Source organism: Plantibacter sp. CFBP 8775 (assembly GCF_014839505.1).
Classification (GTDB): Bacteria; Actinomycetota; Actinomycetes; order Actinomycetales; family Microbacteriaceae; genus Plantibacter; species Plantibacter auratus.
The window spans coordinates 340,340-398,010 of sequence record NZ_JACYNV010000002.1; the positions used below are offsets into that span (position 1 = coordinate 340,340).

Consider the following 57,671-nt stretch of genomic DNA (forward strand, 5'->3'; position numbering starts at 1 on the left):
GCGCGAGCCGTCGGCCAGATCGGCGAAATGCAACTGGAGTCGGGGCGAACCGTCGTGGGTCGTCTCGGGGTCGTAGATGTGGTCGATCCGGCCGGTGTTGAAGGTGGACGCGCGCCGCACGAAGCCGTGCACCTCGTACCCCTTCGACAACAGGAGTTCTGCGAGGTAGCTGCCGTCCTGGCCGGTGATACCGGTGATGACGGCCTTCTTGACGGGGGCTGGCGTCGTGGGAGCCGGCGTCACAGGGGTTTCAGTCATGGGGTTCCGCTCTGGATCGAATCGTGTGGTCGGGCCGGGCGTTCTTTCGAGGAATGCCGCACTGCCCGAGAAACGTTGCTAGCTTACCCGAGTGACGCTCGACATCATGATGCCCTTCTACGGACGCTTCGACCACTTCAGGGTCGCCGTCGAAAGCGTGCTCGCCCAGACCGATCAGGACTGGAGACTCGTCATCGTCGACGACGTCTACCCGGACCTCGCACCTGGTGAGTGGGCGAGGTCGCTCGGCGATCCGAGGATCGAGGTCTTGCGCAACGCCGAGAACCTGGGGGTCAGCCGCAACTTCGACCGGTGCATCGACCTCGCCACAGCCGATCGTTGTGTGCTCATGGGCTGTGACGACGAACTCCTCCCGGACTTCGTCGCCCGCATGTCCGTCCTTGCCACCGAGTTCCCGGAAGCCGATCTGATCCAGCCGGGCGTCGAGGTGATCGACGAGGACGGACACCTCGTACGGCCGGTGGGTGACCGGGTGAAGGCGCTGCTGCGCCCCCGTGGCCCGAAACCGGAGCTGCTGTCCGGCCAACGTCTGACGACCAGCCTCCTCCGCGGCAACTGGGCGTACTTCCCGTCGGTCAGCTGGAAGGTCGCGACGGTGCGACGCTTCGGATTCCGGCACGACCTCCAAGTCGTTCAAGATCTCGCGCTCATGATGGAGATCTTCCGGAACGGCGGATCACTCGTCGTCGACGACGTTCCCGTCTTCCGGTACCGGCGACACACCGGGAGCGTGTCGTCCTACACGGCGGTCGACGGACGGCGTTTCCAACAGGAGCGTCAGGTCTTCGCCGAAGAGTCGGAGCGGCAGCGCGCACTCGGCTGGACGAAATCGGCCCGGGTCGCGCGAACACACCTCACCTCTCGCCTGAACGCGATCCTCCAGCTCCCGAAGGCACTGTCGGCGAAGGATCGCGCCGGCCTCAAAGTCCTCCGCACCCACATCCTCTCCTGACGTCCGACGCTGGTGGATCGCCACGGCTGAGTAGGATTGGCGGCATGGCCACGCTTCTCAACCGAACCCTCATCGTCATGCCTGCGCTCAACGAGGAGGCCTCGGTCGGAGACGTCGTGCGCGAGGTGCACCGGAAACTGCCCGGTGTCTCAGTGCTCGTGGTGAACGACGGCTCGACGGACGACACCACGCTCGTGGCCTCCGCCGCCGGTGCTGCGGTGATCGAGCTACCGTTCAACCTCGGGGTGGGCGGCGCGATGCGCGCCGGCTTCAAGTACGCCATCGCGAACGGCTACCGCAACGTGGTGCAGGTCGACTCCGACGGCCAGCACGACCCGGAGGGTGTCGTCCGACTCGTGGAGGAGCTCGAGACGGCCGACCTCGTGCTCGGTGCCCGATTCGCCGGCGAGGGCGACTACGAGGTGCGAGGACCGCGTAAGTGGGCGATGGTCGTGCTCTCCGGCGTACTCAGCCGGATCGCCCACACCCGCCTCTCCGACACGACGAGCGGGTTCCGCGCGACGGGACCACGCGCCGTGCGTCTCTTCGCCGAGCACTACCCCGCTGAGTACCTCGGCGACACGATCGAGTCACTCGTGATCGCCGCACGCGCCGGATGTGTCATCAGGCAGGTACCCGTCGCCATGCGTCCGCGCGCCGGTGGCACTCCGTCCCACAACCCGGTCAAGGCGGCGAAATATCTGGCGAGGGCCGGACTCGCGCTCGCCTTCGCCCTGATCCGACCGCCGGTACCGTTGAAGGGCGAAGGAGAGGTGGTGACGGCATGATGCCGCTCGGTACCTACATCCTCGGCATCGTCGGAGCGCTCCTCACCCTCGGGATCGTCATCGAGATGCTCCGCCGCCGCTCCCTGCGCGAGCGGCACGCCGTCTGGTGGCTGATCGCCGGTCTCCTGGCGCTCGTCATCGGCGTCTTCCCGCAAGTCCTCGTCTGGGCGGCTCAGCTCATCGGCGTCGAGATCCCGACCAACCTCGTCTTCTTCGTCAGCATCTTCATCCTGTTCCTCGTCAGTATCCAGCACAGTTCGGAGCTCACCACGCTCGAACAACGTTCCCGCACGCTCGCCGAGGAGAGCGCACTCCAAGACCTGCGGATCAGGGAACTGGAACGGCGACTGGGCGAGCTGCAGCGGGACGACGGGTCCCGCGAAGCCTGAGCCTCGCGATCGGCTGGTCGACGAACCACCACAACCCGTAGCCGAAGGCGACCGAGACCGCGGCGGTGCAGAGGATGCTCGGGATCCAGTCGAGTTCGGGGTTGCCGTGGATGAGCAGCTGCTGGACGGGGAAGCCGATCAGGAAGATCCCGTAGCTCGGGTCGCCGAACCGACCGAGGGAACGCAGCACCGGGATCGGGCGTGATCCGAGGTACACCAGCAGGTAGGGCACCGTCACGTGCGCGACCGGCCAGGTGAGGTCGGGGACGACGACCATCACGATGGCGAGGATCGAACCAGCCGTCAGCGCCGCCGGACCCCGCAGGGGCAGCCGCCACTCACGGATGGCCGCTCCCGCGCTGAAGAACGCCCCGACCCGCAGGATGTCGTGGGTGAAGTTGCCCCAGACGATCCCGTCCGTGTCCACGGCTTCGAGCACCGGCGCGAGCCAGCACACGACGACCATGCCCGACCAGGTCGCGGCTCGCAGGCCCCGCAGCGGAATACTCCCGACGACGGGCACGAGCAGGTACAACACGAACAGAGGGCCGATCGACCAGAGCGCGCCGTTCACGGCGACCGGGTACGGGTTCGACTCGAAGACGCCCGGGAGGACGTAGTTCGGGAGGAGCGTGAGGTTGTCGGCGAGGAACACGAGCGTCTGGGGATGGCCGAGGTATTCCCCGGGCGGCAGGGCGGTCGCCGCCAGACCGATGCCGAGGACTGTGACGAGCAGCGCGACGAACAGACCCGGGAAGACCCGCAGGACCCGGGCGGCGACGTAACGCACCAAACGGGGGCGCCGCTCCCACGCAGCTGGCAGGAGGAACCCCGACACGACGAAGAACACCCACAGACCGAGCGCGGGGAGGTCGTCCATTCCGACCGGGCCGAACGGCGAGATGGCGTCGTCGAGGACGATCAGTGAGTGCCGCACCAGGACCACGAGCGCAGCGATGATCCGCAACCCGGCGAAGCTGTTCCCGGTCACGCACGCTCTCGCGGACGGCGGAGGAGCGCGACGGCGTGGACGACGAGGCCCGTCAGCGGTCCGATGGTGAGCGCGAGCAGCGTCCGCTCATGCAGCCCGAGAGGCAGGGCGAGCGCGGCGACGAGGACGAGCGCGGCAGCGACCCAGCCGGCACTGAACGCCCCGTGCTGGGAGCGGGACAAGGTGGCGGAGCCCGTGACGCAGAGGACGCCGACCAGCCCGGCGGTCGCGATGAGCAACCCGATCGTCCCCCCGGCGAGCACCTCGTCGCGGCCGAAGAGCACGCCGAGCGCCCAGGGCCCGAGCCACCAACCGAGGAGGCCCAACAATCCGGCGGCGGCGAGGACCAGGACACCCAGTTTGACCACCCAGCTGAGGACCGCCTCGGCATGCGACCGGAAGACGATCACCAGGTAGCTCTGCAAGGCGAGGACGACGATGACGATCGGTGCGCGCGTCAAGGTGATGGCGTACGTCAGTGAACCGAACGCGTCGGGCGAGACCGTGTCGCCGGTCGCCTGGATCACGAGCGGCAGACCACTCACCATGATCCCGGTCGCGGTCGACGCCACGACCGTGCGCAAGACGTTCCAAGTGAGCGGTCTCGGGCCGACGTCGATCGTGAAGCGACCGATCACCCCGGATCGGACGAACGGCCAGAGCAGGATCGGAGTCAGGACGAACGGTGCGACGACACCCCAGGCGAGGACATGGACGTCGTCGGTCGAGAGCAACATCACCCCGACGATCGCGAAGCGCAGGACGCCGTCGACGATGGTGAACGCTGCCACGGACGTCCACATGGCCAGTCCATACAAGACGCCGGCGGTGGCTGCCACGATCACGTAGGCCGAGAGGCCGATCACGAGCGGCAGGACGAGCGACCATCCGTCATCCGGGAACACCGTGCCGACCCACAACCAGGCGGACGCAGTGACCACCGCTGCGACGAGCACAGCCGCGACCACGGCGAAGTTGCGCACGACGGGCGCGCGCCTCGGAGCCGTCGCGGCACGGGTATCGACCGGACGCGATGCTCTGGCAACCTCCTGTTGCACACCGGAGAGCGCGCTGACCAACAGGTACAGCGCAGACCAGAACACGGAGAAGGGGGCGTACAGGGCGGTTCCGAGTGCCGCACCGGCGAGGAGCTGGAGGACGTATCCGGCACCGCCACCGATCGCGGTCGCAGCGAGGATGAGGACGGCCCCGTTCGGCCCGCGGCGTGCTGCTGCCGGGGGCGGAACGTCGCTAGCGCCGGAAATCCGAGCCTCCGTACCGCGCGGTCGGATCGAGGGGCGGGACACGCATGAGGTCGTCCCTTCATCTCGGAGCATGGCCCTCCGATCGTACAAGACGGTCGGCGGTTACCAGTCGCCCGAGGGCCGTACGGACCCCGAGACGGCTTCGGGCTCGCCGTGTCCGGGGCGGGCCTCGCGAACCGCCCTCCGGTCACCGGCCGCCCAGGCATGCCGACGGTAGGATGACTGACGGCTGCGATTCCGCGCGCGGACGGCGCCGCCGTTCGCTCGCCACCGATTGGACCGGACCTCCATGGCCTCGCCCCTCACCTCGTCCCCGACCTCGATGGAGACGACGCACCGTTGGGAGCAGCGTCGCTGGCTCACCTTCCTGGTCGCATTCATCGCCGTCCTCGTGCCGAGCATGCTCTGGGCGCTGGCCTCTCCGATCGGCTCGGTCCCGGATGAACCGTCCCACGCGATCAAGGCGGCAGCTGTGGCCCGCGGAGAACTTGTACCCGGCCCCTGGGCCGGAAACCCGACCCTGACGGCCGCGACCGTCCCCGAGAACATCGCGAACGCTCACGACCTCGTCTGTTTCGCATTCAAACCCGAGGTCACCGCCGACTGTCAGCTCCCGGTCCGCAACACCGACCAGACGCTCGTCACGACCGGCACGTCCGCAGGGCTCAACAGTCCCGTCTTCTACGTACTCGTCGGCTGGCCGTCATTGTTCCTCACCGGCGACGCCGCCTTCTTCGGCATGCGGATCGCCGGCGCGGTCCTCTGCGCGATGGCACTGGGGATCATGTTCATGCAGTTGACCCTGCTCCCCCGATTCCGATGGGCGGTCGCGGGAGCAGCAATCGCGGTCACCCCGATGGTCGTCTACCTCGCGGGGTCGATCAACCCCAACGGTCTCGAGGTCGCGGCCGCCGGTGGGCTCTTCGCCACCCTGCTCGCCACGTTCCGAGGGCGGCAGGTCGGCCGCCGCCTCGTCGAGCAAGCCGGCTTCGCGCTGCTCACCGCGTCATTCCTGATCAGCACGAGGAGCATCTCGCTGCTCTGGTTGCTCGTGATCGCCCTCGTCGCCATGCTGCTCGGCGAGCGCGACCGGATCCTGCGTCTGTTCCGCACGCCGATCGCATGGGCGCTCGTCCTCGCGCTCGGGGTCGTCGGGATCGCCTCGGTGCTCTGGTACCTGAACCCGCCGACCCTCGCCGCGCAGACGCCTCCCTCCGCGGTCAGCCCGGTGAGCCTCGCGTTCGTGTTCCTGTTCACCGAGCTCCAGACCGTCGATTTCCTGTTCGGGATGGTCGGCGTGTTCGGCTGGGTCGACACGAGCGCTCCATCGCTGACGATCGCCGCCTGGACGAGCTGTATCACCCTGCTCGTGGCCGTCGCCCTGCTCTGGGGCAAACGGAGCACGAAGTGGGCGATCTGGGTGTTGCTCGCCGTCTGCATCCTGGTCCCCGGCATCACCCAGGTGGCCGTCTATGCGCAGCATGGGTTCATCTGGCAGGGCCGCTACATGCTCGCCATCTTCATCTGCCTCCTCATCGCCGCCGGTGTCGCCCTCGACGACGCCGGTCTCGGTGCAGACGGCCGGGTTCGCCACTTCGTCACCGGCGCCTACGCGTTCCTCTTCCTCGGCCATCTTCTGGCGTTCGTCATGGTCCTGCGCCGGTACATCGTCGGCGCGAACGGCAGCTTGTCGGACATGGTCTTCACTGACGGCTGGGAGCCGCCGTTCGGCTGGAAGACGCTGGCCATCATCTTCCTGGTCGATTCGGTCCTCACGGTGGTGTTGCTCAGACGCGTCTTCGTCCGCTCAGCAGGCGCGGAGATCACCCGTGACGACCAGCTGGTGACTCCCGCCGAGCGCCTTGAGACCGCGGAGATCGAGCGCTTGGAGCCCTCCCCTGTCGTGCGCACGGACACGTCCGGTTGACGAGCCCGGCCGACGCGGTCGCTCCGGATCCTGACGAACCGGCTCTGTCCCGTGGGATCGCGTTGACGTGTCGTCCTCGCCGGTGTCAGCTCGCTGGCACGACCGAGTAGATGAAGAAGGTCGACGGTCCCTGTCGAACGGTCTTCAATCGCTCGACGCATGGCTGCTGGATGTCGAACTCCGACAACACGTAGCTCACGTGCTGCTGGGCGAACGAATAGCAGGAGTCGAAGATCATCCGGATCTGGTCCTCGCTGGGATTGAACGGGTCGGGTGGTCCGTCGCCGACACCCCAAGCGATGTTCGCGAGGCGGTTCCAGGCTCGCTCACGCTCCCCGGTCGGGTCGATCTGTTTCCACATCTGCTCAGACGGAGCACCCTGCACGCCGTTGTAGGACGGTAAGCCCGATTGAAGGAGGGTGATCCCGAGGAGCGGCGTGTTTCCTGCACCGACCCAATAGCCGGGTCGCTCCGCGTCGATCTGCTGCATCGTCTTCACGAGCGTCGTCTCGTTCAGGTCGTAGACCCCGGCATAGACGGGGTTCACCCCGCCTCCCACACCGAGCATGACCAGCAGGAGCGCGGCGGACCCGAGAGCCGGCAGACGCACCGCGATCAGGACGACGGCCACGGTCGTGGCGAGCACCGCCGCGATCCAGAACCAACTCGATGTCAGCGGCGTGTGCAGCGGCACGAGGTATGCCGCAACGACACCGGATGCACCGAGGCAGAGCGCACCCGCGATCGCCGCGGTCCAGCGGGGGAATCGCGCATGACCGCTGGAGCGCCGTTCGTCGGCGCGAAGCACCGTCAAACCGATCAGCACGACAGACAGCATGCCGAACGCGAACCGCATGCGCTGCGACGGGACCCGATCGAGCATCAGCAGGTGGGCGATCGCATCCCACCCCGGCACGAACAGGTAGGCCATGAGCAGGGCGGTCAGCGCAAGCAGGAGGAGCGTCATCCAGTCGACGGGGAGACGCCGCCGGTGGCGATCCACCAGGCCCCAGAGCAGCGGAATCGCGAGGAACAGTCCCGCCAGCACGAACGTCGAGGCCTCGGACGCGTTCGCGCCGAGGGGCTGCCCCTCTGCAGGTCCGAGCCCGCGCGAGAACGGCCCGCCGAAGAGAGCCAGGAGACCTTGACCGCCGGCCGCGCCGGTGGGTTCCAGCCGAGCACCCGGGTAGACCGTCGAGGTGAAGCCTCGGATGGTGTCCAGGCGTGTGACAATCCACGCCGCGAGTACGAGGGCCGCGCCGACTCCGCCGATGAAGATCCCTCGCAACGAGGCGAGACGGCGCCACACGCCGATGGTGACGGTCGTGTCTCTGGTGAGCACCGCTCCGACGCAGAACGCCAGCGCAACGAGGGTCACCGGAAGGATGAAGGGAACGTAGACCGTCATGCCGACGGTCACCGCCACGTACCCGACGAGTACCGGCAGGATGACCTTGGGTAGGCGCCGCCGAGTTCGCAGGAGCCAGATCGTGGCCCCCATCAGCAGGAACGCCCAAGCTGCCGGCCAAAAGGTGTTCGGCCCGAACCACCACTGGAAGAACGGCGAGAAGAAGAAGCCGACCGATACCAGCCCGGCCGTGACGGGTCTGCGTGGAAGCAGCGTCACCAGGAAGAAGTAACACCCGGCGACGAGCGCGAGGGCAGGGAGCCACCACTTCACCGCCATGGCGTTGTCGAGGGGCAGGAAGGAGAACCCGAGGAGATGCGGTCGGAACGCGACTGACCAGTCGTGGCTCGGCAGGTCCTGCAGCACCGTGACGTCCGTGCCGCCCGGGAAGTTGTGGTTCTCGGTCGGAAGACCTTGCTCGACCTGCGAGATCACCCACGAGTTGTTGACCCCCCACTCGTCACTGCGAATGGCCTGCGGCGTCCCGGCGAGGAGGTTGGGGTCCGGCTTCGAGTTGTACGAAGCGTTCAGGATGCCGGAGGAGCTCCCGGTGATGCCCCCAGCGACGAGACCGAGGAAGATGACCGCCAGCGCGACGAGCGGGATGACGAGGACGCGGAGGTTGGGCAGGCCGTCGACATCCGGCTCCCATGATCTCCGGATACGCGCTGACATGGAACGAGGTACTGAAGGAGTCATGGCCTGTCCAGCGTACCCGCTGACCACGGCTGGGGCGGGCGACAGGCTCGTCGCCCGCCCCTCACGCGACTGGACCGTCGGCGAACAGCCCGGCGAACGGGTAGTTCACGTCGAGGTAGTTGGACGAGGTCCCGCCCAACTCCGCGAAGCGGGCCATCGAGGAGATCGGTCGCTTCGTCCCGGCATCCAGATAGTAGATCGTGCCGTTCGGCGTCCGCATGAACCTGCCGGCATCGTTCCCGATGGGGCGAGGCTGACAGTTGATCGCGGACAAGGTCACGTAGGTGACTGCCGGGTAGAGCGCCTTGAGTTCGGGCGTCAGCTTGTGCATCTTGCCACCCGCCGAGACGTAGTCCACGCCATTGCACGTCACGCCGTACTGGAGGTTCGGCGAAGTGGCGTAGGCGTCGAGCTGTGCCTGTGGGATGAAGTCGACACCCGAGATACCGATCGCGTTGGTGTACTCGAAGCTGGACACGGGCACCTTGGTCTTCGTGCCGTCGATCAGGAAGACCGCTGCGCTCTCAGGCGAGCGGACGAGGGTTCCCGGCGCCAGCACCGGGTTGCCCTGCGGTACCTGGCCGAGGACGTTCGGCGCGACGCTGATCCACGACGGCGACGTGGTGTTCTGCGTCGAGATCAAGGCCAACCACGACGCGAACGGCCGGAGTATGCCGTCGGCGACCAGGTACACGGCGCCGGTGTTGCCGGTCACGGTGCTGCCCTCTCCGATGGTCCCCAGCGCAGGGTAGCTGTTCACGAAGTCCTGCGAGGCGGGCACGGTCGCGATCGGAGTTCCGACACTCCACGCATAGCGCCCATCCGTGCTCAGCACCTGAGCGGCCCCACCCGGCGCCGCGACGGCACCCGGGAACGTCCCGCCGGTGACGACCCGATCGTAGTTCCGAGGCCAGAGCGCGCTGCCCGACTTCGCGGGGAGTCCGAGCGAAACCGTTGCGTTTCCCTGCACCGGGTACTTCGTGGCGCCCGAGACGAACGAGTACCCACCCGTTCCGCGGCTGCCCAGATAGATCGAGTCGCGCAGGATCGGCGCTCCGTCCGCGAGGTTCGCGACTCCGGCCTCGGTCAGGACGATCAGGTCGGCGGGGATGCCGGCGAGAGCCTGCGCGGTCGCATCGACGATCTCGCGCTTGGTACCACGAGTGACGTAGTACCGGGCGCCTGCCGTGGTGGCGTACACCGGCGTCACCCTGGCCGCCGGTTCCACGAACAGGGCGATCTGTGCATCGGTGAGCTGGGTGTATCCGGCTGTCGTGCAGGACCCGCCGTAATCGAGCACCATCTCACAACTCGTGAAGCCGACCCTGAGTCCGGCGTCGACGAGGTAGATCGCCCCACTCGGTGCTCGGACGATGCGTGTCGCGTTCCCAACCGTCGTGTAGCGGTCGAGGTAGGCCTGCGACACGGTCGCGACGCCGCCGAGGGAGGCGAAGGCGGAGAGCGTCGCCTGGTCGGGAACGTAGTACTTCTGGTCGCCTGCGACCAGGTAGATCGCGGCGGAAGCCGCCGACTTCACGAGGCTGCTACCGCCCGTGGTGGAGCCGAACCAGTCGGTGTAGAGCCGCCAGAAGTTGCGGTTGCCGTAGGCGCCGCAGCCGTCGCCCGAACCGTAGAGGTTGGCGAGAGCCGACGCGTTCGGCTGATACGGCGTGTAGTTGTACAGTCCGGCCGTCGCGTAGTTCTGGATGAACACCGAGCTCGAGCCGCACGCAGCGTTCGGGTTGTATCGAACCGCGTTGATCCGGCCCGGCACGTGATTCCAACGCGTCGGGTTGGCCTGATAGTTCTTGAACTGCAGCGCGGCCGCGTAGACCTGGTTGAAGAACCCGTAGTAGTTGGTATCGCAGTCGGCGGTGTCGGGGCAGCCGTAGCCCATCGCTGAACGGTACTGACGCGCGCTCGGCCAGTCGTCGGTGATGAGACTCTGCTCCTTCTCCAGCATCACGATGAGGACCTTTTGACTGATTCCGCAGGCCGCACCCACCTTCGCGATGATGCTCGCAGCAGACTCGCGCCCGGAACCCGCATACGCCGCGCAGCGACCGGCGACGGCGGCTCGGCTGGCCGTGGCCTCGGCGAAGTCTTTGAGACAGGTGTACCCAGCTCGACATCCGGGCCGCGCTGCGTTGAGGAAGTTCTGCACCTCGCCGGCGTTCATGGTGCCGCCGTCGTAGAACAGCGAGTCGCTGATGATGTTCCCCGCCTGGAAGTCCCGGCCGTCAGCGGCGGAAGCGCTCGGTGCGGCGACGGGGGCGATGGTCAAGACGCCGGCGATCAGGGCGATCGCGGCAAGGATCGCGGGAAAACGCAAGCGCCTCATGGCACCTCCACGGTGAGAGCGGTCGAGACCAGGGTGTCGATCGAATCGGATGAATAACTGAGGACGACCGACCAGGTGCCGGACGGGAGCTGGGCGAGCGGGACCTGGACGGTCCCGCAGGACGTGGTGCTGGAGTCGGCGACACCCTCGCTGGACACCGCGACGGGCGCGGCCGTGCCGGTGAAGGTGAACGTGCACGCGCCACCGTTCTCGAGGACGCCCTGGATGTAACCGCCTGCGGACACGTTGACCCCGTCGACGTCGACGCCGACGTAACTGACGACCGCATCGGCGGTCACGGGGCTGGGCGTCTCGGTCTTCTCCGGCGGCGGGGTGACCCCTGGTGCGATGCTCGTGGCGCTTCCGGATGGCTTCGGGCCCGTTCCCGGGTCGGTGCATCCACTGAGGAGACCGAGCACGGCGGCGACCACGGCCACACGCACTACGACGGTCCTTCGTCCAGCCGCCATCGTCTCCCCGATCATCTCGCAGGGCGGTTACCCCCGTTCAGGGTAGCGGTACCTGTGAGGTCAATGCGACACATGAGGTTATCGGCGTGGCTGAGGGAGAATCCAGCGAACAGGTGCTGGCTTCCTCAGGCGGAACGCTCGAGCTCCTCATAGGTCGCCCTGACGCCGTCGTCGAGCGCGATCGTCGGGGGTTCACCGAACTCGGCCACGTAGCGGGCCACGTCGAGCACCACCCGATCGACGAAGGTCGCCGGCGCAGGCCGATCCTCGATGGCGAAGTCGATTCCGGTGACGCGGCGGAGCGATTCGAAGACCTCGTTCACCGAGTACCCCCGCCCGCTGCCGATGTTGTAGAGGTCGTGTTCGCGATCACGTCCGACCACATTGGTGATCATCCGGACGGCGTCCGTCACGTAGATGTAGTCGCGGACCATCGATCCGTCACCCAACCGCACCGTCGTCTCGCCGTTGACCACCTGGCGGAGCGCGATGGGGATCAGTCCCTGCTTCTTGTGGGGGTGCTGCCGCGTGCCGTACGGGTTGGATATCCGGAAGCTCGTGGAGTCGAGGCCGTGCATGGTGCGGAAGTAGTGCAGGTAGTGCTCGATCGTGAGCTTGCCGATGCCGTACGGCGAGACCGGGAGCGCCCGGTCGTTCTCGGCGTAGCTCGCCTTGCCCTGCGGACCGTAGATCGCCCCGCCGGTCGAGGCGAAGTAGAAGTGTCCGACGCCGGCTGCCGAACTCGACTCGAGCAGCTCGACGGTCTGGGCCACGTTCGTCCGGATGTCGAGCGTGGGATCAGCCTCGGCGGTAGCCGGGTTCGTGGTCGAAAGGAAGTGGAAGACGTGGTCGCGACCTCGTACCGCGCTGTCGAGGTCCGTGCGACTCAGGAACTCACCACGGATGACCTCCACACCCGAACTGCTGAAGCTCGGCTCGCTGCCACCGCTGAAACGGTCGAATGCGGCGACCTCGTGTCCGTCGGCCACCAGGGCGTCCACCAGATGGGATCCGATGAAACCGTTCGCCCCGATGACGAGTGCTCTAGCCACGCATGGCCCGTTCGAACGCCTCGACGAACTGGCGGCCGCTGTCGGCCCAGGTGGTGTGCTCCAACGATTCGGACATCGCGACCGAGCGTTCGGCGGCGTCCGGACGATCGACCACCTCGACGAGACGATCCGCGATCGCGCCGGGCGCCGGGAGCACGTACTCGATGTAGGGGTTGTCGGAGACGAGCCGATTGTTGGGAGCATCGTTCACCACCGGCGCCACACCGGCGGCGATGAGCTCGAGCGGGAGCAACGACATGTTCGAGAGCGACAGCACCAGGCCTGCAGCGCACCGGTTGTAGATCGGGTTGAGTTCGGAGATCTCGAGTCCGGACAGGTTCTCGTACGGGAAAGGGATGTCCCAGTCGGAGACGTCCCATCCGGCCATGTTGATCGTGTACTCGGGACGCTGCTTCGCGAACTCGGCGAGCGCCAGGACACCGAGTTCGAACGCGCGACGCGGAGTGACCGGCCGTGCGTAGAAGAAGATCTCCTTGCGCGGCCCCGTGTTCGTGACGGAATAGTGCTTGCGCTCGACGGAGAAGTCGAAGTGGTCCGTCGGCATGCCGTACTCGTCGTGCAGCTTCTTGGAGAGCCAGCCGCCGGCGGTGATGCCGTGGAACCCGAAGTGGTAGGTGTTCTCGGCGAGGATCGCCTCCGTGCCCGCAGCGTAGAACGCCGGTTCGAAGTCCTGCACGAAGTAGAAGCGACGTGCGTCGCTGGCGTCGGTGAACGCGGGGTACGCGGTCTCCCAACCGGTCGCGAAGAGCGCGTCGATGCCGGGACCGACACCGAGCTCAGGGTCGTAGTTGTGGAAGTCAGCCTTCAGGACCGGGTAGGCCGGCGACTGGTCGAGCATCCGACGCATGTCCTTGAGGTCGACCACCACGCCGATGCTGTTGTAGAAGTGGACGCTGCACGTGTGTCCGGCGCGCTCCGCGAAGTCGATGAAGCGGAAGAGGTTCTGGTGCCCGCCGCTCGTCGCGCTGGGCGGCGACATGATCCATGCGATGTGCGACTTCCGGTCGGTGACGACGACAGGGTTCTGCAGCTGCGGACCCGGCTTCGTCCAGTCGACCGCGATCGCGTCGGACACCTTGACGGGGAGGTAGATCGTCTTTCCGGCGACGCGCGCCCGGAGGTTCATCTGGACCCGTCGCCAGAAGTGGCGCGGTCCGTCGTTCTTGAGGACATCGAGGGCGACGCTGACTTTCCGAAGGAAGGATCTCATAATTCTCTCTCTGTCACCTAGACAGGGTACGGCCAGAACCCGGGCTGGTGCATCTTGTGCTCCCAGCGCCCCCAGGCGGTCTGCACTTCGTAGTGGCGGACCCGCGCGTCGCGGGTCTTCGATTCGTAGTGGTAGAGCTCTGCATGGGGCGTCCACAGGATGTCGTAGCCCTGCTCGAGCACCTTCAGGCACAGGTCGACGTCGTTGAAGGCGCCGGGGAGCAGGGTGGTCATCCCACCGACCTCGAGGTAGACGGAGCGCGGCATCATGGCACAGGCCGCGGTAATGCCGACGACCTCGCGCTCGACCCGGTAGCCGTTCGTGGGGCCCGCGGTGCCGCGGGGCAGCTGCATCCCGACATGGATGGTGTCGCCGCGCCAGTAGTGGTGACCGGCGTGCTGGATGGTGTCGTCCTCGTAATACAGCATGCAGCCGGACATCCCGGCGTTCGGCAGCTGCGCCAGCGCGAGCAGATCCTCGATCCAGTTCGGGGTGATCACCGAGACGTCGTCGTTGAGGATGAGCACGTACTCGCCGATCGACGACAGGACCCCGAGGTTGATCTTCCCCGAGAAGTTGAACGACTCCGTCCACGGGACCAGGTGCAGACGCGACCCCGCGGTCTCGGTGATGCGCTCGACGACGCCCGCGTCCGCGACGTCGTCGATCACGACGACGAACTCGTAGCGCTCGTACGTGCTCCGCTCGACGATGCTCTCGATCGCGTCGACGAGGTAGCTCCGCGTGGAACCGGGAAGGTACTGGCCGCGAGTGGGGATCACGATCGACACGAGCGGTTCGCCCTGGACGGCGCGGACCGTGTGGTGGACGCCGTCGGTGCCGATCTCGAGCACGGAGCCGCCACCAGTGGCGGCCAGGTGCTCTTCGAGCGCGCGCCGGACGCCCTCTGCCGCTTCCACGCCGAAGTCGCCGAGCGCTCCTGCTCCGCTCGGGACGAACGCCGTCGCGGCGAGGTGGCCGATGACCGCGTCGCCTCGGGTGGCACGTAGCGCGAACTCGTATGCGTGGGCACCGGCGTACCCGATGCCGAACCCGCCGAGCCGCTCGAGCGTCTCACGACGCACGAGCACCAGGTCTCCCCAGAAGTACTGGTTGCGCAGGCGTTCTGCGGCCGGCTCAGGCTTGAGGACCGGATCAAGGGATCCGTCCGGCAGGACGACCGCCTCGTCGGTGTAGAGCACCTCGGTGTCGGGATGCTCGTCGATGAACGTCCGGATCGTGTCGAGGGCGCCGTCGACGAGGATCCCGGGACGGGAGAGGACCGACACGTACGGGGTCGGCGCAGCCTGCACGGCAGCGTTCAGGGCGTCGATGTCGCCGTCGACGACCGTCGCTACCTCGGCCCGAGTACCGACCGAGGAGCGGAACGACTCGGCGTCAGCAGCGGTGAGGCCGGACAGGATGAAGGTGAGGCCGAACGGTGCGGCGTCCGTGTGGGTGACCGCCACGGATCAGGCCCGGTTCCGGGAGACGACCCGCAGTGGCGCCAGGACGGCCCTGCCGGCTTTCCAGGTCCGCGTGCCGTGGACGGCTTCCAGCTGCTGCCTGAGGCCTGCGTTCTCACGCTCGAGCGCCTCGAACTGCTCGCGACCGGGGTTGTTGTAGACGGAGACCCTCGCGAGCTCGGCCTCGAGCCCGAGGACGCGGTCGATGAGCTCGAGAACGCGCCGGTCCGCAGCGATCTGTTCAGGAGTCGGACGGTCAGCTGACATGGAAAGGGCCTCGCTCTGCGTCTGCCGGATGAACTGGTCGAGTGTAGCACCGGGCTCCGAGGCCAGCTCGGGGGCGACGTTCAGGAATCCGGCGCACCCCTCAGCGTCGCCGGAGGACGCCGACTGCTTTGCGCAGCGGCGAGGTGAGTCGCCACGAGGTGCTCGTGCGAATGGCGTCGAGCTCGCCGACCGCGACGGCTCGGCTCGCATCGGCGGCCTCGGCCTCCGCGCGGAGCGAGGCACGCTCGACCTCCGCGAGGTGCAACTGGTTCCGGTAGTCGAGATCGCGCTCGTAGTGCGCGGACACCTGCTTGCCGAGCCAGTGGTAGTCGCTCTCGATCTGCGGCCCGTCGGACTGCGCCGCCTGGAAGAACTCCACGACCGGCGCCGGGAGATCGGCACCCACGCCGATGACCCCGAGGCCGTGGCCGTGCTCGAACTGGAAGCTCCGCTCCGGGAACTGCGCAGCGAGCTCCGCCCACAAGCGGTGCACGCCGAAGCCGCGATCGAACTCGAAGGTGTCGTGGAACATGACGACGCCGCGCGCTGAGAGCTTGGGAGCGTACGCCGTCCAATCCTCGAGCGCGTCCTCGTACCCGTGGCGCCCGTCGATGTGGAGGAGGTCGACCGAGCCGTCCGGGATCCGGTCGACGCTGTCGCTGAAGTACCCGCGGAGCAGGGTCGCGATCCGCGGGTACTCCGCGTCACGGATCGCGAGGACCGACTGGTAGACGTCCTCGCCGTAGAAGCCCGCCTGGTCGTCGCCCTCCCAGCTGTCGAGTGCCGAGCACGCGGTGTCGAGACCGAGCCGGGTCACGGCGTCGCAGGCGGTGAAGAAGGAGAAGCCGTTGTGCGTGCCGAGCTCGACGTAGCTGGAGGGCCGGAGCGCGTCGATCATCCAGAAGGCGAACGGCGCGTGCTCGAGCCAGGCCGACTGCACGATGTGTCGAGGCATCCAATAGGAGGCGTGGCTGATCCAGGCGGACCCGACCACCGGGTCTTCTCGGCGTGCAGATGCTCGGTCATCGAGGGTCATGGGGCTCCTTGTACGGATGAGGTCGGAACGTCGGCGTGATCTTCAGGAAAGCTACGGTAGATTGACGTGGTTCACGTCGAAGCACTCCCGAACGCACAATCGAGGCTCAATGCAGTATCTCAGGGAACTGGCATCCGCCAGGGAACTCCTGGCGAATCTCACTCTCCGAGACATCCGCGGTCAGTACAAGCGGACCATCCTCGGACGCCTGTGGTCGCTCGTCAGTCCACTCTCGTCGATGCTGGTCTACTCCTTCGTCTTCTACTTCCTGTTGCGCGCGGAGCCTGCCGCCGGTGACCCGAGCGGACTCCACATCTTCGCCGTCTGGCTGTTGTGCGGGCTGCTCCCCTGGTCCTTCTTCTCCGGGGCGCTGTCCGCGAGCATGAGCTCCATCGTCGGCGGCGCCGGACTGATCACCAAGGTGTACTTCCCTCGCGTCGTGCTCCCGGTCTCAGCGGTCCTGACGACCGGCTACAACTGGTTGTTCGAGATGGCGGTCCTCGTCATCGTCCTCTGCGCCGTCGGTGGCTGGGGCGTCATCGTCTGGCTTCCGCTCGTCGCTGTGTTCATGGTGGTTCTCGCCGCCTTCGCAGTGGGCGTCGGCATGCTGCTGGCCATCGCGAACGTCTACTTCCGCGACACGCAGCACTTGATCTCGATCCTGCTGCAGATCTGGATGTACCTCACCCCGATCATCTACCCTGCGTCGCTCGTGGGCGTGCAGTCGGACAAGGTCGGCGGCCTGCTGGGCACCCCGATCACCGTGATGGACATCTACGAGTCCAACCCGATGTTCCACTTCGTGCAGGTCTTCCGGAACCTCATGTACGACCAACGCTGGCCCGACCCCGCCGATGTCCTGGCGTGCCTCGCCTGGGCGCTCGTCGCCCTGGTCGCCGGCTTCCTCGTATTCACCCGGAAAGAGAAGAGACTGGCGGAGATCCTATGAGTGAGATCGCGGTCCACGTCCAGGACGTGAGCAAGAAGTTCCGCCTCTATCACGAGCGCAATCAGAGCATCAAGTCCGCCATCATGCGACGGAAGGTGTCCGTCCACGAGGACTTCTGGGCGCTTCGCGACATCACGTTCGATGTGCCGACGGGGTCGACCTTCGGGTTGATCGGGAGCAACGGGTCCGGCAAGTCGACCCTGCTGAAGTGCCTCGCGAAGATCCTGTACCCGGAGACGGGCACGATCACCGCGAACGGCAAGGTCGCAGCGCTCCTCGAGGTCGGTTCCGGATTCCATCCCGAGCTCTCGGGTCGCGAGAACGTCTTCCTCAACGGATCGATCCTCGGCATGAGCCGCAAGGAGATCCAGCGCAAGTTCGACGAGATCGTCGACTTCTCCGGCGTCGAGCAGTTCATCGACCAGCCCGTGAAGAACTACTCCTCGGGCATGTACGTGCGGCTCGGGTTCGCCGTCGCCATCAACGTCGACCCCGACATCCTGGTCGTCGACGAGGTGCTCGCCGTCGGTGACGCCGAGTTCCAGCAGAAGTGCTTCCAGAAGTTCGAAGACTTCAAGGCCGCCGGCAAGACCGTGATCCTCGTGTCCCACTCGATGGGCTCCGTGAAGACGATGTGCGACCACGCCGCCTGGATCAACAAGGGTCACCTCGAGCTGGTGGGCGAGATCGATCCGGTCATCGCCGCCTACGAGAGCTCTTACCCGCACCAGCCGTAGTCGGCTCAGGTCTCATCCGCTGAGCGTCGCCCCCTCGGGCGGCGCTCAGCGTCGTCTCTGGCGGCGCCGGGCGATCAGCAGCTCGGCGGCGATGAGCAGCACGGTGACACCGAGCGCCGCGAGCGAGACGAGGGTCCCGGTCTCGAGGCCGGGGACGGTGTATTGCACACGCACGTCGTGGGTGCCTGCGGGGACGCGCACCGCTGCTCCGGCGTGCTCCGCCGGCACGAACGCCGCCGGCTCACCGTCGATCGTGGCCGACCAGCCCGGACGGCGGAGCGAGTCGTCGATGACGAGCCATCCTGCACGATCCGAGGTCGTCCGCGCGGACACCGCCGCAGGATCGTCCTCGGTCGGGGCGAGGTCGACGGTGGCGGAGGACCCCACGTCCTCCTCCGCCGGAACGGCCGTCTCCAGGTCCTCGTCACGTTCCAGCAGGACGGTCGTCGGTGGGATCGCGCCCTCGGCGAGAAGGCTCAGCCTCCGGTCCGCGTCGGTCTCCACGATGGCGCTGTCGGCCCATCGGACTCGTGGGAGCGCATTGGTGCGCTCGATGATCGTCGCCTCCCCGGTCTGCACGATCCGCGCCCCGTCGTCGGCCGGGAGCGTCAGCGCGACGGCCGCTGCCGCGGGATCGTCCACCGCCGCGAAGACCTGTGCCGAGCCGCTCGACAAACGGATCTCGGCGTGCCAGGCGGTGCCGGCCGGGATGGACTCACCGGCAAGGGTGACGTTGCGCTCCCCGGAGAGGGAACGGTACCAGGTCGTCGTCGAGGCGAGGACGTCTCCGGAGACCTCGTCGACGATGTCCGCCGTCAGTTCCGCGCCGTCGCCGATCGACGCGTCGCCGTCGATCGCGAACCCGATCGTCCGGACGGGGCCGGTCCGGACCGTCGAGCGCACGGGCCCGTCGCCGAGCTCGACGGTCTCGCTCGATCGATCGACGCCCTGGAACACCCCCGGCGCCGGCGCGTTGGGATCGAAGAGCATGTAGGACACACCCAGGCGGTCGAGTACCGGCGATGCGATGTTGATCGCGGCGATGCTCGACAGGAACGTCGAATAGGTCGGCGAGATCATCGTATTCGGGTCGACCTCGCGGAGCAGATCCTGCCACTGGGCCGTCTGGTAGGCGTGCCCACCGACGGAGCGCAGCCCGTAGATCGTGTTGGCCCCCGGCAACAGGACCGCGTCGGTGCTGGCGAATCGCTGTTCGCCGAGATGCTGCGCTAGATAGTCCGTCGTCTCCGTCGCGGGATAGAGGGTCGACTCGTCCGACCAGCCCCACCAGTGGTCCACGAGGTCGAGCGCGGGGATGAGGACGAGGAGTGGCAGGAGGCCGACCGCAGCGGCCCTGACGACGGACGGCTTGGCGAACCGCCCCAGCAGGATCAGGGCGAGGCCCGCGGCACCGAAGCCGGCCGTCGTCCAGATCGCCGCGATGATCCCACCCTCGGCCCACGCCGGGACCTCGTCCATCGCGGTCGCGGTGAGCGACGCCATGAGACCGAGGATCGCGAGCGCCGTGAGGATGCGCAGGGTGAGCTGGCGGCCGTCGAGCGCAACGCGTGCGGCCGGGGGCTCGAGCACGTCGCGTGGTGGCCGGGCCTCGGCGATGAGCGCTGCGAATCCTGCCGCGGCGAGCGTCGCCGAGAAGAATCCGACCAGCACGCGGAGGCGCCCGATCGGGTTGTTCGAGAAGACCGGAAGCTCCTGGGCGGCGGCGAGCGCCGGTCCGCCGATGTAGACCAGGACGACGCAGACCGCGAGCGCGATGATCTGGAAGCGGGCGCCTGGCAGGGCCACGGACGATCTTCGGAGCAGGAACCGCGACGCGATCAGCAACATCGCGACGATTCCCACGTAGGACAGGCGCTCGATCGGTGACCCTGAGCCGTAGGCGGTCGGGATGGACACGTCGCCGATGATCTCCGGCACGAACGCCGACACCAGGTCGATGAGCTGCAGGGAGTCGGTGGAGCTCTGGGCTCGGACGGAGAAGTCGAGCACGCTCGTCGCGTTGATGGCGAAGGGGACCATGGTCCAGGCGCAGAGCGCCACGCCGAGGACGACACCGGCGGCGCACACGGCTCCTGCCCCGACCACACGGCCGAACGAGCGTCCGGTCGTGATGGCGCGGAAGACCACCCACACGGCACCGGCGTACAGCGCGTAAGCCGTGACCGCCGGGAAACCACCGAGCAGCATGACGCCCACGACGATCGCCACCGGCACGACGTCGACCAGACGGCGCCGGACGGCCGCTCGATCGAGCGCCCAGAACAGCAGCGGGATGACCGCGGCGACCCTCGTGTGCTGCCAGTTGGTCCAAGACACCATGAAGCCGGAGGAGACGAAGACGAGGCTCGCGAGAGCCCAGGCCGGGTCGGGCAGCCGCAGTCGGCGGAGGAACAGCGACATACCGATCGTCACCGCGACGATCTCCAACAGCTTCGTCACCCCGGGAGCCGCGCTCAACGGCAGCACCCACCACGCCACCGAGAGCGGCGAGTAGAGGCCGGAGTTCGGCAGCCCTCCGAGTTCCGTGCCGCCGCCGACCCACGGGTTCCACGCCGGAGAGGTGCCCGCTCGGAGCATGTCGACGATCGCCCAGGTCTGCGGGACGACGGTGTCGACGGTGTCGCCGACGAGCGCGTTGACGACTGGTCTGGTCGGTCCGAACGCTGACTGCCACGGCGCCGCGTTCTGCAGCAGATCCGTTCCGAGGAAGGTCCCCATACCGAGGAGTGGTGGGCCGACGCTCAACAACGCGAACGTCACCAGAGCCGCCCAGGCGACGATGGATATCCAGATGCCACCCGGCCAGGGCAGGGGGCGCGACGCACGAGGAGTGGTTCGGCGCAGGGCTGTGAACACGCGGATCCTCGCAAATCAGGGGGTGGGCCCGTCCCCGGGTCCTGAACGATTATCCCCGACAACCCCCACGGGACTGAATCGTGCGCGGTACCGGACGGGTGCAGCGGGCCGGACCGGTCGTTCGGATCGGGGATACTGGAACGTCCGCTCCATTGAAAGGCAGCCATGATCGTCTTCGTCCAGATCCCCTGTCTGAACGAGGAGACGACGCTTCCGCTCGTCCTCGCCTCGATTCCGAAGGTCATCGAGGGCGTCGACCGCATCGAGATCCTCGTCATCGACGACGGTTCGACGGACCGCACCGTCGAGGTCGCTCGAGCCCATGGCGTCGAACACATCGTGCGGCACACCCGCAACCGCGGACTCGCGCAGTCGTTCAAGGACGGCGTCGACTACGCGCTGCTCCACGGCGCCGACATCGTCGTCAACACGGACGGCGACAACCAGTATCCGCAGGACCGCATCGGCGACCTCGTCCAGCCGATTCTCCGTGGTGAGGCCGACATCGTCGTCGCAGACCGACAGACGGCCCTGATCGAGCATTTCTCGCCCTTCAAGAAGATCATGCAGCGTCTCGGCAGCCGCGTCGTGAACGTCGCCGCAGGAACCGACCTGCCCGACGCGGCCAGCGGCTTCCGCGCCTACTCGAAGACCTCGCTCATCCGGTTGAACGTCGTGACCCGGTTCAGCTACTGCATGGAGACGATCATCCAGGCAGGCTACAAGCGACTGGCGATCACCAGCATCCCCGTGACGACCAATCCGAAGACCCGGGAGTCACGGCTGTTCCGGAGCATCGGCGAGCACATGTACCAGTCCGGGGTGGCGATCACCCGGGCCTACCTGATGTACCGCCCGTACGTGGTCTTCGCCGGCCTCGGGCTCGTGCTCGCACTCGCCGGCCTGACACCGTTCGTGCGGTACGCCGTGCTCCTGTGGGTGGACGATGGCGGAGACCATCTGCAGTCGCTCCTCGTCGGTGCCACACTGCTCATGGGCTCCCTGCTCTCGTTCGCAATCGGCGTGGTCGCCGACCTCACGCGGATCAACCGGACCTTGAACGAGGAGACGCTCGACTACCTCAAATTGCAGCGCTACGGCGACTGACGACCGGCGGCCTCCCGCGCGGCGAGGATGTCGTGCAGGAGCGCCGAGTACCGTTCCCCCGCCGTCTCGAGTGAATAGTCGTCCGCGCGGGCGAGCGCGCCCGCCTGGAGCCGGGATCGGCGCGGGGGGTCGTCCAGGAGCCGTTCGATCGCCGCAGTGAGCGCCGCAGCGTCGTACGAGGGCACGATCACACCGCTCGAGCCGTCGTCGACCGCCTCGTTCAACCCGGGCAGGTCCGAGACGACGACGCAGGCACCTGCCGCGAACGCGTCGAGGATCGCGACAGGGAGGCCGTCCTGATCGCCCGAGGTGGACAGCACCGATGGGAAGACGACGATGTCGGAGCGACGGAACGCGGCGTCGAGCGCCGGACGATCGAGCTGCCCCAGGAACCCGATGGGGAGGCCCGCCGCCTGTGCCTCCAGCGCTGCGCGGAGCGGACCGTCCCCGCCGATCTCGGCGGTCCAGTCGAGTCGGGACGGGAGGAGCCGCAGGGCCTCGATCAAGACGTGGACACCCTTCTTCTCGACGAGTCGCCCGACGAAGAAGACGCGGGGCGGTCCCGTCCGGTCTCGGACCGCTTCAGCGGTCTCGAGGTCGGTCGTCGTGCCCACCCTCGTACCCATCGGGAGCACCTGCACGTGGTCCGGCGCGACGCCGAGGGTGATCGCCCGCTGCATCATGTCCCGGTTCATGACGGTGACGCGGTCGGCCTCCCCCAGCACCCAGCGCTTGACGCGCCGCATGAGTGGGGAGTCGAGCGCGTAGAGGTCCCCACCCGGCGAGGTGAGCAGCTTCGGCACACCGGGGGCGACGAGCCTCGCGACGATGCCCTGCGGGATGATCCAGTGCACATGGATGACGTCAGGCCGGAAGGAGCGCACCGCACGGGCGGTGGCGATCGTCTGGCCGAGGAGGAAGAACGGCAGTTGCAGCCAGCGGCTCCGACGCCTGCGGAGGTTCTCGAGGATCGCGCCGTCGGCGAGGTCCTCCCATCGTTTCGGGAAGAAGCGGTAGCGCAGGACGCGAAGGGGTCCGTCATGTTCTCGGGCCGCCGAGCCGGGGACGCGCGGGACGAGGGCGAGCACCTCGAAGTCGGACGCCTCCTGCAGCGCGAGGTCGCGCACGAACGACGGCGTACCGTCTTCCGGGACCGCGGGCCAGGTCGAGGCGAGGACGAGCAGTCGCGGTCGCGCCATCCGAAGACTCCGTTCCTACATCGCTCCGGGATAATGGGCACTTCCCATGAAGATCCTCACCAAGTATAGGAAGCCCGTCCAGGTGGGCTTCGCCGTCGTCGTCATCGCGTTCATCGCGTGGACGGTCGTCGCCAACTGGGCCTCGTTCAGCGCGAGCGTGTCGCAGATGGACCCGTTGTGGATCGTCGCATCCGGTGCTGCCGGATTCACCGGGGTAGCACTGTCGATGCTCGCCTGGCGCGCCATCGTCATCGCGTTCGGGCACCGCATCTCCGTCCGCGACGCCGGGTACGTGGTCTTCGTCTCGCAGATCGGTAAGTACATCCCCGGCGGCGTCTGGCCGATCGTCGCGGGCAGTCAGCTCGGACGACGCGCCGGACTCCCGACGGCGACGACCGTCGTCACGCTGACCGCTCAGCTCGGCGTGAGCCTCGTCACCGGCTCGACACTCGCCGTCGGCGCGCTCTTCGGGTTCCCGGCCCTGCGTGAGTACGCGTGGGTGCTCGTCGTGCTCGTGGTGATCGGCGTCGTCGCCCTCCTGCCGCCCGTGATGCGACGCGTGCTCGGCTGGATGTTCACCGTCATGAAGCGACGGGACGAGCTGCCCGAGCTCCGCACCCTGCCGCTGCTGTCCGCCGTCGGCTGGTCGCTGGCGAGCTGGGCCGCCTTCGGTCTGCACCTCTGGTGCATCGTGTCGGCGCTCGGCACCGTGGACGTCGCGGCGATCCTGCCCGCGATCTGCGGGTACGCTCTGGCCTGGGTCGTCGGATTCCTCGCGGTCATCGCCCCGGCCGGCGCCGGCGTCCGGGAGGCGATCCTCGCCCTCGTCCTCGCGAACACCGTGACGGCGTCGTCGATCCTCGGGATCGTCCTCGTGAGCCGTTTCGTGCTCATCGTCGTCGATGTCGCGGTCTGCGCCTATGCGGTCGTACGCGGACACGTGCGCGTCGTCGCCGTCGATCCTCAGCCGCCGGGAAGCCGCTCCGCCCACAGCACGCAAGAGCCCGACCCGCGCTGAGCGCGAGCCGGGCTCGGGAGGTGGCGGGTCAGGCCTGCTGTGCCAGCAGCGTCTGCAGGTACCGCCCGTAGCCGCTCTTCACGAGCGGGGTGGCGAGAGCCGCGAGCTGTTCGTCGTCGATCCAGCCGGCGCGCCAGGCGATCTCCTCGATGCAGCCGACCTTGAAACCCTGGCGGTCTTCGATGACCCGGACGTACTCGGATGCCTGCATCATCGACTCGAAGGTCCCGGTGTCGAGCCACGCAGTGCCGCGGTCGAGGACCTGGACCTGGAGGTCGCCCTGCTCGAGGTAACGCTCGTTGACGGTCGAGATCTCCAGCTCGCCACGGGCCGACGGCTCGATCGTCTTCGCGATCTCCACGATGGAGTTGTCGTAGAAGTAGAGGCCGGGAACGGCGTAGTTGCTCTTCGGCTGCGCGGGCTTCTCCTCGATGGAGAGCGCCTTGAAGTCGTCGTCGAACTCCACCACACCGTATGCCTTGGGGTCGGCGACCTGGTACGCGAAGATGAGCGCGCCGTCGATGCTGTTGTGGTTGCGCAGCGCGGAGCCGAGGCCCGTGCCGTGGAAGATGTTGTCACCGAGGACGAGTGCGACGCTCTCGTCACCGATGAACTCCTCACCGATGATGAACGCCTGCGCCAGACCGTCGGGCGACGGCTGCACGGCGTACTCGAGCCGGATGCCCAGATCGGAGCCGTCGCCGAGCAGCGCGCGGAACTGCTCGTTGTAATCGGGCGTCGTGATGATGAGGATCTCCTTGATGCCCGCCATCATCAGCGTCGACAGGGGGTAGTAGATCATCGGCTTGTCGTAGATCGGCATCAGCTGCTTCGAGATGCCCTTGGTGATCGGCCACAGCCGCGTGCCGGATCCACCGGCGAGAATGATGCCGCGCATAGTTGTCTGTACTTCCTTCGCTCGATGCAGTCGGTCCGTGCGTCGGACGAGCCCTGATCGGTGCCCGCGCGTTCGCTCGACGTGCCATTATCGCAGGAACCGGCTCTCAGGGCCTGTCGGGTAGTCTGGGGCGGCGCCGACCACTGGAGGAGATGCCGACGTGACCGAAGACGCCGCACCACCACCGCACACATCCGAACCCGACGTCCGGCACCGCCTAATCCAGGCGAACGACGCCCTCGTAGGGGCCCGCGCCGAGCGTGCGCGAGCCGAACTGAAGATCGCTGAATTGCAGGACGCGCTCGCGGCTGAGCAGCGCGCCCACGCCGCAGACGTCGAGCGTCTCGTCGCCGAATTCACCGGATCCACGCGCTGGCGAGTCGGGGACGCGCTCCTCAGCCCGATCGACCGTGTTCGGAGGCGACGTCGGTGAGCCCGGCTGACGCTCCGCTCTTCTCGATCGTCACGCCGGTCTTCGACACGGACCCCGCTCAGCTCCGGGAGATGGTGGACTCCGTGCTCGCGCAGCATTCGGGTGATTGGCAACTCCTGCTCGTCGACGACTGCTCGACGTCCGCCGCGACCATCGAGGCGCTCACCGTGATCCAGGACCTCGATCCGCGTATCACCGTCGTCCGCAGGTCGACCAACGGACGCATCTCTGCGGCGACGAACACCGGCCTGGAAGCGGCCGCCGGGACGTTCGTCGTGCTCGTCGACCACGACGACACCCTCTCCCCCGCCGCCCTCGCCGTAGCGGCAGCTGCCATCGCCGCGGACGAGGCGGTCGACTACCTCTATTCAGACGAGGACAAGATCGATGATGAGGGCGGACTCTCCGGGGCCTTCGCCAAGCCCAGGTGGTCGCCGGCTCGACTCCTGTCCCAGATGTACACCTCGCATGTGTCCATCATCCGAACCGCGCTCCTCCGCGAGGTGGGAGGGTTCCGCTCCGACTACGACGGCTCGCAGGACCACGACGCGATCCTGCGCGTCACCGAGCGTGCGCGAAACATCGTGCACCTCGGCGAGGTCCTCTACCACTGGCGAGCGACCGCCGGCTCGACCGCGATCGACGTCCGCGAGAAGGACTACGCCTGGGACGCCGGGCTGCGCGCCGTGTCCGAGGCGGTCGGTCGCCGACGTCTCGCCGGGGTGGCCGAGCCTGGCCGCCTCCCGGGCACCTATCGCATCGCGTGGTCGCTGCCCACCGCGGTCTCCCTGGTGCTGTGCATCGACGACGACACTGAGGTACAGCGAGCAACCGACGCCGTCGTCGCCCTGACCACCGGGGTCGAGACCGATGTCGAACTCGTCGTCGTCCATGCCCCCGCAGTGTCGGAGGCCACGCTCCAGCGCTTCGAGGAGATCCCGACGTCACGTCGGGTGCTCGTGCCCGCGCCGTCCGATTCCTCCTCCGTCGCACGGAACATCGGGTTCTCCCACAGCACTGCAGACGTGGTCGTGTTCGTCGACACTCGGCTCGAATCGGTCGCGGTCGACTCCCTGGCCAACCTCACCGGACCGCTGTCGCAGCCGGACGTCGGCGCGGTGGGTGCTCGCTTGCTGGACACGTCAGGGCACATCCTGCATGCCGGATTCAGATATGCCCGGGGTGACTACCGCCGGCCGTACTCAGGCCGCGCCGCCGATGCCGCCGGAGAGGCCAACGCACTCGTCGTGGATCGTGAGGTGAGCGCCGTCTCCGCGATGCTCGTCGCGGTCGATCGGTTCGGATTCGAATCCGTCGGCGGTTGGAACGAGGGCTTGCGCGGCGAGATCGCGGACCTCGACCTCGGTCGGAAGTTCGCGTGGCTCGGGCGACGTGTGTTGTGGTCGGCGTCAGCGGAAGCCGTCGTCGACCGAAGGCCCGAGGACGCCGACACCGCCGACGAGCACGCCGCAGGACTGTTCGCCCGTTGGGGCGAGCCGACCGACGACCCGTACATCCCGTAGCGACGGGCTGTGCGGGAACGGCCTGCAGCTGTCGCTCTCAGGGACGCAGGGCCGTTCACCTGTGCAGGACGTCAGCCGCGCATGGACTCAGCCGCGCAGTGTCGCGTAGAACGCCCGGGCGTCATCCCAGGTCGGCAGGAGGCCGGCGGCGGCCGCCTCGTCGAGGCCGGGGGCCTCGGTGTCCTTCGGCGAGAGCAGCGGGGTGCCGGCCTCCGGCGGGATGACGAGACCGACCCGCTCGTCGAGCGGGTTGATGCCGTGCTCACGGTCGGGACGGTAGACGTCGGTCACCAGGTAGCTGACCGTGGCGTCGTCGGTGAGCGCCACGAAGCAGTGACCGAGGCCCTCGGAGATGAAGATGGCCTTGCGGTCGGTGTCGTCGAGCAACACCGAGTCCCACTGGCCGAAGGTCGGTGAGCCCACGCGGATGTCGATGACGTAGTCGAGGACGGCACCGCGCGTGGCCGTGACGTACTTCGCCTGCCCGATCGGGATGTCCGCGAAGTGGATGCCCCGGACCGAACCGCGCTTCGACACCGAGGTGTTCGACTGGGCGAGCTTGATGGACCGGCCGGAGGCCTCTTCGAGCTTGTCGAAGCGGTACCACTCGAGGAACACGCCTCGGTCGTCACCGAACTGCTTCGGCGTGATCTCATAGCTGTCGGGGACGTTCAGTTCGCGGATCTGCACCCGGGGAGTCTACCAAGACGGATGCGCCCAGCGGCGGGACGCCGCGGTCCTGTTCCCGGTCGCCTCAGGCATAATCGAGTGTCCACGCACAGAACGGCCCGCCATGATCCCCCTGCTCCGCCGACTCTGGGACGGCGTCGCCGCGTACGCGGTGAAGTTCGGCGTCGTCGGACTCATCGGCTTCGGCCTCGACGTCCTCGTGTTCAACCTGCTGCGGGTCGGCGTCTTCGGGCATGACCACCTCGCGCAGTCCCCCATCGGCGCCAAGGTCATCAGCGTCTCGGTCGCGATCGTCTTCAACTGGATCGGCAACCGGTACTGGACCTTCCGCGAGCACCGTCGGAAGAACTTCGTCCTGGAGCTCGGCGAGTACGTGATCGTCTCCCTGGGCGGCATGGCCATCGCCGTCGGCTGCCTCTACGTCAGCCACTACGTGCTCGGCTTCACCTCGCTGCTCGCCGACAACATCGCGTCGAACGTGATCGGGCTGGGCCTCGGAACCCTGTTCCGCTTCTTCCTCTACCGCTTCTGGGTCTACGGACACCACCGGGCGGACGGCCTGGCCAACCTGGCTCGGGTGGAGGAGGCACAGCGGACCCTGTTCGAGGAGCCACCGACCGACGCCACCCGGTCAGCGACCTCCCCGACCGAGCCGGGTACGATGAACGGGCCACTCCCGAGAGGACCCCTATCTTGACGTACCTGATCACCGGCGCTTCCGGCATGCTCGGCCACGACCTGCAGGAGGCCCTGACGGGTCGTGAGGTCACCGCCCTCGGTCGCGCGGAGCTCGACGTGACCGACCTCGAGGCCGTCCGCGCCGCTGTCGCGGGTCACACCGCCGTCATCAACGCGGCCGCCTACACGAAGGTCGACGACGCCGAATCGCACGAGGCCGACGCAGCCGCCGTGAACGCCATCGGCGCTCGCAACCTCGCGGTCGCCGCCCGGGAGGCCGGTGCGAAGCTCGTCCAGGTGTCCACCGACTACGTGTTCGACGGCTCCGCCACCTCGCCGTACCAGGAAGACCACCCGCTGGCCCCGATCAGCGCGTACGGCCGCACGAAGGCCGACGGGGAGCGCGCCGTCCTCGCCGAGCACCCGAACGGCGGCTACATCGTCCGGACGGCCTGGCTCTACGGCAAGAACGGACCGAACTTCGCCGCCACCATGGCGAAGCTCGCGGCGAACGGCGTCGACCCGGCCGTCGTCACCGACCAGCTCGGCCAGCCCACGTGGACCGCCGATCTCGCCGCACAGATCGTCGCGCTGCTCGACGCCGACGCTCCTGCCGGGGTCTACCACGGCACCAACGCCGGGCAGGCCTCCTGGTACGAGTTCGCCCAGGCGGTCTTCGAGGCGGTCGGCGCCGACCCGGCACGGGTCTCCCCCACCGACAGCTCGGCGTTCGTCCGCCCCGCGCCGCGCCCCGCCTACTCGGTGCTCAGCCACGACGCCTGGAGCACGGCCGGACTCGCACCGATGCGCGACTGGCGGGCGGCCTTCGCGGCAGCGACGCAGCACGGCGTCGTGACGACGCCGTGACGACGCTCCGGGTCGTCGTCGACCAGATCGTCGCTCCCGTGGCCGGCGGGGTCGGCCGCTACTCCGAGGAACTCACCCGTGAGATCATCGCGAGCGCTCCTCCCGGCTGCGACGTCGAGGGCATCGTCTCCGCGGTCTCGAAAGAGAAGATCGACCTGCTCGAGTCGAAGCTGCCGGGCCTCGCCGCCCTGCATCGGACGACGCTGCCTCGTCGGGAGCTCAGCGCTGCCTGGCAGCTCGGCATCGTCACGCCCGGCGCCGGAAACGGCATGGTGCACGCTCCGGGTCTGCTCGCACCCCTCAGCAGGCACGACCGCGTCAATGACGGCAACCAGATCGTCGTCACCATCCACGACACGCTCGCCTGGTCGCACCCGACGTCACTGACGCCCATGTCGGTCGCCTGGCAGAAGGCGATGGTCAAACGGGCGCGCAAGCACGCGGACGCCATCGTGGTCCCGACACACGCGGTCGCCGACGAACTCCGCGAGATCGTCGACCTCGGCGACCGCGTCCGGGTGATCGGCGGTGCCGCAGCGACCACGCTCAGCATCCCGACCGACGCCGACGGCCGTGCACGGACGCTCGACCTCCCCTCGGAATACCTCGTGTCGGTCGGTTCGCTCGACCCCCGACGCGGGATCACGGAACTCATCACCGGCCTCGGCCGCCCAGGTGCCCCAGACCTCCCGCTGCTCATCGTCGGCACCGACACCTGGGGCGACGTCACCCTCGCGCAGGTGGCCGATGAGGCCGGTCTGCCGGAAGGACGGGTACGTGCGCTCGGGTTCCTCGACGACGCCGACCTCGCCGTCGTCCTCGACCGCGCGACCGCCTTCGTCTACCCGAGTCTCGCCGAAGGGTTCGGGCTCCCGCTCGTCGAGGCGTTCCGCTTCGGCACGCCCGTCATCCACTCCGACGTGCCGGCGCTCATCGAGGTCGGCGGCGGAGCCGGCGTCGTGGTCGAGTCCGGAGCCAAGGGGTACGCCGATCGCCTCATCGCCACCATCAACGACGTCATCGGCGACAGCGAGCGCCTCTCCCGCCTGCGCATCCTCGGCATGGACCGCGAGCAGGCCTTCAGCTGGCGAGACTCCGCTGAACGCGTCTGGCAGCTGCACGCGGAGATCTGAGCCGGTCGGGACGATGACGATCAGCGTCGGTTCACGCCGCTGAACCAGCCCGTTCGTAACGTGGACGGACTACCGATCCGACACTCGTAGGGTGGATGGGTGACCTCTTCGACCGCTCGCGAGCGCTACACGCTCGGCCACCACCCCAGTGTCCTGCGCACCCATTCCTGGCGCACCGCCGAGAACTCCGCAGCGCACCTGCTCCCCCATTTGCACGCAGGCCTCCAGGTCCTGGACCTCGGCAGCGGACCAGGCACGATCACGCTCGACCTCGCCCGCCTCGTGGCGCCAGGCACGGTCGTCGGCGTCGACGCCTCGGACGAGGTCACCGCCGACGCCCGAGCCCGCGCGGCCGCCGCCGGCGTCGGGAACGTCAGCTTCACCGTCGGTGACGCCTACGCACTCGACCTCCCCGACGACAGCGTCGACGTCGCACACGTCCACCAGCTCCTCCAGCATGTGGCCGACCCGGTCGCCGTGATCAGCGAACTGCGGCGCGTGGTCCGACCGGGCGGCATCATCGCCCTGCGCGAGATCGTCTACGGCGGGGCGGTCTGGTACCCGCTGTCCCCCGGCCTCAGCCGGTGGATGGAGGTCTACCAGGAGCTCGCCAGGGCGAACGGCGGTGAACCGGATGCCGGGAGCCGGCTGAAGTCGTGGGCGATGGAAGCCGGGCTGACGGACCTGCGCAGCACGGCGAGCGTCTGGTCGTTCGAATCCCCGGTGGACCGCGAGTGGTGGGGCGGCGCGTGGTCGGAGCGGGCGCAGACCTCCAGTTTCGCGACCCAGGCGCTGGAGACCGGGATCGCGGACGACGCCGACCTGGAACGCATCTCGACGGCATGGCGGGACTGGGTCGACGCGGATGACGGATGGTTCGCCGTTCCGCACGGTGAGATCATCGCGACCGTGCGCTGAGCCCTTCGACAGGGTCAGGGACCGGGGCTCAGCCCGCGTCGGGCTCCGGGCGCGGCGACGGCGGGAACAGCTGGTCCTGCACCATCTGGTGGATGAGCGTGTAGTCGGGCTCTTCCGGATCGATCGTCGGCGGGACGAACTGCAGGGAGTTGATCGGCAGCTCGCGCGTCTTGAGCGCGAGGTTCACGAAGTAGCCGAGCATGCCCTGGGGCACATCGGTCTTGACGACATCGCCTCCGGCCGCCGCGACGTCCTGGAATCGGGCGAGGACGTTCGCCGGGTTGAACTGTTTGAGCATCGCCGTCTGCAGGATGTGCTGGCGGGCCATGCGGTCGTAGTCGCTCGTGGAGTGTCGCGACCGGGCGTACATGAGCGCCGTCCAGCCGTCCATGTGCTGCTTGCCGGGCTCGATCCACGCTGTGACGTTCTCGAGGTCGGCGTCGCCGTCCATCGGGAGCCGTTCCTTGACGTCGATGTCGACGCCACCGAGCGTGTCGATCAGCGTGGCGAAGCCGTACATGTCGATGAGGACGTACCACTGGATGTGCAGCCCGGTGATGCCCTCGGCTGCCTGCTTCATCGCCTCGATGCCGGGCTCGCTCGCCTCAGCCGTCGCCTTGGGGAACAGTTCGGGGTTCTTCAGCTCGATCTCGGTGTAGATCGAGTTGAGCTGACAGACGTCGACGTCGCAGGAGTCGTCGTAGCCGTCCGGATAGAGGGACGCCATCTCGCTGCCCTCGGGGAACGGGATGTCGACGAGGTCACGCGGCATCGACATGGTCGTCGCCTGCCCGGTCTCGGCGTTGATGCTGACGACCGACATGCTGTCCGGCCGCATGCCGTCGCGGTCGGGACCTGCATCGCCACCGAGCAGCAGGATGTTGTAGTAGCCGTCGACCGGCGGCTCCGACGGGCCGGTGTTGCCGAAGATGGAGGAGATCGACCCGCGGGTGGCGCCTGCGACCACCGCTCCGTAGCCGGCCCCACCGGCCACCAGCACCATGGCGAGGGTCGTGAACAGCGCCACACCGAGCCTGGCGTTCGGCGAGGCCTTCACGAGGCGGACGAGCCGCAGGGTGTCGAGCGTCAACACGATCCACAGGATCGCGTAGGCGGCGAGGAGGATCTGGGCGACGGTGAGGGCGATCGGATTCGTCGCGAGGGTGAAGAGCACCTCGCGGGCGAGGAACATGAGGGCTACGCCGACGACGACGAGCAGCCAGAGGAAGAGGGTGAACCCGAGGCCGAACCGACCGAGCTTCCGGTTCCCGGCGAGCACCTGCGCGGAGCCGGGGATCAGCAGGTTGAGCAGGACCAGCCACCAGGCGCGCTTCGTCATCACCTCGCGCGAACGGGTGTCGGGATACCGCATCGGCTTCGCGGCGGTGGCTGCACTCGTCATAGCTGCGCTTTGAGGTTCCGGTTCTTCTCCTCGACGGAGTCGGCGAGGCCCGCGGCGTAGGCGACGAGCGCCTGGTGCAGGGCGTCGTCGGCCGTGGCGAGGATCTTGACGGCGATCAGCGCGGCGTTCTTCGCGCCGCCGATCGACACGGTCGCGACCGGCACGCCCGCGGGCATCTGCACGATCGACAGGAGCGAGTCGAGGCCGTCGAGGCGGGAGAGCGGCACCGGGACGCCGACGACCGGGAGCGTGGTGACGGAGGCGAGCATCCCGGGAAGGTGCGCCGCTCCACCGGCACCGGCGATGACGACCTTGACGCCACGGCCGTGGGCGGCCTTGCCGTAGGCGATCATCTTCTCGGGCGTGCGGTGGGCCGACAGCACCTCGACCTCGAACGGCACGCCGAAGTCGCGGAGCACCTGCGCCGCGTCGCTCATGACGTTCCAGTCGGAGTCCGAGCCCATCACGACGCCGACGAGCGGCGGGGCGTCACGGGACGGGGCGGAGTTCTCGGGCATGAGCACCATCGTAGATCGCGGTGCCTGAAGATCGGCTCAGGACGCACCGCAGCTGGCGGACAAGCCCTCGCCCAGGAGCCCCCAGTCCGGGGACACCTCGGTACCGCGCAGCGCACCGGTCGACAGGTGTCTGGGACAATCGGCGGATGAGCACGTCGACCGCGGACGGATCCGCAGCACGCCACGAGCCGCCCAGCCAGCGCGAGCTGCGGCGGTGGCGCGGGTACCTCGCCGACGAACGCGCCGAGGCCGCCGTCTACCGGGATCTCGCCGGGCGGCGGAGCGGTGAGGAGCGCGACATCCTGCTCGCGCTCGCGGAGGCCGAGAAACGCCACGAGTCGCACTGGATCGCCCTGCTCGGGGAGGACGTCGGCAAGCCGCAACGCGGTGACCTGCGGACCAGGCTGCTCGGCTGGCTCGCGAGGCGGTTCGGATCCGTCTTCGTCCTGGCGCTGGTCCAGCGCGCCGAGTCGCGCTCGCCCTACGCGACCGAACGGGCGGCCACCGAACGCATGGCCGCCGACGAGCAGATCCATGAGGAGGTCGTCCGGGGCCTGGCCGCCCGAGGACGCAACCGCCTGTCCGGAACCTTCCGGGCGGCCGTGTTCGGAGCGAACGACGGACTCGTCTCGAACCTCGCGCTCGTCATCGGCATGAGCGCCACCGGCGTCGGCAACGGCGTCGTCCTCGCCGCCGGGCTCGCGGGCCTCCTGGCGGGCGCGCTGTCGATGGGAGCCGGCGAGTACGTCTCGGTCCGGTCGCAGCGGGAACTGCTCGAGGCGTCCAGCCCCAACCCGGCGGCCGACGACGCCCTCCCCCACCTCGACGTCGACGCGAACGAACTCGCGCTCGTCTACCGGGCACGCGGCATGGAGGTCGGTGAAGCCGAGGCCCACGCAGCGGACGTCCTGGCCCGCGTCGGCGCCGGCACCTACCAGCGCGAGGCCCGGACGGCGATGGAGCACGAAGCCATCGGGACCGGGCTCGGTGCCGCGCTCTCGAGCTTCTGCTTCTTCGCGTCGGGCGCCGTCATCCCGGCCCTGCCCTACCTGTTCGGGCTGCAGGGTGTCGCTGCATTGGTGGTCGCCGCGCTCCTCGTCGGGGTGGCCCTGCTCGGCACCGGCGCCGTCGTCGGGCTGCTCTCCGGGGGGCCACCGCTTCGCCGGGCACTGCGACAACTCGCGATCGGGTACGGCGCTGCTGCGGCGACCTACGTGCTCGGCCTGCTCTTCGGCGCGAACGTCGGCTGACCCGGCCTTCGGTCGTCCGCCGCGCGACACCGGGAGCCGATGCGAACCCGTCATCTGCCGTCCACGAGTGCGTCACCGGCGTTCCCTACGCTGAGCCCGCCGTCCGTCGACCCGGAGGGCGGAGGAGGGCGCGTGAGGCAGGTGCAGGACCGGACCGACGTGTCTCCCCTCCTCGGAGCGGTTCCGCGCACGCAGCCCGACATCCAGTTGCTCCGCGCGATCGCCGTCCTGTCCGTCGTGGTCTTCCACCTGTCGTCGAGCCTCCTGCCCGGCGGGTACGTCGGCGTCGACGTGTTCTTCGTCGTCAGTGGCTATCTGATCACGAGCCACCTCGCACGCCAGGCCGACGAGACGGGCCGCGTCGACCTCCCGGCGTTCTGGGCCCGCAGGATCCGGCGACTCCTGCCGGCCGCTCTGCTCGTCCTCGCCGTCACCGCCGTCCTGATCTGGCGGCTGGCCCCGCCGAGCGCCTGGACGCAGTTCTTCACCGAGACCGTGGCGAGCGCGACCTCCTGGGAGAACTGGTTCCTGGCCGGGAGCTCCGTGGACTATCTCGCACAGGGCAGCGCCGCGTCACCGGTCCAGCACTTCTGGTCGCTCTCCGTCGAAGAGCAGTTCTACCTCGGCTGGCCGCTCGTCGTCGTGCTGTGCGTGTGGCTCACCCGGCGTCGACCGTCGGACCTCCGCCGCACCCTCGGTGTTGCGCTCGGGATCATCGGTGCCACCTCACTCCTGTGCTCGATCCTGTACACGGCGGCGGACCCGGCTCCGGCGTACTTCGCCACGCCGACCCGTGCCTGGGAGTTCGCGGCCGGCGGTCTGCTCGCGCTCCTCGGGCCGGTCGTGGTCGTGCACCGCACCCGGTGGCGAACGGTCTCCGGCGTCCTCGGCGTCGTCCTCCTGGCGGTCGCCCTGGTCGCCTTCACCGATCGGACGGCGTTCCCCGGGATCGCCGCCGCCCTCCCGGTCCTCGGGACGCTCCTCGTGATCGTCGGTGGGTCGTCGACCCACCGGTGGTCCGTGACAACCCTTGCGCGCGCACGTGCGTCGCTCCTCCTCGGCGATCTCTCCTATTCGCTGTACCTGTGGCACTGGCCGCTCATCGTGGTCGCGCCGTGGGTGCTCGGCGTGCCCATCGCGCTCGACGACCCGCTCGGGTGGGCTGTCGCTCCGGCACTCCTGGTCATCGCCGTGGTCCTCGCCGCGCTGACGAAACGCTTCGTCGAGGACCCCGTCCGACGAGCCCCCGTCCTCCTGCACGCGCGCTCCGGACGGACCGTCCTGTGGGCTGGCGCGGCGACCGCACTCGTGCTCTGCATCCCGACGGCGGGGTTGCTGACCGTCGCCGCCGAGGAACGCACCCTCGCGAGCACCGTGGACACCTACGTCACGGACGGCGAGCCGTGTTTCGGGGCCGACGCGGCCGTCTCGGGCTGCACCAATCCGGCAATGGCGGACGAACTGCTGCCGCCGCTCTCGGTGCGGACCGAGGACACGGGCGACACCTTTCGGTGTTCCGCGGCGGCTGACGCGCCGGACTTCCCCGGCTGCACCTTCGGTTCCGATCGCCCGGACGCCACGCGGGTCGCGCTCACCGGGAACTCGCACGCCACGATGCTCATCCCCGGCCTCGTCGACCAGCTCGAGGCACGCAATTGGCGGCTCGACGTGTACGTCGGCAAGGGCTGCGAGTGGCGGGCACCGGGACCCGACGACTCGGCGGCGTGCGACGCCCGGCGGACGCTCATGCAGGAGGCGTTCACGGGTGAGCGGCCGTACGACATCATCCTGGTGACCTCCAAGAGTCCGGACGAGACCTCGGTGGCCGAACAAGCCGCGATCCGCGGCGCGACGCTCGCCGCGTGGGGACCGGTGCTCGAGCAGGGGACGTCGATCGTAGTGCTGCGGGACAATCCCCGCGTGCCGACCGAAGCCGCCGCGTGCGTCGACCGCTCGAGCGCCGCCGAGCTCATCGCGGGGGCGTGCGCCTTCCCCGTGGCCGAGGCGTACCCGACGTTCGACCTGAACACCGCCACGGCGGCGATGACCGACGGCGCCGTGCCGGTCGTGGATCTCGGCGAGCTGTACTGTGCGGCCGGAACCTGTCCGCTCGCCGTCGGGAACGTGCTCGTCTATCGCGATCTGCACCACATCACGGCCACCTGGTCGCGGACCCTGGGCCCGTTCCTCGTCGACCGCATCCGAGCCGCCACCTCCCGGGGGTGACCAGTCCCCGATCGGGTGGAGTGCCAGCGCGGTGCGCTGACGCGAGTGGGCCGAACCCGGCGTCGGCGCGGTGCGCTGACGCGAGCGCGGCGGACCCGGCACGAGCGCGGGGCACACACGTGAGCGCGCCCCTCCGGAGACCCGCGCTCACGTCCCCGACCCGCGGTGACGTCAGCGCACCGCGCTGGCGACCACCCGGGAGAGCTCGGGCGAGGAGCGGTCAGGCGGAGGTGGGCTCGTACTGCCGGCGGTCGCCGATGACGCCCGCGAAACGGAACGGCGCACCGGTCTCGCGAGGGCGGTCGGAGTCGTGGACGTCGGCCGACGCCGCATCCTCGAGGAGCTGCAGGTAGCGGGCGTCGTCGACGACCGTCCTGGCATCGAGCTGCGCGCGGTTCGCGTCGCTCCGCAGAGCCGAGCGGTAGCCCGGACGCACGATGCCGCTGAAGCACTCCGCGACCGCACCCGAGCCGTAGCTGAGGAACGCGATGCGCCGACCGGTGAGGTCGTCGTCGCCGTCGAGCAGCGCGAGCAGCGCGAGGTACACGGAGGCCGTGTAGCTGTTCCCGATCCGGCGGTTGTACCCGGTCGTCGGCTCGATCTGTGCGTCCAACTCCTCCTGGGTGCGCTCGGAGCCGAGCGACTTGGCCAGGTGCCGGTGCGCCTTGATCGCCATCTTCGTGAACGGCTGGTGGTAGCAGAAGTGGTCGACCTCGGAGAAGTCCGCTCCGCCGCGTGACCGGTAGTCCGCCCAGGCCCCCTCGATGGCGTCCTGGTAGGCGGAGATGGACAGCTTGCCGTCGACGATCGCCGTCGCGCTGTGGTTCGGGCGCCAGAAGTCCATGACGTCCTGCGTGTAGACGCCGGTCGCGGTCTCGAGCTCGAGGATGGCCGGATCGGCGGCCACGAGCATGGCGACGGCCCCGGCGCCCTGCGTCGGCTCGGCGTTGGAGTGCAGTTCGTACCGCGCGATGTCGCTCGCGATCACGAGCACGGTCTCCTCGGGGTTCCGCGCGACGAGCGCAGCCGCGAACTGCAGCGCCGCGGTGGCCGAGTAGCAGGCCTGCTTGAGCTCGACCACGCGGACCGCCTGCGGCAGGCCGAGCAGCCGGTGCACGTAGACGCCCGCGGACTTCGACTGGTCGATGCCGGACTCGGTGGCGAACAGGACGGTCCGCAGGCGGTCGCTGCCGTGCCGTTCGATGATGGGTGCGGCAGCGGCGGCAGCCATCGTCACGATGTCCTCGTCGGCGGCCGGGACGCTCATCTCGCTCTGGCCGAGACCGACGTAGTACTTGGCGGGTTCGACACCGAAGCGCCCGGCGAGCTCGGCGAGGTCGATGCGGTTCGCCCCGGTCGCGAAGGCGATGTCGTCGATGCCGACGGCGGGGCTGCTGGTCTGGTTGGTGTTCACGTGCGGGGTGCTCCGTTCGAGCGTCGACGATGCACCGGTCCCCCGGTGCGGTGGGAGGGTCAGGCGGGCGCGCCGGCTGCGGTCTGCGCGCTGCGTTCGAGCTTCAGGTGGGCGGCCATGAGCTCACCGGGGTTGGTCTGCGCGGCGAGGAGTGACAGTTCGCCACACCAGACGGCGGCAGCGCACAGGACGGCGAGTCGCCGGGCGTTGGCGCCGGGTTCACGGTCCTCGCGGCACCCGAGGCGGGTGAGGTTCTCCTCGACGAAGCCGAGCCCCTTGCCGTTGCCGACCGTGCCGACGATGAGGTTCGGCAGGGTGCAGGAGAAGTAGAGGTCGCCGTCGTGCACCTCGGCGTGTGTGAGGCCCTGCGAGCCCTCGACGATGTTCGCCGCGTCCTGGCCGGTCGCCAGGTAGAACGCGAGCAGCATGTTGGCGTAGTGGGCGTTCGCGCTGCGCAGGCCGCCGGCGAGGATCGTCCCGACGAGGTTCTTGCGCACGTTCAGCTGCACGATCTGCTCGGGCGTCGTGTGCAGGAACCGCTCGACGATCGCCCGCGGGATCGTCATCTCGGTGACGACGTTCTTGCCGCGACCCAGGATGCCGTTGACCGCGGTCGCTTTCTTGTCGGAGCAGAAGTTGCCGGAGATCGAGCCGTAGCGGAGCATCGGCCAACGCTCCATGATGTACGGCATGAGACGGTCCGCCGCGAGCGTGACCATGTTGTGGCCGGACGCGTCACCGGTGCGGAACTCGAGGCGCAGGAAGAGCAGGTTGCCGGCGATCTGCGAGTTGATCTCGATGAGTTCGGCGAAGTGACTCGACTGGGCGACGACGGCCTGCAGCTCGGGCAGGCTGCGCTCGATCTCGCGGAGCGCCTGCAGGGCGTCGCCGGCCGAGTCGACCTCGAACAGGACGGAGCGGCTCATCCGCTCGTCGACGAGCGTCGCGCGGATGCCGCCGGGGACCATGGAGGAGATGCGGGCGCCCCGACGGACCGACGGCCAGAGCGGGCTCTCGTAGGTGGCGAGCGGGACCTCCTGCTCGCCCTCCATGACGTTGCCGCTCAGATGGAGCGGGCCGATCCACTTGAGTGGGACCGGTGCGACGCCGTCGGGTTCGTTGCTCATGCGTGGGGTTCCGTTCCGCCCCGGAGGACGTCGTGCTGCTCGGCGAAGGCACGAGCGTAGGTGGATCTGATGGATTCGACCGCGTCGTCGTCGGTGCGGCTGATCTCCGACGGCCCCCACGGGCTGTGGGCGGCGTCGATGAGTCCGGTCGGCGGGTGCACCGTGAGCGGGAGCCGCTCGATGCCGTGGGCCGACCAGTCGTCCTCGAGGGCGGCGGTGGAGACGGACTGGCCGATGAACGCGATCCCGCAGTCGCCACCACCGGCACCGGAGGACTTGGCCGCCCCGCCGAGGCGCTCGGCGGCGTCGCAGAGTTGCGCGAGCGCGGCGGTCTCGATGTCGACACCGGCGTCGCGGCCGAGACCGGCGAGCGTCGCGCGCGCGGAGCGCACGGCACCGAGCACGAGGGCAGGGTCCTCGTCGTTCAAGCCGATCGTGAGGGCGTCGACGGCGGCGCGACTGGCCGCGAGGAACGAGGTGTAGTGGGCGGTCTCCGCCCATTTGCGGGACTGCAGTTCGTCGACGAGACGCGTGGTCGAGGCAGGCTCGCCGGTCCATCCGACGAGGAGCCGGAGCGAGGTCGGCGGCGACAGTCGCTCGAGCCCCAGCTCGGCCCAGGGGTCGCGGAGGGCGGCGAGCACCCCTTCTCGGTGGCGCACCTCCCGCAGCCGGGCCCGATCGGGCGAGGTGTAGCGGAGCCAACCGCCGAACATGCTCGCCGCGAGGTCGCCACCGGAGGCTGCCGGCGCGACGTCGATGGTGGCGAGGATCGCGAGCTTGAGCATCTGCGTGCGGGTGAGGTCGAGCTGGTAGAACTCGTCGAGGGCGCGGATGGTGGCGGTCGTCACGGCCGCGCTCGAGCCGAGGCCGAACTTCCGGCCGCTCGCGTCGTCGAGCTCGCTCGTGATGGACAGCGCGGAGAACCGCTGCGCGACGCCGAGCTCGGCGACGAGGGTCTCCATCGTGCTCACGGCGGAGAGGACGTGGTCGAGCGGGCGTTCCTCGTGCTCGACGACGACCCCGTTGCGGTTGCGACGCCAGATGATGGGCGCTCGGCCGTACTGGTCGGAGAAGATGCGGCCCTCGTGCTCGCTCGCCTCGAGTCGGACGGTGACGCACCGGTCGACCGCGACGAGGATGGAGGGGTGCCCTGGTTCGACGACGGCGTACTCGCCGGCCACGAAGAGCTTGCCGGGCGCCTTGATCTCGATCATCGCGCTCCTTCCGTTGTCTGCTCGCCCGCCGATCCGCCGGGCTCCGAGGTGATGAGCCTCGCGCCCCGTCCAGCTCTGGCGGGGATGACGCCGATGTCGGGCTGCGCCTCGAGGATCCGAGTCGCGAGCTCGTCGACCGCGTCGGCTCGACACAGGATCTTCACGTTCGGGCCGGCGTCCATCGTCGCATAGCATTCGAGGCCGTCGCCTCTGAGGTTTGCGACGAGATCGAGCAGTTCCACGCTCGCCGGTCCCCAGTACCGGACCGGCGGCTCGGCACCGAGCATCGTGGCGTGCATCCGCATCGCGTTCCGCTCGGCGATCGTGCCCACCGCGGTGAAGTCGGCGCGGGCGATCGCGGCGAGCATCTCCTCGAGTTCGACGGGGGTGCGTTCGACCCAGGCGGGGTAGTACGGGGAGGTGTCGACCGTGCGCCGCATGCCGTCGCGACTGGAGACCGACTTGGCCCGGGCGTCGAGGACGGTGAGGACCATGCCGAGCTCGAGTCCGGGCGCGGGCACCGCCTCGGCGAAGGAGCTCTCGTCGTCGTGCCCGGCGTGCCAGACGGCGATCCCGTCGAAGATCGAGCGCGAGGCCGACCCCGAGCCACGGCGGGCCAGCCGGGAGAGGGCGCGGCGGTCGAGGTCGAGTCCGAACGCGGTCGATGCGGCGAGCGCCAGCGCAGCGAAGCCCGAGGCCGAGGAGGCGAGGCCGGCGCCCGTGGGGATCTCGTTGTGGGAGTCGACGGCGACGCGCTCGTCCCGGCCGGCGAGCGCGCGCACGAGGTCGATGAAGCGCGTGACGCGGGAGCGGGCGGTGCCCTCGAGGGGTCGTCCACCGAGGAGCACGACGTCGTCGTGTGCGTCCGTCAGTCGCACCGTCGTCGTCGTGGGCGCTGCGTCGAGGGTCAGTGAGAGGCTTCCGGTCCACGGGAGGATGAGCGCCTCGTCCCGCTTGCCCCAGTACTTGACGAGGGCGATGTTGGGGTTGGCGAGCGCGGTCGCACTGCCCTCCTCCGAGGCGGTCGTCGCGAGCTGTTGCGGGGTCAGGGTCACGCGTAGTCCTCCGCGTCGATCGTCCAGGTGCCGAGTGCTCCGGCCTCGAGCAGGGCTTGCGAGATGCGTCGGGCTGACGCGGGGTCTGCGGCGAGGGTGATGATGCATCCGCCCTGCCCGCCGCCCGTGAGCTTCGCGCCGAGGGCGCCGTTCCCCGCGGCGACCGCGATGAGCGCGGTGATGGCCGGGTGGCCGGCGCCGAGTTCGTCGAGGACGACCTGCGCCGCGTCCATGCGGGTCCCGAGGTCGTCGCGGCGGTCCGCGGCGAGGTCGGCGACGCCCGCCACGGTCCCGCGTTCGAGCTCGGCCAGGAGCGCGCGACCACGCTCGGGGTGCAGCTCGACGAAGGCGCGGACGTCCGCGACCGCCTTCCGGGTCGACCCGCGCGCACCGGTGTCGGCCACGACGAAGCTGCCGCCGAAGCGGATCGGCGGATGCTCGACGCGGCCGGCGGTGAAGAGGATGGGTGTCGAGGCGCTCGTGGCCCGGGCGTCGAGCCCGCTGGGCGTCCCGTGGGCGACGCGTTCGCCGCGCTGCACGAGCTCGAACCGGTCGGCGTCGTCGAGCGCCACGCCGTGCAGGTCGGCGACGGCGTCGACGATCGCGTTGGCGGCCGCGGCACTCGAACCGAGGCCTCGGCCGATCGGCAGGGTCCCGCGGACGACGACCTCGACACCGGCCGGTGCCGCACCGACGTGCGCGAGGGTCTCGAGGACGGTGGTCCCGAGCGGATCGGAGGCGTCGAGCGGGCCGAGCGAGATCTCGGTGTCGAGCACCGAGGCTCCGTCGATGCGTCGGGCGGTCGCCTCGACCCGGAGCGACGGGATGGGCAGGGCGACGGCTGGAGACCCGTACACGACGGCATGCTCGCCCAGCAGGATCGCCTTGGCGTGCGCGAAGCCGCGACCGGTCGCAGCCGTGTGCTCTGTCGTCATCTCACCATTCTGGTCCGAAAAACATGCAGCTGGCTGCACATCGGTCGTCCGGTCGCGATCCATCCGCCACGGGGCCGGCTCGTGAGCCGTCCCGCAGCGCATCCGGGCGCTGCACGATGGGCCGTCGACGGGAGCCGCCGGAGCGCTCACGGCGTGTCCCATGCGTACCGGAAACACCCAGCCTACGCCGAACGGCCCGGTTCGGCTCGTTACGGTTGAGTGGGCGGGACGGCCCGGTTAGTATCGGATCACCTCCATTCATGCAGACGACGGCCGCCGCACCCAGCGCCCGCGTCGACACGGACCCTCCCTCCAGCGACGTAGATCCGGTCCCGTCATCTCACCGTCTCCGGGCCGTCCAGCGCCCGCATTCCGAGGGGTACCCCGTCGTGATCTCGTCTTCCGTTCCACCGCGCCCGCGCACCGCCGCACCATCGCCCCTGCCAGACCTCGTCGATCGCCAGACCGACAAGAGCGACTGCGGCGTCGGTTTCATCACCCGCAAGGACGGCGTGCAGAGCCACGACGTCATCGCACTCGGCGACACCGCCCTGTGCGCCATCCCCCACCGCGGCGGCATGTCCTCCGAGGGTGTCGGCGACGGAGCGGGCGTGCAGATCGACCTCTCGGTCGACTTCTTCAGCTCCCTCGTCGGCAAGCCGCTCGTCGCCGGGCGGTTCGGCGTCGCGAACGTCTTCCTCCCGGTCGACCACGGTCGGATCGGCGACGCCGAGGCGCTCATCGAACGCTCGCTCGGCGAGGCCGGCTTCACCGTGCTGCTCGCCCGTGCCGTGCCGACGGTCGACGCCGTCCTGCGCCCGAAGGCCGTGCAGTACCAACTGCCGATCCGGCAGTGGATCTTCGAGCCCTCGGACGACGCCTCCACGGAGGACCTCGACCAGCGCGCACACGCAGCCCTGCTCGCGATTGAGGCGACCGCCTACACGGACCTCACCCTCGACGGCCTGTACCCGCTGTCGCTCAGCACGCGCACCCAGGTCCTCAAGGGACGTCTCAACTCCGGCGAGGTCATCCCCTACTTCGCCGACCTGGCCGACCCCCTGCACCGGGTCAGGACCCTCGCCTTCCACACCCGGTTCTCGACGAACACCGCTCCCCACCCGTCGATGGCGCAGCCCTTCCGCCTCATGGCGCACAACGGCGAGCTCAACACCGACCGCAAGAACCGTCTGTCCGAGACGGCGCTGGCTGCATCGCGAGGCCGGAAGATCATCCGGGCCAGGGGCCAGTCGGACAGCTCGCGCCTCGACCAGACGCTGCACAGCCGCGTGGTCGAGGACGGACTCGAACTGCTCGAGGCGGTCGTGTCCGTCATGCCCCCGGCCTGGGAGAACGATCGCACCCTGAGCCGCGAGGTTCGGGCGATGCTCGAGTACTTCTCGCTCGTCGAGGAGAAGAACGACGGCCCGGCCGCGCTCATCTTCAACGACGGCACGACCGTCGGCGCCCGGCTCGACCGGCTCGGCCTGCGCCCGCTGCGCAGCGTCGAGACGGCCGACTACCTCTGCGTCACGTCCGAGGCCGGGCAGCTGCCGTTCCCGGACGACGAGGTGGTCCACCGCGGTCGCATCGAGGCCGGCGGCATGCTCGCCTACGACCACCGCACGGGCACGCGCCTCCGCACGGGCGAGGCGCTCGAGCTCCTCGCGGCGCGCAAGGACTACCCGGCGATGCTCGCCGCATCGGCCACCGACCTCGATGCGCTCGAGGACCGGGGCGTCCCGGTGTCGGCACCGACGGCCTCGGCGGACGACGCGTTCGCCTACCGCGGTGGGCTGAACCAGGTGCAGCGCTACGTCGCGTACTCCCTCAACCAGGAGAGCTTCCGGTTCATGACGGACCCGATGCTCGCCTCGGGCAAGGAGCGGATCTCGGCGATGGGCTACGGCAACGCCATCAACGCCCTGTCCGACCAGGAGGGCGGCCTGGCGAAGTACTTCTCCCAGCGCTTCGCCCAGGTGACCAACCCGCCGCTCGACAGCATCCGTGAGGCGGACGGCATGACCCTCCGGGTCGCGCTCGGTCCGAAGCCCGGCAGCGGCACGGTCGGCACGAAGCAGCTCGTCCTCCGATCCCCCATCATCAGCGAGGACGAACTGCGGCGCCTCAGCGCTCAGCACGAGTCGCCGGCCGCGTGGTTCGACATCCTCTACCGGCCCGAGGTGGACGCGCAGGCGAACGCCGACGCGCTCGAGGCCGCCGTCGAGCGTGTGGCCGCGGCGGTCGCCGGGTTCGCCGCAGAGAACGGCGGCATCGCGATCCTCAGTGACCGCGGCGTCCACGCGGAGGGTGCCGCCCTGCCGCTCATCCTCGTCGTGGCGGCCGTCAACCAGCGACTCATCGACGACGGCCTCCGGCTCCGCGTGTCGCTCGTGGTCGACAGCGGCCAGCTGCCGTCCTCGCACCACGTCGCCTCCGCCCTCGGCTTCGGTGCGTCGGCCGTCCACCCGCTCGCGGTCCGCCTCCGCGCCGAGCAGCAGCACCCCGACGAGGTGGAAGCAGCGTTCCGCCGGTTCGCCTACGCCGCCGAGAAGTCGCTCCTGAAGACCATGGGCCGGGTCGGCCTCTGCACCGTCGAGAGCTACATCGGCGGCGAGTTCTTCGAGCCGAACTACCTCGACACGAGCGACCCCGTGCTCGCGCGCGCCTTCCCGCACCTCCGCGCCCCAGTCGGCGGCGTCGGCTTCGCCGGGATCGCCCGGACGGCGAGCGCCTGGCACCAGCGCGCCCTGACGACGTCGAGCGACGCGGACGTCCCGCTCCTCGGCCTGTTCAAGGAACGCGCCGAGGGCGCCGGCCACTCCTACGGGACGACCGCGGTCCGCGGCTTCGTCGACCTCACCGAGGAGCCCGTGCAGCTGCCGCGAGCGGACACCATGGCCGTCGACCGCGACGGCGGCACGCTCGGCGACGACCCGCTGCGCCTCCACACCATCGGGAACCTGGAGGACGCGTTCGGGATCGACGACGACGCCTACCAGCACACCTCCTTCGACGCCCTCGACGACGACGAGATCGACGCCTTCACCATCACGCCCGGTTACCGCTCCTTCGTCCAGTCGATGACGACCGAGCGGCGCCGTCGCCCGGCGGCCCTCCGCGACGTGCTCGTGCTGCCGGAGGACATCACCCGACTGACCACCCCGGAGGAGTTCGCGCGCGAGCTCGACCGGCTCGGCCCCGTCGGCAACTCCTCGATCGTCGTCCGCGGCCTGCGTGCGACGCGGACCGAGCAGGGGCGGCACCGGCTGCAGCTCACGGGACCGCTCGCGGGCGACCTCACGCGGGTCTCGGCGCTCGGCGAGTACTACGTCCACCGCTTCGGCGGCGAGGTGACGGGGCACTGGATCTCCGGTGGCGACCTCATCGTGGAGGCGACGGGGTCCGCCGACGACTACTTCTCGATGCTCGTCGAGGGTGCCGAGAGCATCTCGACCGACCTCGTCCAGCCTGCGAGCGAGATCACCCGATCCCTCGCGTCCGGGGCGATGAGCCACGGCGCCCTCGTGGCGACCGCGCACGAGGCGGTCGCGCACGGCACCAACATGGTCGGCGGGATGTCGAACAGTGGCGAGGGCGGCGAACACCTGTCCCGCTACGGCACCATCCGCGGCTCGCGCATCAAGCAGTTCGCCTCCGGGCGCTTCGGTGTCTGGGCCGGTTACCTCGCCGACCCGATGCTGCAGGAGCTCGAGATCAAGATCGGCCAGGGTGCCAAGCCCGGCGAGGGCGGTCAGCTCCCGGCTCCCAAGGTGACGGTGGACATCGCCGCCGCCCGGGGTGGCACACCCGGCATCGAGCTCGTCTCGCCGCCGCCGCACCACGACACCTACTCGATCGAGGACCTCGCGCAGCTCATCCACGACTGCAAGGCGGCTCGGGTCCGCGTCGTCGTCAAGCTCGTCTCCTCCGAGGGCATCGGCACGATCGCCGTCGGCGTCGCCAAGGCCGGTGCCGACGTCATCAACGTGGCCGGCAACACCGGTGGGACCGGCGCAGCCGCCGTGACGAGCCTCAAGTACGCCGGACGCAGCGCCGAGATCGGCATCGCCGAGGTCCACCAGGCCCTCAGCGCGAACGGTCTGCGGTCGAAGGTCACGCTGCGCTGCTCCGGCGCGCACCAGACCGGTCGCGACGTCGTCATCTCCGCCCTGCTCGGCGGCGACAGCTTCGAGTTCGGGACCACCGCGCTCATGATGCTCAAGTGCGTCATGGCGAAGAACTGCAACGTGAAGTGCCCGGCTGGTCTCACGACCAACCCGGAGACCTTCGACGGCGACCCGCGCGCGCTCGCGCAGTACCTCCTGAACATCGCGCACGACGTCCGCGAGCGGCTCGCCATCCTCGGCCTCCGCTCGCTCCGCGAAGCCCGCGGTCGCACCGACCTCCTCCACCTCGTCGACCACCCGGCGGCCGTCGCAGACCTCGACCTGCGGGCCATGCTCGCGGTCGTCCCCGAGGTCGTCGTCACCGACCCCGTGTATCTGGAGAAGGACTTCACGCTCGACGACGCCCTCATCGAGCGTGTGCGCGCCGGCCTGTTCGACGACGGCCGGACGACGCTCGACCTGGGCGCCGAAGACACCGACGGCGGGATCCGACTCGGCAACCGCTGGCGTTCCGTGGGCGGGCAGCTCGCGATCGACCTCGAGCGCATCCTCAACCACGAGCTCGACGACGCCCAGGCGGCGGCGATCCCCTCCGTCGTCACCGACGACCGCGGCCACCGTTCGCTCGCCGCCGACACCGTGACCATCCGCACCGAGCACTCCGCGGGGCAGTCGTACGCGGCGTTCTGCGTCGACGGCCTGTACTGGCGGCACACCGGCACCTGCAACGACGGCGTCGGCAAGAGCGCCTCCGGCGGCACCATCGCGATCCTCTCCCCGGGCGGTGGCAGCTCGGAGGATGGCGGGAACGTCCTCATCGGCAACTTCGCCCTCTTCGGCGCGACCGGCGGCCGCACCTTCGTCCAGGGCGAGGCCGGCGACCGCTTCGCCGTCCGCAACTCGGGCGCCACAGCGGTCGTCGAGGGCGTCGGCGACTACGCCTGCGAATACATGACCAACGGCGCCGTGCTGAACCTCGGCGGTTTCGGGATCGGCTTCGGCAACGGGATGAGCGGTGGCTTCGTCTACCAGTACGACCCGCGGGGCGAACTGCCGAGCAAGGTCAGCGCGGACTCCCTCCTCCTCGGATCGATCACCGAGGGCGAGCAGGCGGCGTTCCACGAGGCCGCCGTGCTCCTGCTGCTGGAGTGGCACGTCGAGGCGACCGGTTCGCCGCTCGCCTCCCGCTTGCTCGCCGAGTGGGAAACGGCCAGGCACCAGTTCGTGTTCGGCATGCCGCGCGCGCTGCTCCTCTACCAGGACAGCGACGCGATCCTCGCGGCCAAGAGCCGCAAGGAACTCCTCGACGAACTCGGCGCGGCCCTCGCGGCGCAGCAGCTCCGCACCTTCAAGCTCGACTACCGCGACCGCCGGCCGGTCCGCGGCGGTCGCGCCCCCGGACTCGGCGAGCCTGCGGCGGACCCGCAGGACGTCTACGCGCTCCTCACGAGCTACACGGTGCTGAAGCTCGCCCAGGAGGTCGCGCTGTCCCGCACACCCGGCGTCGACGACCCGGCGCACCCGCTCGTGCAGGCGAGCGTCCGCACGCTCATCCTCACCGAGGACTTCTTCGTCATGCAGCGGGTGCAGCGGGCGGCTCGAGAGCTGCTCGAACGGTACGACGACGGAGCGCTCGCCGCCATGATCGCCGCGAAGCGACTCCACGACTACACGGAGGCCCTGCGCCTGCGGAACGTGCGGTCGATCGACCACCCGGGCACCACGGGGTGGATCATGCACCAACACGCCAAGAACCGTGCCCGATCCGCAGCGACCGGTGGCACCGAAGCACTCCTTGCATCGGCCGCTCTGGCCGAACTGACCCTGGCGGGTTCCCGATGAGCGCGCCCGAACTGGAGGGGACGATGACCTCGACCCAGGCCCCGGCGGCCAGCACACCGAGCCCGGTGCTCTTCGAGGCGCTCGCCGCGCTCGGCAGCAGCGCCGACGACCCGTTCATCCCGGCGGACGCGCCGTTCAGCCCCGAGCAGCGGGTCTGGCTCGCCGGATTCCTGGCAGGGGTCCGCTCCAGCGCGATCGATGCCACCGACGCCGGTGGCCGCACGCCGCAGCTCGCCCTGCACGTGCTCGTCGGGACGCAGACGGGCACCGCGGAGGCCATCGCGGAGGATCTCGGCCGAGCCGCCTCCGGCTACGGCGTCGCGGTGACGACGATCGGACTCGACGACGTCGAGGTCGACCGGCTCCCGACGATGGGACACGTCGTCGTCATCACCTCCACGTACGGCGAGGGTGAGATGCCCGACAACGCCGAACTGTTCTGGGAGACGCTCCAGGCGAGCACCGCACCACGCCTCGACGGCCTGAAGTTCTCCGTGCTCGCGCTCGGCGACTCCGGATACGACGGGTTCTGCCAGGCGGGCAAGCTCATCGACACGCGTCTGGAGCAGCTCGGTGCGGAACGCATCCTCGCCCGCGTGGACTGCGACGTCGATTACGAGGAGCCCGCCGCGGCGTGGACCACACAGGCCTTGTCGCTCTTCGGCGCCCTCGCCCCGACTGACGCCGATGCCGCACCCGCTCCCGCGCCGGCGGCCAAGCCGGCGAAGAAGCCCGGACGCACGCGCTCACCGTGGACCCGCAAGACGCCGTACGGCGCCACCCTCGCCGTCAACCGTGTCCTGTCCGGGCCCGCCTCGTCGAAGGAGATCCGGCACTACGAGTTCGACCTGGGCGACAGCGGCATCGAGTACGCGGCCGGCGACGCCCTCGGCGTCATGCCGAGCAACGACCCGGCGCTCGTCGACGCCATCATCGCCGAACTGGACGCGACCGCGGACGAGTCGGTCGACGGCTCGACCCTGGCGGACCGGCTCACCCACGGGTTCGAGATCCGCACCCCGTCGAAGGACCTTGTGGCCGAACTCGCCGACCGCGCGCCGGACTCGGAGCTGGCGGGGATCCTCGCGCTCGCCCAGGCGGAGACGCTCGACTCCTGGTTGCGCGACCGCGACATCCTCGACCTCCTGCGCTCCACCGCGGTCCGGTTCGACGCCGCCGCGCTCCTCGACGTGCTGCGTCCGCTCCAGCACCGCGCCTACTCGATCTCGTCCAGTCCGCTGGCGGCCGACGGGCGCGTGCACCTCACCGTCGCGAGCGTCCGGTACGCGGTCGGCGACCGTCTGCACGGCGGCGTCGCGTCGACGCATCTCGCCGACCGGGTCGCGGAGGGCGCGACGAGCGGGATCTTCGTCTCCGCGAACGCGGGCTTCCGGGTGCCGTCGGACGACGACGCGCCGCTCATCATGGTCGGCCCGGGAACCGGGATCGCGCCGTTCCGCTCGTTCCTCCAGGAGCGCCGCGAGCGCGGGGCCGCTGGTCGGAACTGGCTGTTCTTCGGCGACCAGCACCGGGCGCACGACTTCATCTACGAGGACGAACTCGGCGAGCTGCTCACCGGAGGGGTGCTTGATCGTCTGGACCTCGCGTTCTCCCGCGACCAGCGCGAGAAGGTGTACGTCCAGACCCGGATGCGCGAGAACGGCAAGGAGCTCTACGCCTGGCTCGAGGAGGGCGGCCACTTCGCCGTCTGCGGTGACGCCTCACGGATGGCGAAGGACGTCGACCAGGCGCTGCACGAGCTCATCGCCGAACACGGCGGGCGTTCGACGGAGGCCGCAGCCGAGTACGTGCACACGCTGAAGCGCGAGAAGCGCTACATCCGCGACGTGTACTGAGGCGCACCTCGACCGGTCCCTGGGCCTGTCGAAGGGCGCACCTCGACAGGCTCGGCGACCGGTCATCGGTCCCTGAGCCCAGCCCTCGGCCCCTGAGCCCGGCCCTCGGTCCCTGAGCCCAACCACCGGTCCCTGAGCTTGTCGAAGGGCGGTCAGGCGTTCTCGGCGCCGAGCAACGCCGCGGCGGCCCGTGCCTCGTACACGACGTCGTCGAGGTCGTCGCCCGCGACGTTGACGTGGCCGACCTTGCGCCCGGGGCGGGGGTCCTTGCCGTAGTTGTGCACCTTCGCCAGCGGGTGCGCACCGAGGACCTGCGGGTAGCGGTCGTCGAGCGTCCCCTCGGCCGGCCCGCCGAGCACGTTCACCATGACGGTCCAATCGCGGTGGCAGCCCGTCCAGCCGAGGGGAAGGTCGAGGACGGCGCGCAGGTGCTGCTCGAACTGGCTGGTGACGCTGCCGTCCTGCGTCCAGTGCCCGCTGTTGTGCGGACGCATGGCGAGTTCGTTGATGAGCAGGCGGTCGTCGTCGGTCTCGAAGAGTTCGACGGCCAGGACGCCCGTCACCCCGAGCGCGGTCGCGACGGTCACGGCGATCTCCTCCGCGGTGTCGGCGAGCCGGCCCGCCGAGCCGGGCGCCGGAGCGATGACCTCGCTGCACACCCCGCCGAGCTGCACGGTCTCGACGACGCGCCACGGCACCACCTCGCCGGACGGGCGCCGGGCGACGAGCTGGGCGAGCTCGCGCCGGAACGACACCAGCTCCTCGACGAGCAGTGCTCCGCCGTTGGCGTCCTCGGAGAGCGCCGTGAACCAGTCGTCGACCTCGTTCGGTCCGTGGACGACACGGACGCCCTTGCCGTCGTAGCCACCACGCGGCGTCTTCACGACGCCCTTCCCGCCGTGCTCGGCGAGGAAGGCCGCGAGCTCCTCCTGATCGTGCACGCGCGCCCAGTCGGGGACCGGCAGTCCGAGCTCCGTCAGGCGTTCGCGCATGAGCAGTTTGTCCTGGGCGACGGCGAGCGCGTCCGGTCCCGGGTGCACCTGTACACCGGCGTCGACGAGTGCCCGCAGGACGTGCTGCGGCACGTGCTCGTGGTCGAAGGTGATGACGTCGACCGTCTCGGCGAAGGCGAGCACGGTGTCCGCGTCGCGGTAGTCGCCCACCTCGACGGTGGCGAGTCGGGCGGACATGCCCTCCTGCTCGGCGAGCACCCGGATGTCGAGTCCGAGGTTCACGGCCGCGGGCACCATCATCCTGGCCAGCTGACCGCCGCCGATCACTCCGACGCGAATGCTCATGGGTTCACTCCAGCTCTCCGGCGACCGGCCGGCGGGTCTCGTTTCAGCAGGCGGGACGGGCGGATCCGGAGGCGGATCGGCGGGTGCCCCGACTCGAACATCGTACCGGCCGGGCGGGCCGGTCACCGGTCAGCGTTGGACCGGTGGCTGCTGCGTCGGAGCCGGTGCTGCCGGGTACGGCGCGGCGATGCTCTGGTTCTCCGCGACGAGCTCGTGCAAGGCGTTCTGGACGAGGACCGCACCGGGCACGTCCCGCAGGACGACCGGTACCTCGCCACCGCTCGTCACCCGGACGTTGCCGCTGCCGAAGGCGCTCTGCACCCAACTCTTGTGCACCGTGATGCCGTAGCCACGGGCGTGGTAGAGCTCCTGGCGCGTCCGCACGAAGAACCCGCGACGGACGATCAGTCGGCGGGTCGTGATCACGTAACGGACCGACAGCCAGGCGATGAACGGCAGGACGCAGGCGACCAGCACGATCACCCCGCCGCCGATGAGGACGGCCCAGTTCTGCCACTCGAGGTCGAACGAGCCGAAGAAGTACGCACCGGCGCCGCTCACCGCGATGAGCAGGAGCGCGGGGAGCAGGAGCCGCCGGGCATGCGGACGCAGGCGTGCGACCACACGTTCGGTCGCCGCCGCGGGAGGAGCCGGCCTGCCCGGCCCCGTCATACCGGGATCAGCCATACTCCCATTCTTAGCAGTCGCGGGAACCCGCCGCCTGCTCCCACCCCGCCCGTCGGCGATCCCGAGCATCCGTGCATCGGCCGCCCGGCTAGCATGAAGGCGTGAAACCGGCCGACAGCACCGCACCGACGGCGCAGCAGCCCGGCGTCGTCGGGTCGTTCCTCGAGGGGATCGGCATCCTCTTCGGCGGGTTCCGTCTCTGGGGCACCTCGCCGAAGCGCATGCTGCTCGGCATGATCCCCGCCGCGATCGTGGGCGTCGTGTTCATCGCGTTGCTCGTCGTCCTCGGCGTCAACGCCGCCACGATCGTCGACTGGGCGACACCGTTCGCCGACACCTGGGACGAGCCGTACCGCTCGTCCATCAGGGTGGCCGCCGCGGTCGCGTTGGTGGCCGTCGCCGTCGTGGTGATGCTGTACGCCTACGCCGCAGCGACGCTCCTCGTCGGCGACCCCTTCTACGAGCGGATCTGGGCCGACGTCGAACGCACCCTCGGCGACGCTCCTCCGGAGTCGGGTGAGTCCGCGTGGCGCGGCCTCCTCACCGGTGTCACCCGGGCACTCGGCCTGCTCCTGCTCACCATCCCGACGGCGGCCGTCCTCTTCCTCCTCGGCTTCGTCCCGGTGATCGGCCAGACGGTGGTCCCGGTGCTCGGGCTCGCCGTGAGCGGGTGGTTCCTCGCCCTCGAACTGACGGGCTACGCGTTCGACGCGAGGGGGTTGTCGTTGCGGGACCGCCGCCGGACCCTCGCCAGGCGACGCGCCCGCACCCTGGGCTTCGGGATGACGGTCGCGGTCCTCTTCCTCGTGCCGGTCCTGTCCGTGCTGGTCATGCCGGCCGCCGTCTCCGGCGCGACGGTGCTCGCACGCCGGTCCCTCACCGAACAGGCGGGGACGCTCAGCGCACGTGCGTGACGTCGCCGGCCGCCACCGCGACCGGCGCACCGCCGTCGGTCGGTCGGACGACGAGCCGCCCGTCCGCGTCGATCCGCTCGGCCGTGCCGGTCAGGACGTCGCCGCCGGGGAGTTCCACCCGCACCGAGCTGTCCAACGTCACGCATCGCTCGGTGACCGCTGCTCGGAGCCCGCTGGCCTCGGCGTCACCGGACGCCTCCAGGTAGGCGTCGTACAGGGTGCCGAAGGCGCGCAGGTAACCGACGAGGACGGTGTCCGGGTCAGGATCGGCGAGGCCGGCGAGCGCGAGCGAGGTGGACCGGTCGGTCGGCAGTTCCTCGGCACGCTGACGGAGGTTGACTCCGGTCCCGAGGATCACCGCATCCCCGCTCGGCAGTAGCTCGGCGAGGATGCCGGACACCTTCCGGCCGCCGATGAGGACGTCGTTCGGCCACTTCACGTCGGCGGGCACCCCGAGCTCCCGGAGCGATTCCGCGAGCGCTGCACCCGCGAGGAGCGGGAGCCAGCCGTAGGCCTGCAGCGGGAGCGGATCACCCGACGGAGTGACCGGCCGGAGCAGGACCGAGACGGCGAGTGACGTGCCGGGTGGCACCGTCCACACGCGACCGAGGCGACCGCGTCCACCGCGCTGGTCGTCGGTGAGGACGACCGAGCGGTCCGGCCACGCGTCGCCGCCGTCCTCGCGGACGCGTCGGGCGAGTTCGTCGTTGGTGGAGCCGGCGTGGCCGAGGATCTCGAGGCGTGGCACGAGGGCGGCGGTGAGGGGCAGATCCATGGCACAACCCTACTGAGGCCGGTCGTCCGCGCCCGCGTCGCCCACCGGCATGCTTGGACGATGCCGACAACGGATCGGCGCGCCGCTTGTACCCGATCGTCAACGGGTCGGCCGGGGGACCACCGGGTAAGGTGAAAGCGTGACCGACGAAACCACCTCCGGCCCTGACCTGTACACGACGGCCGGGAAGCTCGCCGACCTCAAGAACCGCTATCACGAGGCCGTGACGGCGAGCGGCGAAGCCGCCATCGAGAAGCAGCACAAGAAGGGCAAGCTCACCGCGCGGGAGCGCATCGAGCAGCTGCTCGACCACGGCAGCTTCGTCGAACTCGACGAGTTCGTGCGGCACCGCACGACCGCCTTCGGCATGGACCGCTCACGGCCGTACGGCGATGCCGTCGTCACCGGCACCGGTACCATCCACGGCCGCCAGGTCGCCGTGTACTCGCAGGACTTCACCATCTTCGGCGGTTCGCTCGGCGAGGTCGCCGGCGACAAGATCATCAAGATCATGGACCTCGCCTTGAAGACGGGCGTCCCGATCATCGGCATGCTCGACTCCGGCGGCGCGCGCATCCAGGAGGGCGTCGTCGCGCTCGGCAAGTACGGCGAGATCTTCCGACGCAACACGCAGGCCTCCGGGGTCATCCCGCAGATCTCCATCATCATGGGTCCGGCGGCCGGTGGCGCCGTCTACTCCCCCGCACTCACCGACTTCGTCATCATGGTCGACAAGACCAGCCAGATGTTCGTCACGGGCCCCGACGTCATCAAGACCGTCACGGGCGAGGACGTCGGCATGGAGGAGCTCGGCGGCGGGTACACGCACAACACCCGCTCGGGCGTCGCGCACTACCTCGCGAGCGACGAGCCGGACGCCCTCGACTACGCCCGCACCCTCGTCGGCTTCCTGCCCGACAACAACCTGTCCGAGGCCACGGTCTTCGACGTCGAGGTGGAGCTGGAGACGACGGACGAGGACCGCCGACTCAACACCCTCATCCCCGACTCGCCGAACCAGCCCTACGACGTGAAGACCGTCATCGAGCATGTCGTCGACGACGCCGACTTCCTCGAGGTCCAGCCGCTCTTCGCGCCGAACATCGTCATCGGTTTCGCGCGCGTCGAGGGACGGTCGGTCGGTGTCATCGCCAACCAGCCCTCCCAGATGGCCGGGACGCTGAACATCGAAGCGGGCGAGAAAGCGAGTCGGTTCGTCCGGTTCTGCGACGCGTTCAGCATCCCGATCCTCACCCTGGTCGACGTCCCCGGCTACCTGCCCGGCACCGACCAGGAGTGGACCGGCGTCATCCGCCGCGGCGCGAAGCTCCTCTACGCCTACGCCGAGGCCACGGTGCCCCTGGTCACCGTCATCCTGCGCAAGGCCTACGGCGGCGCCTACATCGTCATGGGCTCGAAGCAGCTCGGGGCCGACATCAACCTCGCCTGGCCCACGGCCGAGATCGCGGTCATGGGCGGGCAGGGTGCCGTCAACATCCTGTACCGCGGCGAGATCAAGCGGGCCGAGGAAGCCGGCGAGGACGTCGCCGCCGTGCGCACGCGCCTCGCGAACGAGTACACCTACAACGTCGCGAGCCCGTTCCTCGCCGCCGAGCGCGGCGAGCTGGACGGCGTCATCGAACCGGCGGCCACGCGGGTCTCGGTCATCAAGGCGCTCCGCGCGCTCCGGACGAAGCGTGCGAGCCTGCCCGCCAAGAAGCACGGGAACATCCCGCTGTGAGCACCGGCGCCGAGCCGAGCACGACCGAGCCGTCGTCGATCGATCTCCGGATCGAGCGCGGTACCCCGACCGATGAGGAGCTCGCGGCACTCACCGCGGTGCTGAGCGTGGCGATCGCCGAACAGGCGCTGCGCGACGCCGACACCGCCCCGGCACCTCGCGTCCCGTCGACGTGGGAGCGGACGAGGCGGAACCTCCGTACGGGGATCACCGTGGGCCCAGGACACTGGCGCGCGTTCACGGGCTGAGCCCTTTCGACGGACGAGCCAGCGGTTGCCCCTCGTGGCGCGCGGCGCTGTCCCCCGTTCGTGTCCTCCATAGTGCCGACTGTCGGGGGTACCCCTGATGGGGGATGATCATTCTCGACAGTTGAGTCTCATCGAGACCACTTCACCAGCTCCTGCTCCATCTAGGGTAAGCGGGCAGGAGTTCGGGGGCGGGTCAGAGCGGTATTCGGGTTACCGCTCTGACCCACGAACGTCACGGAGGGCCAGCATCGGGTGCTGGCCCTCCTTTCGTTCGTCCGGGACCAGGCACTTCGACAGGCTCAGCGACCGGGAGAAGTCCACTCGGACGCGTTCCGGTCCCTGAGCTTGTCGAAGGGCCCACGAGGAAGTTCCCGCTTCGAGGAAGCTCCCGCTTCGATGACCCTCTCCGACCCTCCGAGTGACCCCCTCCGGTCCCTGAGCTTGTCGAAGGGCACACGAGCAGCTTCCCGCTCCACTGCCCCTCTCCCGGTCCCTGAGCAACCCCATCCAGCCTCTGAGCCTGTCGAGGGCACACGAGGAACCTCTCGCCCTGGTGACCCTCCTCCGGTCCCTGAGCCTGTCGAAGGGCCCACGGAGAACCCCGCCAATCCGGCATGCCTCCTCCGGTCCCTGAGCCTGTCGAAGGGCACACGAGCAACTTCCACAGCCGTCCCGACTCAGCATCTGGAATGTCAGTGGTCCGTGGTGGACTGGTTCCATGACCGAGACCACCTCCGCCGCGATCCGCGTGGGCGACGAGTGCGCCGCGCGCCTCGCGGAGTTCTCGGACCACTACGCGGACATCCAGCGTCGGCGTGCTGCTCTGGACGCCGAGGAGGCTCGGCTGCTCGCCCGGTCTGCCGCCTACGCGGACGCCTTCGCCGACGCCACGGTTCCGGCGATCTTCCCGCCCGCGGAACGGCAGGCGCTCTCCCGCCGGTCGACCTGTACGGCGCTCGCGATGGCGACCCGCACGCCCGAGCGGACCGTGCAGCGGGCGACGAACGACGCCGAGCGTCTCGTGAACGACGCACCCGCCGTGCTCGCGTCCCTCGAGGCCGGTCGCATCTCAGCGCGGCACGCGCAGACGATCATCGACCAACTCAGTGACGTGCCGACCGCGGGGCGGGCGGCGTTCCTCGCTGAGGTACTACAGGTTGCGGAGGAGACGACCAACGCGAACCTCCGCAGGCGCGCCCGCATCCTGCGCGAGCGACTCCACCCCGAGTCCATCACCGCCCGAGCGGTCCGCTCCGAGGCTGACCGCCGGGTCGAGTTCGAACCGGCCGCCGACGGCATGGCGTGGGTGCACCTGTTCACCACGGCGCCGATCGCCCAGGGGCTCATCGAGCGCGTCGAGGCCGCGGCAGCAGAGTCGCGCGCAGCTGGCGACACCCGCACCTGCGCCCAGCTGCAGGCAGATGCCCTGGCGGCGCTCGCGCTCACCGGCG

47 protein-coding genes (2 of these 47 running past the window's edge) are annotated in these 57,671 nt (G+C 69.3%); 22 read left to right on the forward strand and 25 right to left on the reverse strand.

What is annotated here, in order from left to right; all coding sequences use genetic code 11:
* Positions 1 to 258 carry the 5' portion of a GDP-mannose 4,6-dehydratase gene (gmd, locus tag IFR14_RS14170; protein WP_137243375.1) on the reverse strand. 804 nt of this gene lie to the left of the window's left edge, so only the first 258 of its 1,062 coding nucleotides appear in the window; the start codon lies at positions 256 to 258; its stop codon lies beyond the left edge, outside the window.
* A 91-nt stretch (positions 259 to 349) separates the two neighbouring features.
* Between gmd and IFR14_RS14175 the strand changes: the two genes are divergently transcribed.
* From IFR14_RS14175 to IFR14_RS14185, 3 genes are read left to right on the forward strand one after another with little or no spacing between them, the layout of a single operon-like run.
* A complete protein-coding gene (locus IFR14_RS14175) occupies positions 350 to 1,231 on the forward strand; it encodes a glycosyltransferase family 2 protein (RefSeq protein WP_137243376.1) in 882 nt (293 codons plus the stop codon).
* A 44-nt stretch (positions 1,232 to 1,275) separates the two neighbouring features.
* Positions 1,276 to 2,019 (forward strand): glycosyltransferase family 2 protein, encoded by a 744-nt coding sequence (locus tag IFR14_RS14180; RefSeq protein WP_191941461.1) that lies wholly within the window; start codon positions 1,276 to 1,278, stop codon positions 2,017 to 2,019.
* The gene (locus tag IFR14_RS14185) at positions 2,016 to 2,408 is read left to right on the forward strand and encodes a DUF2304 domain-containing protein (protein WP_228501983.1); all 393 of its coding nucleotides are present in this window, start codon (positions 2,016 to 2,018) and stop codon (positions 2,406 to 2,408) included. The genes IFR14_RS14180 and IFR14_RS14185 overlap by 4 nt, the downstream gene beginning before the upstream one ends.
* Here IFR14_RS14185 and IFR14_RS14190 read toward each other — a convergent pair.
* Both IFR14_RS14190 and IFR14_RS14195 read right to left on the reverse strand, forming a co-directional pair.
* Positions 2,347 to 3,399: an acyltransferase family protein gene (locus IFR14_RS14190; RefSeq protein WP_137243378.1), complete on the reverse strand. Its 1,053-nt coding sequence runs from the start codon at positions 3,397 to 3,399 to the stop codon at positions 2,347 to 2,349. The genes IFR14_RS14185 and IFR14_RS14190 overlap by 62 nt on opposite strands.
* Positions 3,396 to 4,736 (reverse strand): hypothetical protein, encoded by a 1,341-nt coding sequence (locus tag IFR14_RS14195; RefSeq protein WP_161578608.1) that lies wholly within the window; start codon positions 4,734 to 4,736, stop codon positions 3,396 to 3,398. The genes IFR14_RS14190 and IFR14_RS14195 overlap by 4 nt, the downstream gene beginning before the upstream one ends.
* 217 nt (positions 4,737 to 4,953) lie before the next feature.
* Between IFR14_RS14195 and IFR14_RS14200 the strand changes: the two genes are divergently transcribed.
* Positions 4,954 to 6,591 (forward strand): DUF2142 domain-containing protein, encoded by a 1,638-nt coding sequence (locus IFR14_RS14200; protein WP_137243380.1) that lies wholly within the window; start codon positions 4,954 to 4,956, stop codon positions 6,589 to 6,591.
* An 85-nt stretch (positions 6,592 to 6,676) separates the two neighbouring features.
* Here IFR14_RS14200 and IFR14_RS14205 read toward each other — a convergent pair whose 3' ends face one another.
* The 8 genes from IFR14_RS14205 to IFR14_RS14240 all read right to left on the reverse strand — a co-directional run bounded on the left by IFR14_RS14205 (position 6,677) and on the right by IFR14_RS14240 (position 16,561).
* A complete protein-coding gene (locus IFR14_RS14205; protein ID WP_137243381.1) occupies positions 6,677 to 8,674 on the reverse strand; it encodes a DUF7657 domain-containing protein in 1,998 nt (665 codons plus the stop codon).
* An 85-nt stretch (positions 8,675 to 8,759) separates the two neighbouring features.
* On the reverse strand, positions 8,760 to 11,039 hold the full coding sequence (locus IFR14_RS14210) for a hypothetical protein (RefSeq protein WP_137243382.1): 2,280 nt from the start codon (positions 11,037 to 11,039) through the stop codon (positions 8,760 to 8,762).
* The gene (locus IFR14_RS14215) at positions 11,036 to 11,482 is read right to left on the reverse strand and encodes a hypothetical protein (protein WP_137243383.1); all 447 of its coding nucleotides are present in this window, start codon (positions 11,480 to 11,482) and stop codon (positions 11,036 to 11,038) included. Before IFR14_RS14215 ends, IFR14_RS14210 begins: the two co-directional genes overlap by 4 nt.
* 152 nt (positions 11,483 to 11,634) lie before the next feature.
* Positions 11,635 to 12,561, reverse strand: coding sequence for an NAD-dependent epimerase/dehydratase family protein (locus tag IFR14_RS14220; RefSeq protein ID WP_137243384.1), 927 nt, complete (start codon positions 12,559 to 12,561; stop codon positions 11,635 to 11,637).
* Entirely contained in the window at positions 12,554 to 13,792 is a 1,239-nt protein-coding gene (locus tag IFR14_RS20935; protein WP_137243385.1) for a rhamnosyltransferase WsaF family glycosyltransferase, read from the reverse strand. The genes IFR14_RS14220 and IFR14_RS20935 overlap by 8 nt, the downstream gene beginning before the upstream one ends.
* Positions 13,793 to 13,809: 17 nt before the next feature.
* Positions 13,810 to 15,261 carry a glycosyltransferase family 2 protein gene (locus tag IFR14_RS21425; RefSeq protein ID WP_137243386.1) on the reverse strand — a complete coding sequence of 484 codons (1,452 nt, stop codon included), beginning with the start codon at positions 15,259 to 15,261 and terminating at the stop codon, positions 13,810 to 13,812.
* 3 nt (positions 15,262 to 15,264) lie between these two features.
* On the reverse strand, positions 15,265 to 15,525 hold the full coding sequence (locus IFR14_RS14235) for a hypothetical protein (protein WP_137243387.1): 261 nt from the start codon (positions 15,523 to 15,525) through the stop codon (positions 15,265 to 15,267).
* Positions 15,526 to 15,625: 100 nt separating this feature from the next.
* Positions 15,626 to 16,561, reverse strand: a complete 936-nt coding sequence (locus tag IFR14_RS14240; RefSeq protein ID WP_137243388.1) for a class I SAM-dependent methyltransferase — start codon at positions 16,559 to 16,561, stop codon at positions 15,626 to 15,628.
* Between the two features lie 109 nt (positions 16,562 to 16,670).
* On the opposite strand from IFR14_RS14240, the gene IFR14_RS14245 reads away from it, so the two are divergent.
* Together IFR14_RS14245 and IFR14_RS14250 are read left to right on the forward strand one after the other, a co-directional pair.
* Positions 16,671 to 17,510, forward strand: a complete 840-nt coding sequence (locus tag IFR14_RS14245; protein ID WP_137243389.1) for an ABC transporter permease — start codon at positions 16,671 to 16,673, stop codon at positions 17,508 to 17,510.
* Entirely contained in the window at positions 17,507 to 18,247 is a 741-nt protein-coding gene (locus tag IFR14_RS14250; protein ID WP_137243390.1) for an ABC transporter ATP-binding protein, read from the forward strand. Before IFR14_RS14245 ends, IFR14_RS14250 begins: the two co-directional genes overlap by 4 nt.
* A gap of 45 nt (positions 18,248 to 18,292) precedes the next feature.
* On the opposite strand, the gene IFR14_RS14255 is transcribed toward IFR14_RS14250, so the two are convergent.
* Positions 18,293 to 21,124, reverse strand: a complete 2,832-nt coding sequence (locus tag IFR14_RS14255) for a hypothetical protein (RefSeq protein WP_191941462.1) — start codon at positions 21,122 to 21,124, stop codon at positions 18,293 to 18,295.
* Between the two features lie 165 nt (positions 21,125 to 21,289).
* On the opposite strand from IFR14_RS14255, the gene IFR14_RS14260 reads away from it, so the two are divergent.
* Positions 21,290 to 22,231 (forward strand): glycosyltransferase family 2 protein, encoded by a 942-nt coding sequence (locus IFR14_RS14260; RefSeq protein ID WP_137243392.1) that lies wholly within the window; start codon positions 21,290 to 21,292, stop codon positions 22,229 to 22,231.
* Here the strand turns inward: IFR14_RS14260 and IFR14_RS14265 are convergent.
* Positions 22,219 to 23,430 carry a glycosyltransferase gene (locus tag IFR14_RS14265; RefSeq protein ID WP_191941463.1) on the reverse strand — a complete coding sequence of 404 codons (1,212 nt, stop codon included), beginning with the start codon at positions 23,428 to 23,430 and terminating at the stop codon, positions 22,219 to 22,221. The two genes, IFR14_RS14260 and IFR14_RS14265, sit on opposite strands and share 13 nt — an antisense overlap.
* Positions 23,431 to 23,476: 46 nt before the next feature.
* Here IFR14_RS14265 and IFR14_RS14270 point away from each other — a divergent pair, with 46 nt between their 5' ends.
* Positions 23,477 to 24,448, forward strand: a complete 972-nt coding sequence (locus tag IFR14_RS14270) for a lysylphosphatidylglycerol synthase transmembrane domain-containing protein (protein WP_191941464.1) — start codon at positions 23,477 to 23,479, stop codon at positions 24,446 to 24,448.
* A gap of 28 nt (positions 24,449 to 24,476) precedes the next feature.
* Here IFR14_RS14270 and rfbA read toward each other — a convergent pair whose 3' ends face one another.
* Complete coding sequence (rfbA, locus tag IFR14_RS14275; protein ID WP_191941465.1) at positions 24,477 to 25,346, reverse strand: glucose-1-phosphate thymidylyltransferase RfbA; 870 nt, start codon at positions 25,344 to 25,346, stop codon at positions 24,477 to 24,479.
* 160 nt (positions 25,347 to 25,506) lie between these two features.
* Between rfbA and IFR14_RS14280 the strand changes: the two genes are divergently transcribed.
* Both IFR14_RS14280 and IFR14_RS14285 read left to right on the forward strand, forming a co-directional pair.
* Entirely contained in the window at positions 25,507 to 25,779 is a 273-nt protein-coding gene (locus tag IFR14_RS14280) for a hypothetical protein (RefSeq protein ID WP_191941466.1), read from the forward strand.
* Positions 25,776 to 27,302: a glycosyltransferase gene (locus tag IFR14_RS14285; protein WP_191941467.1), complete on the forward strand. Its 1,527-nt coding sequence runs from the start codon at positions 25,776 to 25,778 to the stop codon at positions 27,300 to 27,302. The genes IFR14_RS14280 and IFR14_RS14285 overlap by 4 nt, the downstream gene beginning before the upstream one ends.
* A gap of 87 nt (positions 27,303 to 27,389) precedes the next feature.
* On the opposite strand, the gene IFR14_RS14290 is transcribed toward IFR14_RS14285, so the two are convergent.
* A complete protein-coding gene (locus IFR14_RS14290) occupies positions 27,390 to 27,992 on the reverse strand; it encodes a dTDP-4-dehydrorhamnose 3,5-epimerase family protein (protein ID WP_137243398.1) in 603 nt (200 codons plus the stop codon).
* A gap of 103 nt (positions 27,993 to 28,095) precedes the next feature.
* On the opposite strand from IFR14_RS14290, the gene IFR14_RS14295 reads away from it, so the two are divergent.
* The 4 genes from IFR14_RS14295 to IFR14_RS14310 all read left to right on the forward strand — a co-directional run bounded on the left by IFR14_RS14295 (position 28,096) and on the right by IFR14_RS14310 (position 31,588).
* Positions 28,096 to 28,689, forward strand: coding sequence for a GtrA family protein (locus IFR14_RS14295; protein WP_137243399.1), 594 nt, complete (start codon positions 28,096 to 28,098; stop codon positions 28,687 to 28,689).
* Positions 28,686 to 29,537, forward strand: coding sequence for a dTDP-4-dehydrorhamnose reductase (gene rfbD, locus IFR14_RS14300; protein ID WP_194718998.1), 852 nt, complete (start codon positions 28,686 to 28,688; stop codon positions 29,535 to 29,537). Before IFR14_RS14295 ends, rfbD begins: the two co-directional genes overlap by 4 nt.
* Complete coding sequence (locus IFR14_RS14305; RefSeq protein ID WP_137243401.1) at positions 29,534 to 30,670, forward strand: glycosyltransferase family 4 protein; 1,137 nt, start codon at positions 29,534 to 29,536, stop codon at positions 30,668 to 30,670. The genes rfbD and IFR14_RS14305 overlap by 4 nt, the downstream gene beginning before the upstream one ends.
* Positions 30,671 to 30,769: 99 nt before the next feature.
* On the forward strand, positions 30,770 to 31,588 hold the full coding sequence (locus IFR14_RS14310; protein WP_137243402.1) for a methyltransferase domain-containing protein: 819 nt from the start codon (positions 30,770 to 30,772) through the stop codon (positions 31,586 to 31,588).
* A 28-nt stretch (positions 31,589 to 31,616) separates the two neighbouring features.
* Here IFR14_RS14310 and IFR14_RS14315 read toward each other — a convergent pair whose 3' ends face one another.
* Complete coding sequence (locus tag IFR14_RS14315; RefSeq protein WP_249407024.1) at positions 31,617 to 32,990, reverse strand: LCP family protein; 1,374 nt, start codon at positions 32,988 to 32,990, stop codon at positions 31,617 to 31,619.
* Positions 32,987 to 33,508 (reverse strand): 5-(carboxyamino)imidazole ribonucleotide mutase, encoded by a 522-nt coding sequence (gene purE, locus IFR14_RS14320; RefSeq protein WP_079707412.1) that lies wholly within the window; start codon positions 33,506 to 33,508, stop codon positions 32,987 to 32,989. Before purE ends, IFR14_RS14315 begins: the two co-directional genes overlap by 4 nt.
* A gap of 146 nt (positions 33,509 to 33,654) precedes the next feature.
* Here purE and IFR14_RS14325 point away from each other — a divergent pair, with 146 nt between their 5' ends.
* Both IFR14_RS14325 and IFR14_RS14330 read left to right on the forward strand, forming a co-directional pair.
* The gene (locus IFR14_RS14325; protein ID WP_191941468.1) at positions 33,655 to 34,758 is read left to right on the forward strand and encodes a VIT1/CCC1 transporter family protein; all 1,104 of its coding nucleotides are present in this window, start codon (positions 33,655 to 33,657) and stop codon (positions 34,756 to 34,758) included.
* A 132-nt stretch (positions 34,759 to 34,890) separates the two neighbouring features.
* Positions 34,891 to 36,984 (forward strand): acyltransferase family protein, encoded by a 2,094-nt coding sequence (locus IFR14_RS14330; protein WP_191941469.1) that lies wholly within the window; start codon positions 34,891 to 34,893, stop codon positions 36,982 to 36,984.
* 220 nt (positions 36,985 to 37,204) lie between these two features.
* Here the strand turns inward: IFR14_RS14330 and IFR14_RS14335 are convergent, their stop codons facing one another.
* From IFR14_RS14335 to mvk, 5 genes are read right to left on the reverse strand one after another with little or no spacing between them, the layout of a single operon-like run.
* Complete coding sequence (locus IFR14_RS14335) at positions 37,205 to 38,398, reverse strand: hydroxymethylglutaryl-CoA synthase (protein WP_124769694.1); 1,194 nt, start codon at positions 38,396 to 38,398, stop codon at positions 37,205 to 37,207.
* Between the two features lie 59 nt (positions 38,399 to 38,457).
* Positions 38,458 to 39,525: a hydroxymethylglutaryl-CoA reductase gene (locus IFR14_RS14340; RefSeq protein WP_191941470.1), complete on the reverse strand. Its 1,068-nt coding sequence runs from the start codon at positions 39,523 to 39,525 to the stop codon at positions 38,458 to 38,460.
* Positions 39,522 to 40,739, reverse strand: a complete 1,218-nt coding sequence (locus IFR14_RS14345; protein ID WP_071262515.1) for a phosphomevalonate kinase — start codon at positions 40,737 to 40,739, stop codon at positions 39,522 to 39,524. The genes IFR14_RS14340 and IFR14_RS14345 overlap by 4 nt, the downstream gene beginning before the upstream one ends.
* Positions 40,736 to 41,794, reverse strand: a complete 1,059-nt coding sequence (gene mvaD, locus IFR14_RS14350) for a diphosphomevalonate decarboxylase (protein ID WP_342365709.1) — start codon at positions 41,792 to 41,794, stop codon at positions 40,736 to 40,738. The genes IFR14_RS14345 and mvaD overlap by 4 nt, the downstream gene beginning before the upstream one ends.
* On the reverse strand, positions 41,791 to 42,729 hold the full coding sequence (gene mvk / locus IFR14_RS14355; RefSeq protein ID WP_079707312.1) for a mevalonate kinase: 939 nt from the start codon (positions 42,727 to 42,729) through the stop codon (positions 41,791 to 41,793). Before mvk ends, mvaD begins: the two co-directional genes overlap by 4 nt.
* Before the next feature lie 389 nt (positions 42,730 to 43,118).
* Between mvk and IFR14_RS14360 the strand changes: the two genes are divergently transcribed.
* Positions 43,119 to 48,701, forward strand: coding sequence for a glutamate synthase-related protein (locus IFR14_RS14360; RefSeq protein WP_342365710.1), 5,583 nt, complete (start codon positions 43,119 to 43,121; stop codon positions 48,699 to 48,701).
* A gap of 23 nt (positions 48,702 to 48,724) precedes the next feature.
* Entirely contained in the window at positions 48,725 to 50,557 is a 1,833-nt protein-coding gene (locus IFR14_RS14365; RefSeq protein WP_191941473.1) for a sulfite reductase subunit alpha, read from the forward strand.
* A 152-nt stretch (positions 50,558 to 50,709) separates the two neighbouring features.
* Here IFR14_RS14365 and IFR14_RS14370 read toward each other — a convergent pair whose 3' ends face one another.
* Positions 50,710 to 51,855 carry a 5-(carboxyamino)imidazole ribonucleotide synthase gene (locus IFR14_RS14370; RefSeq protein WP_064295173.1) on the reverse strand — a complete coding sequence of 382 codons (1,146 nt, stop codon included), beginning with the start codon at positions 51,853 to 51,855 and terminating at the stop codon, positions 50,710 to 50,712.
* Between the two features lie 129 nt (positions 51,856 to 51,984).
* A complete protein-coding gene (locus IFR14_RS14375) occupies positions 51,985 to 52,542 on the reverse strand; it encodes a PH domain-containing protein (RefSeq protein ID WP_191941474.1) in 558 nt (185 codons plus the stop codon).
* 101 nt (positions 52,543 to 52,643) lie between these two features.
* On the opposite strand from IFR14_RS14375, the gene IFR14_RS14380 reads away from it, so the two are divergent.
* Positions 52,644 to 53,456, forward strand: a complete 813-nt coding sequence (locus IFR14_RS14380) for an EI24 domain-containing protein (protein ID WP_191941475.1) — start codon at positions 52,644 to 52,646, stop codon at positions 53,454 to 53,456.
* Here IFR14_RS14380 and IFR14_RS14385 read toward each other — a convergent pair.
* On the reverse strand, positions 53,440 to 54,231 hold the full coding sequence (locus IFR14_RS14385) for a biotin--[acetyl-CoA-carboxylase] ligase (protein ID WP_191941476.1): 792 nt from the start codon (positions 54,229 to 54,231) through the stop codon (positions 53,440 to 53,442). The genes IFR14_RS14380 and IFR14_RS14385 overlap by 17 nt on opposite strands.
* 139 nt (positions 54,232 to 54,370) lie before the next feature.
* Between IFR14_RS14385 and IFR14_RS14390 the strand changes: the two genes are divergently transcribed.
* From IFR14_RS14390 to IFR14_RS14400, 3 genes are all read left to right on the forward strand, one after another.
* Positions 54,371 to 55,972, forward strand: a complete 1,602-nt coding sequence (locus tag IFR14_RS14390; protein WP_071262519.1) for an acyl-CoA carboxylase subunit beta — start codon at positions 54,371 to 54,373, stop codon at positions 55,970 to 55,972.
* On the forward strand, positions 55,969 to 56,220 hold the full coding sequence (locus tag IFR14_RS14395; RefSeq protein ID WP_191941477.1) for an acyl-CoA carboxylase subunit epsilon: 252 nt from the start codon (positions 55,969 to 55,971) through the stop codon (positions 56,218 to 56,220). The genes IFR14_RS14390 and IFR14_RS14395 overlap by 4 nt, the downstream gene beginning before the upstream one ends.
* A 718-nt stretch (positions 56,221 to 56,938) precedes the next feature.
* On the forward strand, positions 56,939 to 57,671 hold the 5' portion of the coding sequence (locus IFR14_RS14400) for an HNH endonuclease signature motif containing protein (RefSeq protein WP_191941478.1). It continues 539 nt past the right edge of the window; the window shows 733 of its 1,272 coding nt (coding positions 1–733); its start codon is at positions 56,939 to 56,941; its stop codon lies beyond the right edge, outside the window.

Bases quoted from the DNA above. Each gene is read 5' to 3' on its own strand.
- IFR14_RS14180 (WP_191941461.1), top strand. From the start codon at position 1,276: ATGGCCACGCTTCTCAACCGAACCCTCATCGTCATGCCTGCGCTCAAC.
- IFR14_RS14185 (WP_228501983.1), top strand. From the start codon at position 2,016: ATGATGCCGCTCGGTACCTACATCCTCGGCATCGTCGGAGCGCTCCTC.
- IFR14_RS14195 (WP_161578608.1), bottom strand. From the start codon at position 4,736: ATGCTCCGAGATGAAGGGACGACCTCATGCGTGTCCCGCCCCTCGATC.
- IFR14_RS14200 (WP_137243380.1), top strand. From the start codon at position 4,954: ATGGCCTCGCCCCTCACCTCGTCCCCGACCTCGATGGAGACGACGCAC.
- IFR14_RS14205 (WP_137243381.1), bottom strand. From the start codon at position 8,674: ATGTCAGCGCGTATCCGGAGATCATGGGAGCCGGATGTCGACGGCCTG.
- IFR14_RS14210 (WP_137243382.1), bottom strand. From the start codon at position 11,039: ATGAGGCGCTTGCGTTTTCCCGCGATCCTTGCCGCGATCGCCCTGATC.
- IFR14_RS20935 (WP_137243385.1), bottom strand. From the start codon at position 13,792: ATGAGATCCTTCCTTCGGAAAGTCAGCGTCGCCCTCGATGTCCTCAAG.
- IFR14_RS14235 (WP_137243387.1), bottom strand. From the start codon at position 15,525: ATGTCAGCTGACCGTCCGACTCCTGAACAGATCGCTGCGGACCGGCGC.
- IFR14_RS14240 (WP_137243388.1), bottom strand. From the start codon at position 16,561: ATGACCCTCGATGACCGAGCATCTGCACGCCGAGAAGACCCGGTGGTC.
- IFR14_RS14245 (WP_137243389.1), top strand. From the start codon at position 16,671: ATGCAGTATCTCAGGGAACTGGCATCCGCCAGGGAACTCCTGGCGAAT.
- IFR14_RS14250 (WP_137243390.1), top strand. From the start codon at position 17,507: ATGAGTGAGATCGCGGTCCACGTCCAGGACGTGAGCAAGAAGTTCCGC.
- IFR14_RS14260 (WP_137243392.1), top strand. From the start codon at position 21,290: ATGATCGTCTTCGTCCAGATCCCCTGTCTGAACGAGGAGACGACGCTT.
- IFR14_RS14265 (WP_191941463.1), bottom strand. From the start codon at position 23,430: ATGGCGCGACCGCGACTGCTCGTCCTCGCCTCGACCTGGCCCGCGGTC.
- IFR14_RS14270 (WP_191941464.1), top strand. From the start codon at position 23,477: ATGAAGATCCTCACCAAGTATAGGAAGCCCGTCCAGGTGGGCTTCGCC.
- rfbA (WP_191941465.1), bottom strand. From the start codon at position 25,346: ATGCGCGGCATCATTCTCGCCGGTGGATCCGGCACGCGGCTGTGGCCG.
- IFR14_RS14295 (WP_137243399.1), top strand. From the start codon at position 28,096: ATGATCCCCCTGCTCCGCCGACTCTGGGACGGCGTCGCCGCGTACGCG.
- IFR14_RS14315 (WP_249407024.1), bottom strand. From the start codon at position 32,990: ATGACGAGTGCAGCCACCGCCGCGAAGCCGATGCGGTATCCCGACACC.
- purE (WP_079707412.1), bottom strand. From the start codon at position 33,508: ATGCCCGAGAACTCCGCCCCGTCCCGTGACGCCCCGCCGCTCGTCGGC.
- IFR14_RS14325 (WP_191941468.1), top strand. From the start codon at position 33,655: ATGAGCACGTCGACCGCGGACGGATCCGCAGCACGCCACGAGCCGCCC.
- IFR14_RS14340 (WP_191941470.1), bottom strand. From the start codon at position 39,525: ATGAGCAACGAACCCGACGGCGTCGCACCGGTCCCACTCAAGTGGATC.
- IFR14_RS14345 (WP_071262515.1), bottom strand. From the start codon at position 40,739: ATGATCGAGATCAAGGCGCCCGGCAAGCTCTTCGTGGCCGGCGAGTAC.
- mvk (WP_079707312.1), bottom strand. From the start codon at position 42,729: ATGACGACAGAGCACACGGCTGCGACCGGTCGCGGCTTCGCGCACGCC.
- IFR14_RS14365 (WP_191941473.1), top strand. From the start codon at position 48,725: ATGACCTCGACCCAGGCCCCGGCGGCCAGCACACCGAGCCCGGTGCTC.
- IFR14_RS14370 (WP_064295173.1), bottom strand. From the start codon at position 51,855: ATGAGCATTCGCGTCGGAGTGATCGGCGGCGGTCAGCTGGCCAGGATG.
- IFR14_RS14375 (WP_191941474.1), bottom strand. From the start codon at position 52,542: ATGGCTGATCCCGGTATGACGGGGCCGGGCAGGCCGGCTCCTCCCGCG.
- IFR14_RS14385 (WP_191941476.1), bottom strand. From the start codon at position 54,231: ATGGATCTGCCCCTCACCGCCGCCCTCGTGCCACGCCTCGAGATCCTC.